Origin of the sequence: Variovorax sp. PBL-E5, assembly GCF_901827185.1 — a bacterium.
Taxonomy (GTDB): domain Bacteria; phylum Pseudomonadota; class Gammaproteobacteria; order Burkholderiales; family Burkholderiaceae_C; genus Variovorax.
In genome coordinates this window covers 4,830,001-4,886,078 of sequence record NZ_LR594671.1, presented here as the reverse complement: position 1 = coordinate 4,886,078, position 56,078 = coordinate 4,830,001, and the positions used below count along the sequence as shown (strand labels likewise).

Genomic DNA, 56,078 nt, shown 5'->3' with positions numbered 1-56,078 from the left:
CGCTTGAGCGCGGGATTCAGCTGGCTCTGCGCCTGCCGGATCGTGTTCAGCACGCCGGTCCGGTCGAGCTGGGTGGTCATTCTTCAGGACTCCTGTGGCGATGGAAGGAATTTTCCTCCATGGTACCCGGCTTGGCGATCGCTCTCTCGAAGAGACGCCTGCGCGGCGGCAGTGCATCGGGGTTTTCCCCTTGAGTGAAAACTATAGAAAGAAATTCCTTGCTTGAAAAGTTCGACGGTATTAAATTCCGCAACAACGAGACCGAGACATGAATTTCACTTCCGTCACCGCCGCAGAAAAGGACGTGCAGCCTTCGCCGCAGGGCGGCGCGCTGGCCGGCCGGGTGGCGGTCGTCACCGGCGGCTCGTCGGGCATCGGGCTCGCCATCGCGCGCCTGCTGTCGCGACAGGGCGCGCGCATCGCCGTCCTGGCGCGCGACGACGAGTTGCTCGCCCTGGCGCGCAGCCGCTCGGCGCAAGGCGCTCCGCGTCATCGCTGGCTGGTCGCCTCGGGCGATGTCGGTCGTGCGGCCGATGTCGAAGGCTTCATGGCCTCGGTCGAGCAGGATCTGGGCGACATCGACATCGTGGTGAGCAATGCCGGCTTCCATCACGCGGGCGCCATCGAAGATGTCTCGCACGAGGCCTGGCGCCGCGTCTTCGACACGCATGTCGGCGGTGCATTCCTGTTCAGCCGCGCCGCCTTCGCACACTGGAAGCGGCGCCGGCGCGGCGGCTGCCTGGTCTTCGTGGCCAGCAAGGCGGGCGTGGCCGCGAGCCCGGGCGTCGTCGCCTACGCATCGGCCAAGGCCGCGCAATTGCAGCTCGCGCGCTGCCTGGCGGAAGAGGGCGGCCCGCACGGCATCCGCGTCAACTGCGTGCTGCCGGACGGCGTGATTCGCGGCACCGGCATCTTCGACGATGCCCAGCGCGCCGCCAATGCGCGCCGGCACGGCGTGGCGCCGGACGCACTGGAGCACTACTACGCGCAACGCAATGCGCTCAAGACCTCGATCGGGCCCGAGGACGTGGCCCGCGCGGTGCTGTTCCTGTGCAGCGAGACGCACAGCGCCACCATCACCGGCGCCTCGCTCACCGTCGACGGCGGCCTCTGCGCTGCCTATGCGCGCTAGCGCAACGGGCGCATCGAAACGATTCCTTCACCCTGGAGACAAGACCATGACATCCGACCGCTTCATTCCCCGTCGCCGCGCCTTCGCCGCATCGATGCTCGGCGCCGGCGCCGCACTGATGGCCGGCGCTTCGCCCGCGCAGGCGCAGACGGCCGGCAAAGGCCGCACCTACTACTACGCGTCGCAACTGCTCGGCCATCCTTACCTGCTCGATTGCCACCTCGGCATGCGCTACGCGGCCAAGGCCTTCGGTGCCGACATCCGCACCGTCGGCCCGCAGGGCTGGGATCCGGTGGGCCATGCCTCGGCCGTCGAACAGGCCATCGCGAAGAAGCCCGCCGGCATCGTCACCAGCCTGTGGGAGCCGGGCGCGGTGCCCGCCATCAAGCGCGCGATGTCGCAGGGCATTCCGGTCATCGTGATCGAGGCCACGGTGCCCGACAACGGCGCGCTGAGCTTCATCGGCATGGACAACTACGCCTGCGGCGCCGACACGGCCAAGGCGCTGATCAAGTTCGCCGGCAAGAAGGGCAAGTACGTGGCCAGCGGCAACTGGGGCGCATCGAACACCGATGCCAAGGTCAAGGGACTCACCGACTACCTCAAGGCCAACAGCGAATGGGAACTGGTCGGCCGCGTCGACGACAAGGCCAGCACCGAAGCCGCGATCGCGTCCTCCAAGGCGATGTTCAACACCTACAAGGGCCTCAATGCCGTGGTCGGGCTCGATTCGAGTTCGGGCAGCGGCATCGCGCTGGCGGCCGAGGAGATGGACGTCGATCTCGGCAAGATCACGGTGGTCGTGCACGACCGCGAGTCGCCGGTGCTGGAGTACATCAAGAAGGGGCTCATCAAGGGTTCGGTCATCAACAAGACCGCGCTGCAATGCTTCGCCGCCGTGCAGATGCTGGAGTCGTACAACAGCCCCAACGGCCTGGCCGGCGTGCCGATCTCGGCCGACAACAAGGCCGCGGGTGTGGTGGCGGCGCCGCAGCAGGTGTTCATGGGCACGGAGCTGATCACGCGCGAGACCGTGGACCTGTTCAATCACCAGAAGATTCCGCAGTACCGCAGCTGAGCGAGCGCCGCCATGAACGACTGCAGTCTGAAGATCGCGAACGTCTCCAAGGCCTACGGGGCCGTGCGTGCCCTGCAGGACGTGTCGTTCAGCGTGCGCCGCGGCACCATCCACGCGGTGCTGGGCGAGAACGGCGCCGGCAAGAGCACGCTGATGAAGGTGATCAAGGGCGAGGTGGCGCCCGATCGCGGCAGCATCGAACTCGACGGCCAGGCCTACGCGCGCTACGAGCCCGCCTACACGCGCGGCCTCGGCGTGATCATGGTGCACCAGGAGCTGGCGGTGTTCGACAACCTCTCGGTGGCCGAGAACATCTTCCCCGACCTCGGCCGCTTCCGGCGCGGCGGCGCGATCGATGCCGGCCGGCTGCGCGCCGAAGCGCGGCGCGCGCTCGCGAGCTTCGACTTCGACCTGCATCCCGATACCTTGCTGTCGCAGCTGACGCTGGGCCAGAAGCAGCTCATCGAGATCCTGCGCGCGCTCAACCAGCCGCGCCGGCTGCTGATCCTCGACGAGCCCACCTCGGGCCTGTCGACCGCCGAGGCCGACCGGCTGATGCGCCTGCTGCGCAAGCTGGCCGACGGCGGCGAGACCATCCTCTTCATCAGCCACCGCATCCCCGAGATCCTGGGCGCCTGCGACGAGGTGAGCGTGCTGCGCGACGGCCGCTACATCGAGACCTTCGACTGCCGCCGTGCGACCGAGGCCGAGCTGGTCAACCGCATGGCGGGGCGCGAGCTGGCGCGGGACAGCGCGCTGCGCGCCGTCCGTCCGGCGGGCGGCGAGCCGCTGCTGCAAGCGAGCGGACTGCGCGTGCCCGGCCGCCTGGACGACCTGAGCCTGCGTCTTCACGCGGGCGAGGTGGTGGGCCTGTTCGGCCTCGAGGGCTCGGGCAGCAGTGAGGTCGCGCCCGCGCTCTTCGGACTGCATGTCGCGAAGGGCGAGGTGCAGGTCCGCGGGCAGCGCGTGCCGCATCTGCTGCCGCACGAACTGCGGCGTCGCGGGGTCGGCTTCGTCAACACCAACCGCAAGGAGGCCGGGCTCTTCATGCGCAGCAGCATCGCCGCCAACATCTCGTCGCCGGTGCTGGCGCGCTTCAGCGGTCCCGCCGGCTGGCTGCGCCGGCAGGAGGCGACGGCCTTCGCGCGCGACTACATGCAGCGCTTCTCGATCAAGGCCGCGAGCGCCGATGCGCCGCCGGCCGACCTGAGCGGCGGCAACCAGCAGAAGGTGATGCTGGCCGCCGCGCTGGCCGACGACCCGCAGGTCGTGCTGATCAACGAACCCACGCGCGGGGTCGATGTCGGCGCCAAGGCCGACATCCATCGCCATCTGCGCGGCCTGGCCGAGGCCGGCAAGAGCCTGCTGGTGATGTCCTCGGAGCTGCCCGAGCTGCTGTCGCTGTGCGACCGGATCCTGGTGATGCGCTCGCGCCGCATCGTCGGCGAATGCGGTCCCGGCGAGATGGACCCGGAAGCCATCATGACCCTGGCCGCCGGCCACGCGCCGGCATCGCCGGCCACCGGAGTACCCGCATGAAACAACTCGCCATCGATACGCTGCCGGCGCCCGCGCGGCGCCAGGCCTTCTCGCCCATCGACCGGCAGATCGTGCCGATCGCCCTCATGGTGGTGGCCGCGACCGTGCTGCTCGGGCTCGCGCATCCGCGCTTCCTGGAGATCGGCAACCTCTACGGGCTGCTGCTCGACCTGTCGCTGCAGATGCTCGCCATCAGCGGCTTCGTCTACGTGATGGCGACCGGCGAGATCGACCTGTCGGTGGGTGCCGTGTACGGATTCACCGGCGCGCTCGCGGGCTTCCTCATGCAGCAGATGGGCATGCCCTTTGCCGTCGCGGCCGCGCTGTCGCTCGGCTGCGCGTTGCTGTTCGGGTTGATCAACGGCTTGCTGACGGTGAAGCTGCGGCTGAACTCGCTGATGCTGACCATCGGCACCATGGTGCTGATCCGCGGGCTGAGCGGCGTGCTGAACACCGTGCTGGTGGGCCAGACCTTCTCGTCCGCGTTCCGCGCGCTGGCGCGGGCGCATGTGGGCGGCGTGCATGTCGTCGTCATCGTGGCGCTGGCGCTGCTGGTGGTCTTCACGGTGCTGGAGCGGCGCACCGCGATGTTCCGCCGCCTGTACCTGGCGGGCGAAAGCGCCGCGACCGCGCTGCTCTACGGCATCCGGGTCGATCGCATCAAGATCGCGGCCTTCGCCGGCAGCGCGCTGGCGGCCGGTGCGGCCGGGCTGGTCGCGGCCTCGCGCGTGACGCACGCCGATGCGCAGCTCGGCGACGGCCTCGAGTTCACGCTGGTCACCGCGGCCGTGCTCGGCGGCGCCAGCCTGTCCGGCGGCAAGGGCACGTTGGCCGGGTCCTTCCTCGGGCTCGCATTCCTGGCCGTGGTGGTCAACGGCATGGTGGCCTTCGATGTCGAGCCGGCGCTGCAGTCGCTGGTGGTCGGCGTGCTGCTGATCGTCGCGGTGACGCTGGACCGGCGTCTCGCGGCCCGCCGTCGCTGACGCCCAAGGAGAAGCGCTCATGGTCAATTTCATTCTTCGTTCGATCCGCATCCCCGCCGGCCTGGTCGCGCTCGCGATCGCGCTGCTGGCCATCGGCAGCGACAGCTTCGTCGACATCAACAACCTCGACTCGCTGCAGGCGACCGTCGGTCCGCTGCTGATCCTGGTCGCCGGCATGACGCTGCTCTTCGTCATCGGCAACTTCGACCTGTCGATCGGGGCGGTGATGGGGCTGGCCGGTATCGTTGCCGCGATCGGGATGCAGGCCGGGCTCGGCGTGGTCGTGTCCTGCCTGCTCGCGATGGCCTGCGGCGTCGGGGTGGGCGCGCTCAACGGCCTGCTCGTGGCGGTGCTGGGCATCAATCCGCTGATCGCGACGCTGGCGATGCTGGCCATCGTGCGCGGCCTCATCGAATGGCTGGTGCGCGGCCTGGGCGTCGCCGGCTTCACCTCGATGCCGGCCGATTTCGTCGCGCTCGGCAATGCCAAGCTGCTCGGGCTGTCTGCGGTGGTCTGGACCGGGCTGGGACTGATCGCGGCGGCCGACTGGGGCCTGAGCCGCTGGCCGCCGCTGCGCCAGCTCTATTTCATCGGCGGCAATCCCGCGTCGGCGCGGCTGCTCGGGCTGCCGGTGCGGCGTGCGACCTTCGCGGTCTTCGTGCTCACGGGCGCGCTGGCCGCATTGGCCGGCCTGATGGCGACCGCCCGCGTCGGCATGGCCAACCGCTACCTCGGCGTCGGCGCCGAGATGGAAGTGATCATCGCCTGCCTGATCGGCGGCGCGGTGCTGGCGGGCGGCCGGGGCTCGGTGCTGTGCGCGGCGCTGGGTGCATTTTTCATGGCGCTGTTGAAGAATGGCTTCAACCTCGTCGAGGTCGCGCCGCAGTGGCAGGGCGTGGCGCTGGGCGCCATCCTGGCGCTGGTGGTGGTGCTCGACGGGCTGAGCGCGCTGCGCCGGCGCAGGCAGGGCCTCGCGGCCTGAGACGACAAGACAACAGGACGGAGACGAAGACATGGCCTATCTGATCGGGGTCGACATCGGCACTATGGGCACCAAGACCGCGCTCTACGACGAGAGCGGCCGCCTGGTGGCCGATGCGTTCGAGGAATCGAAGCTGCTGTACCCGGCGCCCGGCGCCGTCGAGCAGCGGCCCGACGACATCTACGGCGCGGCCGTCAACACCATCAAGGCCTGCATCGCGAACTCGGGTGTGAACCCTGGCGACATCGCCGGCATCGCCTGCGACGGCCAGATGGCCGGCGTCGGCACGGTCGACGCCGAGGGCGGCGCGCCCACGGTGTACGACTCGTGGCTCGACACGCGCTGCGCGCCCTACATCGAGCAGCTCAAGCGCTGCCGCGGCGAGATCATCCGCTCGGCGGGCGGGCCGCCCTCGTTCTCGCATGGCGCCAAGATGTTGTACTGGAAGCACGAGCATCCCGACATCTACCGCCGCATCGCCAAGTTCGTCGTGCCCTCGGCCTACGTGGCCGGCCGCATGGCGGGGCTGCGCGGCGGCGATGCCTTCATCGATCGCACCTACCTGCCGTTCAGCAACTTCGCCGACACCGCGCGCAGCCGCTGGAACAAGGACCTGCTCGGTGAGTTCGGGCTGGACGACAGCAAGCTGCCGCGCATCGTCGATCCGACCGACATCGTCGGCCGCGTCGACAGCCGCGCGGCCGCGCTGACCGGCCTGCGCGAAGGCACGCCGATCGCCGCCGGCTGCGGCGACGCCACGGCCAACGTGCTGGGCGCCGGCATCGTGCAGCCCGGCATGGTGTTCGACGTCGCGGGCACGGCCGCCTGCCTGTCGATCGTGGTCGACCGCTATGTCGCGGACGAAGGCGACGGCATGCTGTTCTCGTGCCCGCACGTGATCCCGGGGCTTTACTTCGCGATGGCCTACGTCAACGGCGGCGGGCTCAACCTGCGCTGGTTCCGCGACGAGTTCTCGCAGCTCGAGAAGGCGATCTGCGAGCTGGACGAGGAAAGCGTCTACCAGCGCCTCGGCCGCATGGCCGAGAAGGCGCCGCCGGGCGCCGACCGCCTGCTGTTCTTGCCGCACCTGGGCGGGCGCGTGTGCCCCAACAACACGACCATGCGCGGCGCCTTCATCGGCCTGAACTGGGCCCACAAGCGCAAGCACCTCTACCGCGCCATCCTCGAAGGCATCGGCTACGAATACCGGGCCTACCTCAAGAGCGTCGAGGCGCTGGTGCCGGCCTTCCGTGCCAGCCATGTGATCGGCATCGGCGGCGGCGCGCGCAGCCAGGTGTTCAAGCAGGTGAAGGCCGACATCCTCGGCCTGCCCTACCGCACGCTGGACCGCGAGGAGTTCGGCACGCTGGGTGCTGCGCTGGTGGCCGGCAAGGCCGTCGGCCTCTACGGCGACCTGGCCACCGCGTCGCAGCAGATGAACCGCACCAAGGGCGACCCGATCGAGCCCAATGCCGCGCTGAAGCCGCTCTACGACGACATGGCCGAGGCCTACCTCGACATGCTCGCGAGCAACCAGGGCGTGTTCGACAAGCTGGCGCGCGCCGGCAGCGCGGCCCGCTGATTTTTCACCCCGCGACCGATCGATGCCCTTGCTCGCCTTGGTTATAGAAGTAAATTCCTTTTATAAAATTATTGACGGAAGAGAATTCCATGCATAAGATTCCCGCACCGATGAACGACGCAACAGGAGCCGCCCATGTCTGAGTCCAAGCTCGCCGGCCGCGTGGCCGTGGTCACCGGCGGCTCCTATGGCATCGGCCGCGCCACTGCGCTGCGGCTCGCGCAGGAAGGCGCCTCGGTCGCCATCCTGGCGCGCGGTGCGGAGCGCCTGGCCGACACCATCGCGCTGCTCGAACCCATCGGCGGCGCCGACCGCTGCCTGGCCGTGCAGGCCGACGTCAGCATTCCCGACAGCGTGGCCGCCGCCTTCGATCAGGTGCGCCAGCGCTTCGGCAGCTTCGACATCGTCGTCAGCAACGCCGGCTCGCACTTCGGCGCACCGATCGAGGACACCAGCGTCGAACAATGGCGCCTGATGCTCGAGACCCATGCGGGCGGTTCCTTCCTCGTCAGCCAGCAGGCCTTTCGCGAATGGAAGCGGCGCGGCCACGGCGGCCAGCTGGTCTTCGTGACCAGCAAGTCGGCCGTCGCCGCCACGCCCAAGGCCGCGGCCTACAGCGCGGCCAAGGCCGCGCAGCTGCACCTCGGCCGCTGCCTTGCGGAAGAGGGCGGCCCCTTCGGCATCCGCGTGAACATGGTGCTGCCCGACGGCGTGATCCGCGGCACCGGCATCTTCACGCCCGAGCAGCGCATCGTCGCCGCGCGCCGCCATGGCGTCGCGCCCGAGCAGCTCGAGGATTTCTACCGCCAGCGCAACGCGCTCAAGGTCAGCATCACGCCGGAAGAGGTCGCCAAGGCGGTGCTGTTCCTGTGCTGCGACGACAGCGCCGTGATCAACGGCGCCGCCCTCACGGTCGACGGCGGTGTGGCCGGCGGCTATCTGCGCTAGGACCCGCTACATGCTTTTCACACCCATCGAATTCCGCGACCTGCAGGCGCGCAACCGCCTGATGATGTCTGCGATGTGCCAGTACATCGCCGACGACGGCTTTGCGAACGACTGGCACCCGACCCACTATGCGAGCCGCGCGGTCGGCCAGGCCGGCTTCATCTCGCTGGAGATGACCGCGGTGCATCCGCTCGGCCGCATCACGCCCGGCTGCCTGGGCATCTGGAAGGACGAGCACGTGCCCGGCTTGCGCGGCATCGCCCGCGCCTGCCAGCAGCACGGCGCCAAGGTCGGCGTGCAGCTCGGCCACGCGGGCCGCAAGGGCGAGTTCTTCGACCAGGGGCTGGTGGGTCCGTCGCCCATCGCCTTTGCCGACAAGTGGCCCGCGCCGCGCGAACTGACCCATGCGGAAGTCGGCGGCCTCGTCGACAGCTACGCCCAGGCGGCCCGGCGCGCGAACGAAGCCGGCTTCGACTACATCGAGCTGCATGCGGCGCACGGCTACCTGATCAACCAGTTCACATCGCCGCTCGCCAACCAGCGCGACGATGGCTACGGCAGCGACCGCCTGCGCTTCCTGCGCGAGGTGCTGCAGACGCTGCGCGAAGTCTGGCCGCGCCACAAGCCGATCTTCATGAAGATCTCGACCATCGAGCGTGACGAAGGCGGTGCGCAGCAGGCCGAGGTGGTGGCGCGCGTGGCCGGCCTGCGCGAATACGTCGACCTCGTCATCGCCAGCTCGGGCGCGATGGCGCCGACCAGCGGCATCCGCTTCGATGCCTTCCCCGGCTACCAGGTGCCGTTCGCCGAAGCGATCCGGCGCGAGGCCGGCGTGCCGAGCGCCGCGGTCGGCATGCTGGACCATCCGCTGCTCGCCGAGGAAGTGCTGAAGAACGGCCGCGCCGATGTCGTCGCCGTCGGCCGCCAATTCCTGCGCGATCCCTACTACCCGCTGCATGCGGCACGCGTGCTGGGCGTCGAGATCGCCTGGCCCAAGCCCTACGAGAAGGCCTGCAAGGACTGGAAATACCTGGTCTGAGCGCGTGCCTCGTCCCCTCACTTTCTTGAACACACCTTAGGAGAAAAACCATGGCCCATTGCGGAGACATGCTGACGGAAATGTTGATCGAGTACGGCGTCGAAGTGGTCTTCGGCATGCCCGGCGGCCAGACCTCGGGCCTCTACGAAGGCATCGCGCAGCGCCAGGACCGCATCAAGCACGTGCTGGTGCGCGACGAGCGCAACGGCGTCTATGCGGCCGACGCCTATGCGCGCCTGACCGGCAAGCCCGGCGTGTGCGACGTGACGGTCGGCCCCGGCGCCACCAAGCTGACCGACGGCCTGGTCGAGGCGCTGAACGCGTCGATCCCGCTGATAGCGATCGTCGGCGAGCTGCCGCGCGACTGGCTGCCGCTGAAGGCCAAGGGCGTGGCCTCGCAGGGCTTCGACCAGCTGAGCTTCTTGAAGTCGATCACCAAGGAAACCTTCATGGTGCCGACGGCGAGCTCGTTCCAGGAAATCATCCGTACCGCATTCCGCGTCGCGACCTCGCCGCGGCCGGGCCCGGTGGCCATCATCGTGCCGCACGACGTGATGGATGCCGAATGGGATCCGGCCACCGCGCCCGCGGCCGCCGACGACCGCTACGTGCGCGCCCCGGCGCACCGCGCGCGTGCCCTGAAGCAGCACCTGGCCGATGCCGCGGCGCTGATCGCCAAGGCGCGCCGGCCGCTGATCGTCGCCGGTGGTGGCGTGCACATGTCGGGCGCCTACGCGCAGTTGCAGACGCTGGCCGACCGCAGCGCGGCCTACGTCGCGACCTCGCTGTCGGGCAAGGGCGTGATCTCCGAAGTGTCGGAGCGCTCGGTCGGCGTGCTGAACCCGATGGGATCGAAGGCCGCGCTGGCGCTGGCGCCCGAGGCCGACCTGATCATCTGGTGCGGCTGCAAGGCGAGCCAGAACACCGCCAGCAACTGGACGCTGCCGACACCGCAGCAGGCCACCATCACCATCGACGACGACCCGCAGGAACACGGCCGCACCTTCCGTCCCACGGTGGCGCTGTTCGGCGACATCCGCGAAGTGCTCGACGAGCTGAATCCGCTCTTGAAGGCGAACCGCGTCGACGCCTGGGACAGCCGCGTCGGCGAAGTCAAGGCCGAGCAGGCGGCCGTCATCGCGGGCGACCATGCGTCCGAGGCCGTACCCATCCATCCGGGCCGCGTGCTCAAGTCGCTGGCCGCGCGGCTCGATGCCGACGACGTCGTGATCAGCGATGCCAGCTTCGCCTCGGGCTGGATCGGCCAGTACCTGCCGGCGCGCAAGGCCGCGCGCCGCTTCCTGTATGCACGCGGGCAGGGCAGCCTCGGCTACGCGGTGCCGGCCTCGCTCGGCGCGAGCATGGTCAAGCCCGGCCAGCGCGTGATCACCGTGGCCGGCGACGGCGGCTTCTCGTTCTCCATCGGCGAGCTGGCCACGCAGGCCTGCTACGACATGCCGGTGATCAACATCGTGTTCAACAACGGCGAGCTCGGCTGGCTGCGGATGTGGGAACAGATCTTCTACAACAACACGCGGCTGTCGGTCGACCTGCAGTCGGAGCATGCCAAGCCCAACTACGCAGCCGCCGCCGCGGGCCTCGGGCTCAAGGGCATCGTGGTCGATCGCCCGGACCAGATCGAGGCCGCGCTCGACGAGGCCTTCAACCACCCCGGCCCGTCGGTGATCGAGGTGCGCACCGATGCCAAGGCGACGCCGATCCACAGCCTACGCCGCCGCATCGAGAACCCCAATCCCGAGCAGAAGCGTCCGGGCACGGTCTACGCGCTGCGCGACTGGAAGCGCTCGCCCAACCTGGGCTGAGCCCGGCGCCCATCCACACCAGGAGACAACCAGATGGATCTGCAAATCGAGGGCCAACGCGCCCTGGTCACGGCGTCCAGCGGCGGCATCGGGCGCGAGATCGCCCGCGTGCTGGCCCGTGAGGGCGCGCAGGTGATCGTCAACGGCCGCACCAAAGCCGCGGTGCAGGCAGCGATGGACGACATCGCCGCCAAGGTGCCCGGCGCCAGGCTCGAAGCGCTGGTGGCCGACAACGGCACGGCCGAAGGGTGCGAACGCACGATCGCCCAGGTGGCTTCCGTCGACATCCTCGTCAACAACCTCGGCATCTACGAAGCCATGTCCTTCTGCGACGTGACGGACGATCAATGGCTGCGCCTGTTCGAGATCAACATCATGAGCGGCGTGCGCCTCTCGCGCCACTACATCCGCGCGATGCTGGAGCGCAGGAAGGGCCGCATCGTCTTCATCTCCAGCGAATCCGGCGTGTCGCCGGCGCCGGAGCTGCCGCACTACAGCGCGACCAAGACGATGGAGCTGGCCATCTCGCGCACGCTGGCGGAACTGACCAAGGGCACCGGCGTCACCGTCAACGCGGTGCTGCCGGGCTCGACCCGTACCGAGGGCGTGCGCGCCTTCGTGCAGGACCTGTATCCCGCGCTGCCCTATGAAGAGGCCGAGGCCCGCTTCATGCGCGAGAACCGATCGACCTCGCTGATCGCGCGGCTGATCGACCCAGCGGAGATCGCCGACGCGGTGGCCTTCGTCTGCAGTGCGCGCGCAAGCGCCATCAACGGTTCGGCGATGCGCGTGGACGGCGGCATCGTGCGGACGGTTTTCTAGCCGGTCCTTTTCTTCCTCGCCCGCTGTTGCTGCAGTGCCTTGCGCACGCAGTCGCGTCGCGGCGTTCCCGATCACAACCCGATGGAGACACGCATGAACCTGCAAACAACCGGCCGCAAGGCCCTCATGGCACTGGGCGCTGCATTGCTGATGGCGCACGCCACGGCCCAGGCGCCGAGCTATCCGGCCCCCAAGCCGCTCGGCGCCGGCGCCCAGGCCACGCTCGACAAGCTGAGCTACAAGGGCGGCACGCCGACCATCGCCTACCTGCCGATGGGCACCGAGTACAACTACCACGTGGCCTTGTACGAGGGCATCAAGTCGGTGCCGGGCATCAAGTCCTTCATGCTCTCGCCGTACTCGGGCTCCGACCAGGCCGGGCAGATGGGGATGCTGCAGGACGTGACCTCGCGCAAGGATGTCGATGCGATCCTGATCATCAGCTTCGACGAGCACTCGCTCGCGCCGCTGATCAAGAAGGCGGTCGACGCGGGCAAGGTGGTGGTGATCGTCAACTCCGACATCCCGAACTTCCCGACGCCGGTGCACGGCGTGGTCGGCGTCAACCAGCGCATCGCCAACAAGGCACTCGCCGAGTGGGCGCGCGCGCAGGCCAAGGACGCGCCGAAGTCGGTCGGCGTGCTCGACGGCGAGCCGAGCTACATCGCCACCGAGCGCGCCGGCGGCTTCCTCGACGGCCTGAAGGACAGCAACTGGAAGCTCGCCACGCGCATCAACGGCGGCTGGAGCGTCGAGAAGGGCAACACCGCGGCCATGGACATGCTGCAGGCCAACCCGGGCATCAATGCGATCTACGCGTCCAGCGACTACATGGCGCTCGGCGCCGCGCTGGCCGCCAAGAGCCTCGGGCGGACCAACATCTCGATCTACGGCTACGACGGCGACACGGGCGCGCTGGAGGACATCGCCAACGGCGGCGGCGTCACGGCCACGACCAACACCTCGCCGGTCAAGATGGGCCGCATGGCCGCGCTGTTCGCAGTCGACCTGCTCAACAGGAAGTCGAGCGGTGGCTATGTCAACGTGCCGACGGAGATCGTCTACAAGGGCAACGTGCAGGCGGTGCTCAAGCAGCCGGCCGACCTGTATCCGAAGCCTTCCAAGGCCTACTGAGCGCGCGCGGTCATGGCGACCCGATCCGAACCGCTGTGGGCGTTGCAGGGCCTCTGCAAATCCTTTCCCGGCGTCAAGGCGAACGACCAGATCTCGCTCGAGCTGCACGCGGGCGAGATCCACGGGTTGCTGGGCGAGAACGGCTGCGGCAAGTCGACGCTGATCAAGCTGCTGTCGGGCGTGATCCAGCCCGACGAAGGCGCGATCCTGTACCGCGGAAGCCCGGTGCGCCTGAGCGACCCGACGCAGGCCCGCGCGCACGGCGTGGCTACCGTGTTCCAGGAGTTCTCGCTGGTGCCGCAGCTCAGCGTGGCCGAGAACATCGTGCTCGGGCGCCATCCGTCCAAATGGGGGGGGCTGCGCGTCGACTGGCCGGCGATCGCGAAAGGCGCGCGCGAGATCCTCGCGCAGCTCGACATCCCGATCGACCCGGCGGCGCGCGTCGCCGATCTCTCGGTCGCCGAGCAGCAGCTGGTCGAGATCGCCAAGGCCCTGTCGCAGGAGGCCGAACTGTTGATCCTCGACGAGCCGACGACCGCGCTCGGCCAGGACGAGATCGCGGTGCTGCACCGGCTGCTGCGCCGCATGAAGACGCGCGGCGTGGCGATCCTCTACATCTCGCACCGGCTCGACGAGGTCTGTGAGCTGGTCGATGCGGTGACGATCCTGAAGGACGGCCGCATCGTCAGCCGCTCGGGCGAGACGCGGCTCGACGTGCACGAGATCGTGGCGCGCATGATGGGCACCGAGGTCGGCGAGCACTATCCGAAGGAGCGTCATGCGACGCGTGATGTCGTGCTGCAGGTCGAAGGCCTGCGCACGGCCAACCGCGTGCACGACGTGAGCTTCGACCTGCACCGCGGCGAAGTGCTCGGGCTCGGCGGCGTCATCGGCGCCGGCCGCACCGAGATCGCGCGTGCGCTGTTCGGCGTCGACCGGTTGGAAGCCGGCGAGGTCCTGCTCGATGGCCGCCCGCTGCGCTTGCGCGGCCCGGCCGACGCGATCCGCGCCGGCCTGGCGCTGGTGCCCGAGAACCGCAAGTTCGACGGCCTGTTCTTCAATTTCTTCGCCGGCCCGAACATCACCACCGCGAACCTCGGCGGTGTGATGCGCGGACTGCGCCTCGACCATGCCGAGGAAGGCCGCGTCACGGCGGACTACATCCGCGAGCTCGAGATCACGCCGCTGGCGCGGCACAAGCCGGTCGGCCAGATCTCGGGCGGCAACCAGCAGAAGGTGCTGATCGCGCGCTGGCTGTTCGCCCAGGCACGCATCCTGATCCTCGACGAGCCGACACAAGGCATCGATGTCGGCGCCAAGCTCGCGGTGTACCGGCTCATCAACCGGCTCACGGCGGCCGGCAAGTCGATCGTGCTGATCAGCTCCGACCACAACGAACTGATCGCGATGAGCGACCGCATCGCGATCGTTCAGCACGGCCGCGTGACCGCGCTGCGCGATGCGGCCGAAGTCCGGCACGCGGACCTGGTCAGCGCATCGCAAACGCAGCACGCGGCCGAAGCCGAATCTCCCATCCTTGAAGGAGTGATGACATGAAACGTTCCGTCCTCGGCCAGTTCGCGGGCCCGATGGCCGCGCTGCTGCTGATCATGGGCGTGGTCGCCGCGACCACGCCGAGCTTCCTGGCGGCGGAGAACTTCCGCAACATCGCGCTGCAGGTGGCGGTGCTGTCGATCGTCGCGATCGGCGCCACCGTGGTCATCCTCACGGGCGGCATCGACCTGAGCCCGGGCTCGATGATCGCCTACCTCACGATGGTGCTGGCCGTGATGGTCAAGTTCGAAGGCGCCAGCCTGTGGCTGGCCATTCCGGCGGGCATCGCGCTCGGCGGCGTGTTGGGGCTGGTCAACGGCGTGCTGGTCGCCTATGTGCGCATTCCGGCCTTCATCGTCACGCTGGCCGGCCTGAGCGCCTTCAAGGGCATCGCGCTCACGGTCGGCGGCGGCTCGCCCGTGTTCTCGCTGTCGCCCGATCTGGGGCAGGTGTTCTACGGCGAGCTGCTCGGCGTGCCGCTGCCGTTCTACTACATGGTCGGCCTCTACCTGCTGGCGACGCTGGTGCTGAACCACTCGCGCTTCGGCCGTGAGATCTACGCGGTGGGTGGCAACGAGTCGGCGGCGCGGCTGTCGGGCATCGAGGTGCCGCGCGTGCGCATGCTGGCCTTCGTCATTGCCGGGGCCTGCGCCGGCATCGGCGCGGTGCTGCTGGCAGCGCGGCTCAATTCGGGCTCGCCCAACTATGGCTCGTCGATCGAGCTGCAGGCCATCGCGGCCGCGGTGGTCGGCGGCGCCAGCCTGGCGGGCGGGCGCGGCCACGTGCTGAACACGCTGATCGGCGTGCTGATCATCGTCGTGGTGCAGAACGGCCTCAACCTCAACGCCGTCTCGACCTCGCTGCAGAGCATCACCATCGGCGGAATCATCCTGCTGGCCGTGGGCGTGGACATCTGGCGCGGGCGCATCAGCGCGGTGGTGGCCGGCCGCTTCGTCAAGGCGCCGGTCGTCGCCCTGCAGGGGAGCGCGCGATGAACCCGCTCGGCATCCACATGTTCGTCTACACGCCGCAGTGGGACGAGGCCAGCGCGCGCCGCGTGTTCGAACGCGCCGCCGACATCGGCTACGACTTCGTCGAAGTGCTGATCTTCGACCCCGACACCGTCGACACCCGCATGACCGCGCGGCTGGCCGAGCAGCACGGCCTCGGCGTGATGGCCACGATGTGCGGCAAGCTCAGCGCCGATCTCTCGAATCCGGATCCGGTGATCGCCCGCCGCGGTGAAGCGCTGGTGGCCAAGGCGATCGCGGTGGCGCGCGACATGGGTTCGCCGCTGCTGGGCGGTCCGTCGTTCTCGGCGGTGCACCGCTATGCCGTGCAGCCGTCGGAGATGGCGCGCGAGCGCGCGGTCGATGCCTACCGGCGGCTGGCGCGGCAGGCCGCGGACGCGGGCATTCGCCTCGGGCTGGAGGCACTCAACCGCTACGAGAGCAATTTCATCAACACGGTCGGGCAGGCCGCGGACCTGATCCGCAAGGTCGGCTCCGACGCGATGTTCGTGCATGCGGATTTGTTCCACATGTGCATCGAGGAAGAGCGCCTGGCGCAGGCAGTGGTCGACGTGAGGGATCTGCTCGGCTACGTGCACGTCGCGGACAGCCATCGCGGCCGGCTGGGTGAAGGCAACCTCGACTTCGCGGCCTTCTTCGGTGCGCTCGCGCGCATCGGCTACGACGGGCCGATCCTGTTCGAGTCCTTCTCGCCCTCGGTGCTCGGCCCCGACCTCGCGGGCCTGATCGCGCTGTGGCGCGACCCGTGGACCGATTCGGACGACACCGCCCGCAAGGCGCTCGCCTTCATGCGCGCACAGATCGCCGCTGCGCACGCGGCCCTGAACTGACCCGAGGACACACCGACCATGCTTGCACTGAAAGACCCGGCCCTGCTTCGCGACCGCGCACTGATCGGCGGCGCCTGGGAGGCGGCCGATTCCGGCACGACGCTCGCCGTGCGCAACCCCGCGACCGGCGATGAGGTCGGCCGGGTGCCGCGCATGGGCGCGGCTGAGACCGCGCGCGCGGTGCAGGCGGCCTCGCGCGCCTTTCCGGCGTGGGCTGCGCTGTCGGTCAAGCGCCGCGCCGACCTGCTGCGCCGCTGGTACGAGCTGATGATGGCCGCGCAGGACGATCTCGCGCTGATCATGACGACCGAGCAGGGCAAGCCGCTGGCCGAGGCACGCGGCGAGATCGCCTATGGCGCGAGCTTCATCGAATGGTTCGCCGAGGAAGCGCGGCGCAGCTATGGCGACATCATCCCGGCCACCCAGCCCGGCCATCGCATCGTGGTGCTGCGGCAGCCGGTGGGGGTGTGCGCCGCCATCACGCCGTGGAACTTTCCGAACGCGATGCTGGCGCGCAAGCTCGGGCCGGCGCTGGCGGCCGGCTGCACGATGGTGGTCAAGCCCGCATCGCAGACGCCGTTCTCGGCACTGGCGATGGCCGTGCTGGCCGAACGCGCGGGCATTCCGCCGGGCGTGATCAACGTGCTGACCGGCAATGCGGCGCAGATCGCCGGCGCGCTGTGCGCCAACCCGACGGTGCGCAAGATCAGCTTCACCGGATCGACCGAGATCGGCCGCGAGCTGATGCGCGCCTCGGCGGACACGATCAAGAAGCTGTCGCTGGAACTTGGCGGCAACGCGCCCTTCATCGTGTTCGACGACGCCGACATCGACGCGGCCGTCGACGGCGCGATGATCGCCAAGTTCCGCAACAACGGCCAGACCTGCGTCTGCGCCAACCGCATCTTCGTGCAGCGCGGCGTGTACGACGCGTTCGCCGACAAGCTGTCGCGCCGCGTGGCCGCGCTGCGCGTGGGCAACGGGCTCGAAGCCGGCGTGCAGGTCGGGCCGCTGATCGACGAGCGCGCGCTGGCCAAGGTCGAGCAGCACATCGCCGATGCGACCGGCAAGGGCGCGACCTTGCGCGTCGGCGGCGAGCGCCTGGGCGGCAACTTCCTTTCGCCGGCCGTGCTGACGGGCGTGACGCGCGCCATGCGCGTGAGCGAGGAAGAGACCTTCGGCCCGGTGGCGCCGCTGATTCGCTTCGACACCGAAGACGAGGTCGTCGCACTGGCCAACGACACCGAGTTCGGACTGGCCTCCTATTTCTACACCGCGGACCTGAAGCGCTCGTGGCGCGTGGCCGAGCGGCTGGAGGCCGGCATGGTCGGCATCAACACCGGCCTGATCTCGACCGCCGAAGCGCCCTTCGGCGGCGTCAAGCAATCGGGCACCGGCCGCGAAGGTTCGAAGTACGGCATGGACGACTACATGGAACGCAAGTACGTCTGCGTCGGCGTGGCCTGAGGCCACCGGTCCCTACCCATTCAGTTCAACCCAAGGAGATCCCGATGAACGCAATCACCAACCCCTGGAACCTGCTGCGCGAGGACGTGCGCAGCTTCGTGGCCCGTCCGAAGAAGCTCTTCATCGGCGGCAAGTGGCGCGACCCGGTCGAGGGCAAGACGCTCGACGTGTTCGACCCGGCGCTCGGCACGCTGATCTGCACGGTGCCCGCCGGTGACGCGAAGGACGTCGACCTGGCCGTCGCCGCGGCGCGCGAGGCCTTCGACAACGGCCCGTGGTCGAAGCTCAATCCGTCGGAGCGCGGCAAGCTGGTGTGGCGTCTCGCCGACCTGATGGAAGCGCATGCCGACGAACTCGCGCAGCTGGAGGCGCTGGACAACGGCAAGCCGGTGACGGACGCACGCGTGGTGGACGTGGCGTTCTCCATCGAGCTGCTGCGCTACATGGCCGGCTGGTCGAACAAGATCCTCGGCGCGACCATCCCGCTGTCGAATCCGGCCGAGTTCCATGCCTACACGCTGCGCGAGGCCGTGGGCGTGGTCGGCCAGATCGTGCCCTGGAACTTCCCGCTGATGATGGCGGTGTGGAAGGTGGCGCCGGCGCTGGCGGCCGGCTGCACGGTCATCCTCAAGCCCGCGGAGCAGACGCCGCTGTCGGCGCTGCGCCTGGCCGAACTGGTCGAAGAGGTGGGCTTTCCGCCGGGCGTGTTCAACGTCATCACCGGCTTCGGCGAAAGCGCCGGCGCCGCGATCGCCGCGCATCCCGACATCGACAAGGTCGCCTTCACCGGGTCGACCGAGGTGGGGCGCCTGATCCTGCGCGCGGCCACCGGCAACCTGAAGAAGGTGTCGCTGGAGCTGGGCGGCAAGTCGCCGGTGATCGTGTTCGGCGACGCCGACATCGGGCGGGCCGTGGCCGGCGCCTCGAGCGCGATCTTCTACAACAACGGCCAGACCTGCACCGCGGGTTCCCGTCTCTACGTGCATCGCAAGGTCTACGACCAGGTGATGGAAGGGATCGTGCGCGAGGCCTCGGCCCTGACCATCGGCCATGGGCTCGATCCGGCCACGCGCATCGGGCCGCTGATCTCGGCCGAGCAGCGCGACCGCGTCGCGGGCTACATCGCGCAGGGGCGCAAGGCCGGCGCGCAGCTGCTGACGGGCGGCGGCACGGTGGGCGATGCGGGCTTCTTCATGCAGCCAACCATCCTGGCCAACACGCATGCGGGCATGAGCGTGGTGCGCGAAGAGATCTTCGGGCCGGTGCTGTGTGCGATGGCCTTCGACGACGACGACATCGACAGCGTCGTGCGCCAGGCCAACGACTCGGTCTACGGCCTCGCGGCCAGCCTCTACACGCGCGACGTCAGCGTGGCGCACCGCGTTGCCAGGCGGCTGAAGGCCGGTACCATCGGCATCAACACGCACCATGTGGTCGACGTCGCGCTGCCGTTCGGCGGATTCAAGCAATCCGGCTGGGGGCGCGAGATGGGGTACGAGGCGATCGCGCAGTACACCGAGCTCAAGTCGATCGGCATCGCGTTGTGATCGTCCCTCGCAAAGGAAGACAGGCATGAAGATCCAAGCCGCCGTTCTCGACAAGATGGGCGTGGCCGCGCCCTACGCGCAGAGCCGTCCGCTCGCCATCCGCACCGTGGAGCTCGACCCACCGGGCCCGGACGAGGTGCTGATCAAGATCGCGGCCGCGGGCCTGTGCCATTCGGATCTGTCGGTCATCAACGGCGACCGGCCGCGGCCGATGCCGATGGCGCTCGGCCACGAGGCCGCGGGCGTGGTCGAGGAGGTCGGGCCCGGCGTGCGCGACCTGCAGCGCGGCGACCATGTCGTCGTCGTCTTCGTGCCGAGCTGCGGCCATTGCGCGCCCTGCGCCGAAGGTCGACCCGCGCTGTGCGAGCCGGGCGCCGCCGCCAATGGCGCCGGCACGCTGCTGTCGGGCGAGCGGCGCTTGAGCCACGACGGCGTGCCGCTGAATCACCATCTCGGATGTTCGGTCTTCGCCGAGTACGCCACGGTGTCGCGACGCTCCGTGGTCAAGATCGATCCGACGGTGCCGCTGGACGAGGCGGCGCTCTTCGGTTGCGCGGTGCTGACCGGTGTCGGCGCGGTGGTCAACACGGCGCGGGTGCGCGTCGGCGCATCGGTTGCGGTCATCGGGCTCGGTGGCGTAGGCCTGGCCGCGCTGATCGGCGCGCAGGCCGCGGGTGCGCGCCACATCATCGCGGTCGACCTGTCCGACGCCAAGCTCGAGCAGGCCCGCGCGCTGGGTGCGACGCACACCGTCAATGCCGGCGATCCGGCAGCGAAAGAGCAGATCCGCGAAATCAGCGCCGGCGGCGTGGAGTACGCGTTCGAGTTCGCGGGCTCGATCCGCGCGCTCGACCTGGCCTATGCGGTCACGCGCCGCGGCGGGACCACGGTGACGGCCGGGCTGCCGCCCGCGGGTGCCAGCTTCGGTCTGCCCGCGGTCAGCCTGGTGGCGGAAGAGCGCACGCTCAAGGGCAGCTACATCGGCACCTGCGTGCCCTCGCGCGACATCCCGCGCTACATCGCGTTGTACCAGCAGGGCCGGTTGCCGGTCGACAAGCTGCTGACCGGGCGCCTGCGGCTGGACGAAATCAACCACGGCTTCGACCTGTTGCACGAGGGCAAGGCCATCCGCCAGGTCGTGATCTTCTCCTAGCGGCAGCGTTGGCCGGGCACGCGGGCGGCCCGCCTAGAAATCGACCAGGCTCAGCCCGATGCTGAGCACGGTGCGCTTGCGGTTGTAGTCGACCAGCGTGTCGCCGTAGCCGTAGAACAGCTGCGTATGGAAGCGCAGATTGCTCTTCACCGGGTCGCCGATGGCCTTGAGCCATTCGAGCCGGATCGAACCGCGCCCGCTGTCGCGCAGGTTGTTGCGCACGGTGACGCCGAGGGTGTTGTCCTTGTTGAAGTTCCAGCGGCCGGTGAGTTCGGCGCGGCCGATGTAGTCGGCGATGTCGGGGTTGTCGTCGTTCGCGGGATTTTCGTGGATGCGCTGCCAGATGCGGCCGGTGAGGGTGAAGCTGTCGCCCAGCTCCGCGCCGCCCATCAGGTAGACGCGGTTCCAGCTGCGCGAGTAAGGGAGGCTCTGGCCGTTCGATTGATGCACCAGGCCGAGTCCGCTATAGCGCCAGCGCCAGCCGCCCCAGAGCGCGACGTCGGTGGGATAGACATACATCAGCTCGGGCTCGTGATCGGTGGTGCGGAACGGCCGCGAGATCGCGCCGTTGAATATCTGCCAGGTGGACTGCTGGGTGTAGGCGAACCAGAGCGAGTCCTTCTTGGTCGGATCGTTCGAGGTCAACAGCCCTTGCGCGAGCTTGGTGCGCATCGACAGTCCGATGCGCATCTCGTCGGCCTGGTAGGCGATGGGCGTGCCGGTATGGTCCGGGGACGGCGAGGTCGGAACCTGCGGCCGGCCGTTCGCTGCGGAGAACGAGACGTTGAGCGGCCGGTAGCCGCGGAAGGTGAAGGTGCCGCAGTCGCTGCCGTTCTCGAGCTCCCAGAAGCGCGAGAGCGCGGAGTACTGGCGATCGCGGCAGCCATCCTCGGTCGCCACGGCCACCACGCGCGTCGCCGGCACGGACGCATCGACCGGCGGCGCGGGCTGGGTGCTGGCGAGCACGGGCGGCGCCGCAGGCACCGCTGCCGACGGCAGCGTCTGCTGCTGGGCCCAGCGGTCGAAGCAGGCCAGGCGCGCGTCCTTGTTGTCGGCCAGCCGCTGGCATTGCTGCCAGGTCAGCTGGGCCTCGGCGAGGGGGCTCGGCGGCTTGTCCACGGGCTGCGCCTGTGCACTCGCGATGCCGCCCAGGCAGGCGGCGAGCGCCATGGTGGTGAGAAATGATGATTTCATTGCCAGCTGCCAGTCTTGTTCAACACGAAGGAACGCGTGCTGTCGTCGGCGGCGTTGCGCCAGGTTCCCCGGAATTCCCTGCCGCAGGAGCCGGCCTGCAGTTCGCCCGACCATGTGCCGCTGATCGTGCGGCCGTCCTGCGATTCGTCGATGGCAAGCACGCCGTCGTCGTCGATGTCGCCCGCGAGTTCTGCCGTCGAGCGCGGCGTGTCGCCGCCGCGCGTGATGGTGCCTTTCACGCCGGCATAGTCGGGATGCTTTGCGAGCTGCACCATCGCGACGCCGGGCACGCCATCGAAGCGCGCCTCCCAGGTGCCGTAGAGCGCGTCGACGGGCAGGTCCTGCGCGTTCGACGGGCAAGCGAGCGGGGCTGCCGGTCGCGGCGCATCCTGCGCGAATGCGCCGAGGGAGATCGCGCATGCGGCGATCAGCAGGACCGAGGGCAGGCTTCCTTGCCTCATGGCGCTGCGGCCGCGGCCGCAGCGGCGCTTGCATTGTCCTGAACCTTGCGCGCGAATTCCGCGCGCAGCGCCTTGAGCTTCTCGCGCGGATCCTCCTTCGCGGTGCTCTTGTCGAGGGCCATCTCGGCGATGAAGCGGCTGGGCTGCGCGGCCACCATCTCGCGGCCTTTCTTGCGCCGCTTGGTCCAGCTCACGGCCAGGCTGCGCTGCGCGCGCGTGATGCCGACGTACATCAGGCGGCGCTCTTCCTGCAGCCGCTCGAGCGTGCTGTCGCTGATCTTCTCCTGCCGGCCGCCGTCGTCGTCGAGCTTGAAGGGCAGGAGGCCCTCGGTCACGCCGACCAGCATCACGTGCGGCCATTCGAGGCCCTTGGCTGCGTGCAGCGTGGAGAGCGTGACGACGTTCTGGTCCTGCTCGCGTTCGCTGATGGTGGAGAGCAGCGAGATGGTCTGCGCCACTTCGAGCAGGCTCTTGCGCTCGCTCGCCACGCTCGCGCCGGAGGCATCGTCGATCTGGCCGCCGCAGCGCTGCGACATCCAGTCGCAGAAGTCCATCACGTTGGTCCAGCGGCTCGCGGCGACCTGCTCGCTGTCCTCGCCGTCGTAGAGATGCTTCTCGTAGTCGATCTCCTTGAGCCACTCGGCCAGGAAGGCGCGCGCATCCTCTGCGCCCATGGTGCGGCGCGCGCGGTATTCGAGGTCGTTGATGTAGCGGCCGAATTCGTGCAGGCCTTCCTGTGCGCGCTTGGGCATCACGCTCGGCAGCGAAGGGCTGAACAGCGCCTCGAAGAGACTCAGCTTGTACTGGCTGGCGAAGGTGCCGAGGCTGGCCAGCGTGGTGTGGCCGATGCCGCGCTTGGGCGTGGTCACGGCGCGCAGGAAGGCCGGGTCGTCGTCGTTGTTGACCCACAGGCGGAACCAGCCGCACAGGTCCTTGATCTCGGCGCGATCGAAGAAGCTCTGGCCACCGGAAACCTTGTAGGGGATCTGCGCCTTGCGCAGCGCCTGCTCGAAGACGCGCGCCTGATGGTTGGCGCGGTAGAGCACCGCGAAGTCGCGGAACTCCTTGTGCTGTTCGCCCTGCGTCGTGGCATCGCCGGCGCGCAGGCTCTGGATGCGCGCGACCGTGCGCTCGGCCTCGTGCGCCTCGTTGTCGGCATCGACGATGCGCACCGGTTCGCCTTCGCCGAGTTCGCTGAAGAGCGTCTTCGGAAAGAGCTTCGGGTTGGGTCCGATCACGTTGTTGGCCGCACGCAGGATCGCGCTGGTGCTGCGGTAGTTCTGCTCGAGCTTGATGACCTTGAGTTGCGGGTAGTCGATCGGCAGCCGCTTCAGGTTGTCCAGCGTGGCGCCGCGCCAGCCGTAGATCGACTGGTCGTCGTCGCCGACGGCGGTGAAGCGCCCGCGCTCGCCGACCAGCGACTTCAGAACCTCGTACTGCGTGGCGTTGGTGTCCTGGTATTCGTCGACCAGCACGTGGCCGAGCGCGGCTTGCCACTTGGCACGCACCTCGTCGTGCTGCTGCAGCAGCTTGAGCGGCATGCCGATCAGGTCGTCGAAGTCCACGCTCTGGTAGGCGGCGAGCCGTTCTTCGTAGCGCGCCATGATGCGTGCCGTGATGCGCTCGTTGTCGTCGGCTGCCTGCGCTTCGGCCTGGGCGGCGTTCAGGCCCATGTTCTTCCATTTGCTGATGGTCCATTGCCAGATGCGCGCGGTGGCCGCGTCGGTGGTGCCGCCGGCGTCCTTCAGGATCTTGGTCACGTCGTCGCTGTCGAGGATGCTGAAGGCCGGCTTCAGGCCGAGCACGGCGCCGTCCTCGCGCATCATGCGTACGCCGAGCGCGTGGAAGGTGCAGACCACCACCTTCTTCGCGTCGCGTCCGATCAACCCCTTGGCGCGCTCGCGCATTTCGGCCGCGGCCTTGTTGGTGAAGGTGATGGCGGCGATGCGTTGGGGCTCGAGGCCGGCCTGGATCAGGCGCGCGATCTTGTGCGTGATGACGCGCGTCTTGCCCGAGCCCGCGCCTGCGAGCACGAGGCAGGGGCCATGGAGATAGTTGACGGCTTCTTGCTGCGCGAGATTGAGACCGGAGGACATGAAGGAAGCGGGCGAGCGGAACGCGAGCGCAAAGCGGTCAATGATACGGGGCGGCGCCTCGGCCGCCGACAATCGCCGCGTGCTGCAGATCTTCCTCGTCACCCTGCCTTTCTTCGCGCTCATCGCGGCGGGCTATGCCGCAGCCCGCGGCGGTGTGCTGCCGCCGGCGGCGATCCCGGGCCTCAATACCTTCGTTCTGTATTTCGCGTTGCCTTGCATGCTGTTTCGCTTCGGTGCCGGTTCGCCGATCGGCCAGTTGCTCGATGGCGGCGTGGCGCTGGTATGGGGCGTGTGTGCGTTGGCGCTGGTCGGGGCGACGGTCGCGTTCGGCCGCAACGAGCGCATCGGATGGAACGACGCGTCCTTCGGCGCGCTGGTGGCGGCGTTTCCGAACACGGGCTTCATGGGCGTGCCCTTGCTGATCGCGATCCTGGGCTCGCAGGCGGCGTCGCCGCTCATCATCACGATCGCCTTCGACATGATCGTCACCTCGTCGCTGTGCATCGCGCTGTCGCGCCTGGACAGCGCGGACGGGCATGGCGCTTCCAGGGCGATCCGGCAGGCGCTGCGCGGCATGCTGCAGAACCCGATGCCTTGGGCCATCGTGCTCGGCGGGCTGGTGTCGGCATCGCGGCTTGCGCTGCCGGGGCCGCTGGACCGCACGATCGCCATGCTGGCCGATGCGGCATCGCCGGTCGCGCTCTTCACCATCGGTGCGGTGCTGGCGCGCTCGGCGTTGCTGGCGCGCGAGCATCGCGCCAGCGGAGTCGTCGCCAGCGCGATGGGAAACGGCGCGGAAGCTGCACGCGAAGCGCCGTTGCGCGACGTGCTGCCGGTGGTTGCGGTCAAGCTGGTCGTGCACCCGCTGCTGGTCTATGGCGGCGCGCGCTGCGCGATCGCGCTCGGCGTGAATCTGGGCGCTTCGGCACTGGCAGCGATCGTGCTCGTCGCCGCACTGCCGAGCGCCAGCAACGTCTCGATGCTGGCCGAGCGTTTCGGCGCCGACAACGGACGCATCGCCCGCATCATCCTCTGGACCACCGTCGCGGCCTTTTTCAGCTTTCCCCTGGCCGTGAAGCTGTTCAGGGGCTGAGCACGCCGAGCTTGTAGGGATCGGCGTCGGACAGCACTTCGCAGCGGGACATGTCGCGGCCCTGCGTGCCGTCGCAATAGAAACTGTTGTAGACGCGGCCGAAGAGCGTGGGCGTGGAGGTGAAGAGCACGCCATGGTCCGGTTGCCAGCGCTCCTTCGGCGCGCTGGCCGGGACGGCGGCGACGGCGGCGACCGCGGCGGCGGTGGGTTGAGGGCCGTCCGCCGATGCCGGCGCGGTGATGAATTCGGCCAGTGTCTTCTGTGCACCGTCGCCGCGCCAGCGATTGGTCAATTCGCCGGGCTGAGGCCTTGTACCGATCGGAATCAGCAGGCCGTTGATCTGGAATCCACGCCCGAAGCGATGCTCCTTGCCCGCCAGGAACGCATAGGCGCAGGCGGCGTAACACTGGCCCCGGGCTTCGGTATTGACGCCCGTGGCCTGGATCGCGCGCGCATAGTCGCCGGCGACCTCGGCCGTGCCGCCCAGGGAATTCTCGAAGACGACGGTGCGTACCTTTCCGCTGGCCAGATGTTCCGTGAAGGCCTTCATGGCGCTTCCGTCGAGCATGCCGGTGACCACCAGGTGGTTGCCCTCCAGCGTGACTTCGGCCGCCGACGCGGCCGCGCCGGCACCCGCAAGCAAAAGACCCAACAGAACCACGAACGGCGTCTTCACGGCATTTCCTTTTTGCTCGAACTCGGAGCGAATGTTGCTGCCTGGTAGCTGTGCCAGCGTATCAGCCCATCATCAACCCTGGTTTCAGAATATTTCCTACGCCGTCGCCGAACATCAGGACATAGTATTAAGTATTGCCTTTGGCTAATGCTTCTGTTTTCAGTGGCACTGGTAAAGTTGGCCAAGGTGGTTCTTCGATCGGGAGACTGGCATGACAACTTGGATGCGCGGGGTGCTGTTGGTGATCTGGCTCGCCGGCGTCAGCTGGCTCTGGCATGCGGGCGTGCTGGGAAGCGCAGCGACGCTCGCGGCGTTCGCCCTGGGCTTCGCGGCGCTGGCCTGGACCTCGACGTGGAGCCGGCGCCGACGTTCGGCCCTTCGCTACATCGAAATGGGCAAGCAGCCGGTCAGCCTGCTCTGAGTCGCACGGCCGGCTCGCGGCTCAGATCATGTGCGGATCCACATCGATCAGCCAGCGGATCACGCCCTTGCCCTCGGGCCCGCGGCGCAATTCGTGCAGCATGGGTTGCCACGCCGCCAGGAATCTTTGCAGGGCCGCACGCGAGCGGCTTTCGACGAGCATCTGTGCACGCTCGACATTGGCCACGCGCTGGATGGAGAGCGGCACGGCGGGGTAGCGCGTCACCTGCTGCGCATCACCCAGGCTTGCCGCTGCCGCGCTGGCGGCATTCAGGTAAGCCTGCGCCGTCTCCTGCGTTCGCGCGTCGGCTCGCAGCAGGGCCTGAAAGGCGAACGGCGGCATGCCCGCGGCGGCGCGCTCTGCAAGTTCATCGCGTGCGAATGCAGGGTAGTCGTGGCGTCGCAGCGCCGCAAAGAGCGGATGCTGCGGATGCTGGGTCTGGATCCACATTTCCGCGGTCGCGCCTTGCGCTGCAAGGTAAGCGGCATCGCGGCCCGATCGCCCCGCCGACTGCATCAACAGACCGAACAGGCGCTCCGGCGCGCGGAAGTCGCTGGAGAACAAGGCGCCATCGGGATTGACCGCAGCCACCAGCGTGATGCGGCGAAAGTCATGGCCCTTGGCGATCATCTGGGTGCCCACCAGCACGTCGACTTCGCCGCCGTGCACCGCGGCGAGCTGCGATTCGAGCGCGCCTTGCCTGCGGGTGCTGTCGGCATCGATGCGCGCGATGCGCACGGCGTTGCCGTCGGGCCGTTTGACATCCGCGAAGAGGGCGCCCAGATGCTCTTCGAGTTGCTCGGTCCCGCGGCCCACGGGCGCGATGTCGGGGTTGCCGCACGAAGGGCAGGCGCGCGGCACGCGTTCGGTGTAGCCGCAGTGGTGGCAGCGCAGCGTACGGTCGATCTTGTGGAACACGCGATACGCGCTGCAATGCGGGCATTCGCTTTTCCAGCCGCAGTCGCCGCAGGCCAGGACCGGCGCGTAGCCGCGCCGATTGAGGAACACCATGCTCTGTTCGCCGCGCGCGATGCGCTGCGAGATCGCCTCCAGCAGCGCACCCGACAGGACCGTCCTGGGAGGCTGGAGCGTCATGTCGACCAGCCGCACGGCCGGCAGCGCCGCCTCGCCGATGCGCGAGGGCATCGCGAGGCGCAGATAGCGGCCGCCGGGGTCCGGGCCAGCGGGCGGTCTGCTCTGGTGCCAGCTCTCGAGCGACGGCGTCGCCGAGCCGAGCATGACCTTGGCACCTTCGCGCTGGCCGCGCCATACGGCGAGATCGCGTGCCGAATAGCGCGCGCCTTCCTGCTGCTTGTAGCTCGGGTCATGCTCCTCGTCGACCACGATCAGCCGCAGTGCCGGCATCGATGCGAAGACCGCCATGCGCGTGCCGAGCATGATGCGGGCGCCGCCGCTGTGCGCGGCCAGCCAGCTCGCGAGCCTCTGGGGGTTCGTCATGCCGCTGTGCAGCGACACCACGGCGCCAGCGCCGAAGCGCTCGCCGAATCGGGCTTCGAGCTGGGGTGTGAGGTTGATTTCGGGCACCATCACGAGCGCCTGAGCACCGGGATCGCGCTGCAGCAGCGCCGCCACGCAGCGCAGGTAGACCTCGGTCTTTCCGCTGCCGGTGCTGCCGAAGAGCAGGAAGGGGCCCCGCTCGGCTTCGAAGCTGGCGAGGGCCGCAGTTTGCTCGGCGCTCGGCGCAGGCAGATCCCTGGCGCTGCCGGCGACGGACTCGCCCCGCACGCTCTGCCGCTTGAGTCGTCGCGCAAGCTGCACTGCCGTCAGGTCGCGCAGCGCAGGTGGCAGGGCGGCGAGCGCGATTTCGCCGAGCGAGCGCTGGTAATAGCGGGCCGCGAAAGTCACCAGATCACGCCATCCTTCGCTCAGCGCGGGCAGGGCGTCGAGCACGGCGCCCAGGGCCTTGAGCGGCATCGCAGGCGCAGCGTCATTGCCGGCTTCCTGCTGCGGATGCACCGCCCAGACCACCCCGAGAACCTCGCGGGAGCCGAGCGGCACGCGGACCAGCGAGCCCGGATCGGGTGCCAGGGTGCTCGTGTAGCTGAGCAGATCGCCCATCGCGCTGTGCGCCGGGGCTTGGACTGCGACGTCAACCCGCCAGTTCAAGACAAATTCACGCTTTGAGCGTTCGTTAAAGCAATTTTGAACAAAGTGACTTAAGTCGTTGATTTGTTTGCGCTTTGCAAACGATCCAGAGTTTGTGTGGATAACTTTGTTGATATCCGGCCCCGACTCGTCGCCAGCCCTTGAAAATCAAGGCTCCGGCTGGAATGCACGGAAAAAAAGCAAAGTTCAAATCCCATATGAATCAACAACTTAGCGTCGCTATCGCTTTAGGAGCAGGCGGCGAGGCGGCTCGGATGTTTTTGCGCACCGCAACACGGGTTTTGTGCATAAGTCAGTCGGTCCTCACCGTTTCGTCCTTGACAAACGCGCGCGACTCGATCTCAGGTGCTTACATCGCATAACAATCACCTCAGGCGCGCATGGCACGCGACTGCGCGTGCACGGCATGGACCAGCGCCGCGACATGGTCGGGTGGCGTGAACTGGCTGATGCCATGGCCCAGATTGAAGATGTGAGTGGGCCCCGTCGCGCTGCCGTCGACATGCGGTCTTCCGAAACTCTGCAGCACTTTCGTGACCTCGGCCTCGATGACCGATGGCGGCGCGAACAGCACGTTGGGGTCGATATTGCCCTGCAGCGCCTTGCCGTTCGGGCCTTCACCCATGAGCGCTCTCGCGCGACCCAGGTTGACGGTCCAATCCAGACCCAGGACTTCGCAATCGAGCGCCTGCATGGCCTCGAGCCAGAGTCCGCCGCCCTTGGTGAACACGATGCGCGGCACCGGCTGGCCGTCGGCGCCATCGCGCTGGAGCTTCGACAGCACACGCTTCGTGTAGGCGAGGCTGAAGGCCTGGAAGGCGCCGTCCGCCAGCACACCGCCCCAGCTGTCGAACAGCATCACGGCCTGCGCACCGGCGTCGATCTGCGCGTTGAGGTACGCGGCGACGGCATCGGCATTCACGGCGAGCAGGCGATGCATCAGGTCGGGGCGGCTGTAGAGCAGCGTCTTGACTTGCCGGTAGTCGCTCGACCCTGCGCCTTCGACCATGTAGCAGGCGAGCGTCCAGGGGCTGCCCGAGAAGCCGATCAACGGCACCCGGCCGTCGAGTGCACGGCGGATCGAGGCGACGGCGTCGAACACGTAGCGCAGCTTGCCCATGTCGGGCACTTCGAGTGCGGTGATCGCCGCTTCGTCGCGTACCGGCCGGGCGAAGCGCGGCCCCTCGCCGGCCTCGAACGACAGGCCCAGGCCCATGGCGTCGGGCACGGTCAGGATGTCGGAGAACAGGATGGCCGCGTCCAGCGGATAGCGCTCGAGCGGCTGCAGCGTGACTTCGGTGGCGAAGTCGACGTTGGTTGCCAGCCCCATGAAGCTGCCGGCCCGGGCGCGTGTCGCCACGTACTCGGGCAGGTAGCGTCCGGCCTGGCGCATCAGCCAGACCGGCGTGTGCGGGGTCGCTTGGCGCCAGCAGGCGCGTAGGAAAGTATCGTTTTGCAGAGGCGCGAAGGGCATCCCGCGATTGTCGCAGGCAGCCCGGTCGGCTTCAGCTCTTGTATTTGATCGAGCAGCCGTAGGGTCTGCTGGCCGTCACCGAGATCGCTTTGCCGCCGAAGGCTTCGCCCAGTGCCTGGCTCACGTAGTTGGTGGCGGTCTTGATGTCGTCGACGCGCGTCGAAGGCATGCTGTCGATGCCGCCGGCATACACCAGCACGCCTTTCGGGTCGATGATGAAGAGATGCGGCGTGGTGCGTGCGCCGTAGGCCTGGCCGATCACGCCGTCCTCGTCCATCAGGACGGCGGTGGGCGATGCCGCGTGCTCCTTCATCCAGGCCTCGAGCGCCGGCGCCTGGAGGTAGTCGCTCGCCGCGCGTTCGGTCGAGTTGATCGCGAGCCAGACCACGCCCTTGTCGGTCGCGGCCTTCTGCGTGGCGGGCATGTTCCCGCTGCCGTAGTGCTTGCGCACGAAGGGGCAGCCGGGGTTGGTCCATTCGAGCACCACGAACCTGCCCGCGAAGTCGGACAGCCGATGCTGCTTGCCGCTGGTGTCGACGGCGACGAAATCGGGCGCCTGCTGGCCGACGGCCGGGGCGGCGATGGCGTTCGTCCCCATCAGGAAGGTGGCACCGAGCGCCACGGCCGCAGCCATCACGGCGCGGCGCGAGGCGCGGCTCAGCGCTGCACGCGCGTTGCGTGCGGCACGGTAGGAGCGCGAGTTGGAGGATGACGGCGAGGTCATGATCAGCGTGAACTCCGGTCAGAAAAATTCAACAACCGCGACAGCTTAGAGCGGTTTCCTCATCTGCTTGTGACAACCCGTTGCGGCGCAGGGTCAAAGTGCCGCGAGCGCTGCGCGGACCTCGTCCTTGCTCAGAATTTCCGTCAGCACGACGGGCGGCTTGCCCGGCGCCTGGAGCACGTAGACCGGCACACCGCTGCGGCCCAGCGCCGTCAGCGCCTCGGTGATGGCCGGATCGCGGCGCGTCCAGTCGGCGCGCAGCATGGCCACCTTCCTGGCGTCGAAATCGGCCAGCAGCGCGGCATCCGACAGCGTGCTGCGCTTGTTGTACTGACAGGTCACGCACCAGGCCGCCGTGAAGTCGACGAACACCGGCCTTCCCGACGCCGCGAGCTCGGTGGCGCGTGCGGCCGACCAGGTTTGCCAACGCCCGCCCTCGGAGGCCGCGACGGCCGGCGCGGCGTTTCGAAGCACGTTGCCGCCGATGGCGGCGCCCAGCAGCGCGGTGACGACGATCAACAGGCTGGCCACCACCATGCGCGTGCGGCCACGCAGCGTCAGCGCCCAGACGATGGCCGCCAGGCACACCAGCAGGCCGAGCAATGCGCCAGCGCCGTCGATGCCGCTCTGCTGGCCGAGCACCCAGACCAGCCAGGCCACCGTGGCGAAGATCGGGAATGCGAGCAACCTGCGCACGGTTTCCATCCACGCGCCGGGCCTGGGCAGCAGGTGGGCCACCGCAGGCACGAAGCCGGCGACCAGGTACGGCAGCGCCAGGCCGAAACCAAGCACCGCGAACATCAACAAGGCCTGCGCGGCCGGCAGACTGATCGCGAAACCGAGCGACGCGCCCATGAACGGCGCGGTGCAGGGCGAGGCGATCACCACGGCCAGCACGCCCGACAGAAAATCGTCGACGACCGGATGCCGGGCCTGCGCCGAGCAGAGCGAGACCGGCGCCAGGGTGCGGAACTCGAACACGCCGACGAGGTTGAGCCCGATCAGCGTGAACAGCGCCGCGAGCGCCGCGACCACCGCCGGCGACTGCAGTTGGAAGCCCCAGCCGAGCTGTGCGCCGGCAGCGCGCAGCGCCAGCATCGCCCCGCCCAGCGCCAGGAACGAGAGCACCACGCCGGCCGCGTAGGCCAGCGCAGCCCGCCGATGGCCGTGGCCGTCATCCGCGCGGCGGGTGAAGCCCAGCACCTTGATCGCCAGCACGGGAAACACGCAGGGCATCAGGTTCAGCAGCAGGCCGCCGAGCAGCGCACCCAGCAGCGCCGTTGCAAAACTGCCGGAAGGTCGCAACGGCGCTGCCGCGGCGGCGGCGTTGGCTGCGAGTGCCGCCGTCAGCGCCGGCGGTACCTCCGTCTTCGCCGCAGCGGCGGGTGGCCAGTCGCCGCTCACCGGCGCTTCGGTGCGCCAGGCGACCGGCTGGCCCGCTTGCCGATCACTTTCCGCGAGCGCCACCACGATCGGCATCACGGCCGGGCTTGCGCTGCGCTGGTCGTCCAGCGGCACGTCAGCCGTCCAGCTGTCCCCTTGCCAGGCCTGCGTCCAGTCCTTGCCCTGGACCGCCGCCGTGTGGATCACATCGCCTGTCTCGGGAAAGAATTCCAGCGTCTTGCCACGCACGAACGCCGGCAGGTCGTCGAGCCGCACCTGCAGCCGCTTGCCGACCACGGCGACTTCGCCGGGTTTCGTCAGCGCCGCAGGCTGCGCGGCCAGCGCGGCATCGAAGTCGCTCTTGTGCAGCGCGGTCGAACTCTGGAGCGGCAGCTTGAGCAGGAACTCGCCTTCCTCGGGCACGCACTCCTGCCGGCAAACCAGCCAGGAGGCCTTGAGTCGGACATCGAGTTCGCCGCCGCCCGTGAGCGCCAACGGTGGCTTGAAGTCCGGCGCCACGGTCAGCGGCACCGGCAGCAGCACGGTGTCTTCGTAGCCGTAGTTGGCCAGGTTGCCGATCGGGATCTTCTTCGGCACCGGCCAGACGATCTCGCCGGCGGAAACGCCGGCCGGCAGCGACCAGGCGAGTTCGGTCGGCAATCCGGAATCGCCGGGGTTCTTCCAGTAGGTGTGCCACTGCGGCTGGTGCGTGATCTGCAGCCCGACCCAGATCGGCGCACCCGGAGCGACGCCATCCGGCGCATCGGCAATGAGCTCGGCCCGCACGTGCGGCGTCGTGACGACGGATCCGACGCGGGAGGACAGTTGCGCGGCCGCCGGCATGCAAGTGGCGAGCGCGGCGAGCAGGATGCCCGCGAAACGAAGAGGAAGCGAAAAGGCCATGCAGCTCAATCGGAGCGGCCGTGGTGGGCGAAGTTCCGCCCGAAACTCATGACGCCCATCCGAGCATCACCCGGCGGCTGTTGGCGCTCTTCTTTTCGATCTTGGTCACGACCACGGCGCCGATCTCCTCGGTGTTCGCCACATGGGTTCCGCCGCAGGGCTGGAAGTCGATCTGCTCGGCATCGCCGATGCGGACCGTGCGGACCGTGCCGGTGCCGCGCGGCGGCTGCACGCTCATGCTCTTGACGAGCGCCGGGTTGGCGTCGAGTTCGTCGTCGGTGATCGCGCCCACCGTGAGCGGATGGGCCGCCGCGACCAGCCGGGCGAGGCCGGCCGTGAGCAGTTCCTTGTCGAGCGGATCCGTCATGTGGAAATCGAGCCGTGCGTACTCGGGCGTGATCGAGCAGCCGTTGACCGGCTGCGGAACCAGATGGCACAGCAGATGCGTCGCGGTGTGGAAGCGCATCAGCTTGTGGCGGCGTTCCCAGTCGAGCCGGACCGTCACCGCATCGCCCGGCTTCAGGCCGGCGAGCAGATCGGCCTGTTCGGGTGCGGGCACGTGAAGGATCTCGGCCGTCGGGCGGCCCTCGGCGTCCTTGGCCTTGCGCGTATCGGCGATCGCAAGTTCGCGGCCATCAGGCAGAAGCAGCCGGCCGCTGTCGCCGGCCTGGCCGCCGCCCTGTGGATAGAACACGGTGCGGTCGAGCACGATGCCGGCCTCGTCGACGCGCAGGATGCGCGCCTCGCAGTCGCGCAGGTAGGCGTCGGAGCGGAACAGGTCGTCGGTCATCGCCCGATGGTAGCGGCGCTGCCGCACCAGGGTGCGCTCACGCCGGAAAGCGCCCACAGCGGGCAGCCGTTTGGCCGTCCGCCGCGCCTGGCCCGCTCAGCCGCCCGTGCTTTTGCGCGCGGACGATTCGCGTGCCACGAGGTCGGCGGCCGGCCCGGCCACCGCTCGGCGGCTCAGGTCGCCTCGCAGGTGGTCGAACAGCAGATCGATGGCTTCGTGGGCGACCTGCTCCAGGTGCAGATCCACGGCCGTGAGCGGCGGATTGCAGGTGCGCGCGCGAACACCGTCGTAGCGCGTCGCGACCATCACGTCCTGTGGAATGCGTCGGCCCGATTCGGCGATCGCCTTCACCGCGCCGGCCGCGAAGGCGTCGACCGGCACGCACAAGGCGTCGATGTCGGGATGCGCCGCCAGCAGCGCACGCGCCGCTTCGCGGCCACCGTCCTCGCCGCGGACTTCGTCGGCCAGCGACAGCAGGAACGGCTGCCTTCGCGCGGTGACGACCTCCCGGTAGGCCGCCTGCGCCTCCAGATAGGAATTGCGCTGCGCGGAGCCCAGGATCATCGCGACCTTGCGGGCCCCCTGCGCGTAGAGATGATCGAGCAGCAGCCGCGTGGTCTGCGCGGAATGGATGTCGACGTAGGGCACCGCGCTGCGGGCGCCGCCGGGCTTTCCGATCGCCACCACCGGCAAGCCCCGGCGCTTGAGGTACTCCATGTTGGGATCGCCGGCCGAGGGCTCGATGACCAGCGCGCCGTCCACGTCCAGAAGTTCCAGCGGAACCTGTCCGCTTTCCATCGGCGGTGCCAGCACCAGGGCCAGACTGCGATCGAGCGCCGCGCTGGCCGCGACCGCCGCGATCTCCATCAGGAAGCCCAGGCGCGACGGGCCGCCGGCCACCGCGAAAGGCATCGACGACAGCAGAACGATCATGTGCGCTTCGCCGGTGCGCAGCCGCTGGGCATGGCGGTTCGGCCGGTAGCCCAGCTTGAGCGCTGCCTTCTCGACCCGCGCCCGGGTGCGCGCATCGACCTGGCCGCGCGCGTTCAGTGCGTGCGACACCGTGGTCGGCGACACCCCCGCTTCCCGGGCGACGTCCTTGATGGTCACCCGCCGCGTCGTATCGGGATTCATGCTGTTGACTTTTTCCAAAGCGGTGATTCAATCCCCAAATCGTTTTGGGAAATGCCCTGAAATGTACTCCACCCGCCTTCCGGCGGTTTTTTTGCCAACCTGCCCAAATCGATTTGGGTGCCAGTCCGATCAAAGGAATCGATCATGTCCCGTGTATCCGATACGCCTGCCGTCGACGCCGTGCTGCCCCTGGGGCAATTGCTCGTGTTCGGCTTGCAGCATGTGCTGGTGATGGCGGCCGTGCCCATCACCTCCGTCTTCCTGGTGGCCAAGGCACTGGGCCTGTCGCAGGCGCTGACGGTGAACCTGATCAGCGCGACCTTTCTGCTGTGCGGCGTGGGCACGCTGCTGCAGTCCTTCGGTCCCTGGAAGTTCGGTGCCCGGCTGCCCTTCGTGATGGTGCCGGGCGGCGCGCCGATCGTGATGTTTTTGACCATCGCGCAGCAGCGGGATCTGCAGACTGCCTCGGGCGCGGTCATCCTCACGGCCTTGTTCTACTTCGTGGTACTGCCGGTGTTCTCGCGCTGCCTGAAGTACTTTCCGAAGATCGTCATCGGCACGCTGCTGCTGCTGGTCTCGATCAACCTGGTGAAGGTGTACGGCGGCATCATCGCGGGCCGGGCCGGGACGCCCGGCTTCGCGGACCCGGCGAACATCGGGCTCGCGCTCGCGACCATCGGTTTCACGGTGGTGTTCGCGCGCCTCTTCAAGGGCATGCTGGGCCAGCTTGCCGTGCTGCTGGGCCTGCTCGCGGGCTCGATCGTCGCCGCGCTGTTCGGCATGATGGACTTCAGCGGCGTCGCAGCCGGACCGGTCTGGAGCGCGCCAACGCTGCTGCCCTTCGGCATGCCGCATTTCGACGTGGTCGCGGCCGTGCCGCTCCTGATCTTCAGCGTCATCTCGATGGTCGAGGCCACCGGCCAGACCGTGGCCGTGGCCGAAGTCGTGGGCCGGCCGATCGACCCGCGCGACGTGGTGCCGCGCACCATCCGCGGCGATGCGCTGATGTCGCTCATCGGTGGCTTCTTCGGCACCTCGATGATCATCACCAGCGGCGAGAACATCGGCATCGTGCGGGCCACCAACGTGCGCTCGCGCTATGTGACGGCGACGGCCGGAGCGATCCTCATCCTGGTCGCACTGTCGGCACCGCTCGGGCGGCTGTTCAACGCCATTCCGTCGGCGGTGGTCGGTGGCACGGCGATGGTGGTCTTCGCGATCATCGGCACCATGGGCATCGACATGCTGCGCAAGGTCGACCTGCACGAGCGCGGCAACATGTTCGTGCTCGCGGGGGCCTTGACGATGGGTCTGCTGCCGATCCTGGTGCCGGGGCTGTACAGCAAGTTCCCGGATACGCTGCAGCTGGTGCTCGGCAACGGCCTCGCGATGGGCTCGCTCACGGCCATCGTGCTGAACATCGTCTTTCATCATTTCTCCGCTGCGCGCACCGAGGCGGCCGTGAACGAGACGGCGCCTGCTTCGCAATGACCACCCTTCCGAACGCCATGTTCCCTGAACTCGATGTCGCGCAACTCGCGGCCGACGAGCTGCTGCTCGTCCCTGACCACCTGATGCTGCGCGACGGTCCGGTGACCGACCATGCCGTGCTGGTCTCGGGCCACAAGTTCCGCGACCTCGGGCCTGCCGAGGTGCTCGCAGCGCGCTATCCGCGGCTCGTGCCCGTGCGCCTGCCCGGCAAGCTGCTGATGCCGGGGATGATCGATGCGCACCACCATCTCACGCAGTCCTTCGGCAAGTCGCTGGCCTATGGCGAGCCGTCCGAGATCTTCCGCCGCGTCTGGGTTCCGCTCGAGTCGAGCCTGGATGACGAGTTCGTCTTTCTGGTTTCCAAGCTTGCGGCGCTGGAGTCGCTGCGCGGCGGCTTCACCACCGTCTGCGATGCGGGCACGCGCGCCAAGGGCGACATCGGCGCCGTCGCCGCCGCCACGCGCGAGGCCGGACTGCGCTGCGTGCTGGGCCTGATCTGCAACGACGGCGGCAACGACAGCAGCGCCGCCGAGCGCGCGGCGCTGAAGGCGCAGGCGGAGCGCTTCCTGCAGCAATGGTCGGACGATCCGCTGGTACACCCCTCGCTTGCGATCTCGGTGCCCGAGGCGGCCTCGGACGAGATGCTGGTCGCCGTGTCGAAGCTCTGCGCCGACGCGCGCACGATCTTCCAGACCCACGTCAACGAGCACCTGGCCTCGGTCGAGCGCTCGGTCGTGCAGCGCGGCATGCGGCCGCTCGAACTGCTGGCGCATCTGGGCGCGCTCGGCCCGCAGGTGCTGATCGCGCACGGCACCCTGGTCACGCCGCCGGAACTGAACCTGCTGCGGCAGACCGACACCGCCGTGAGCTACAACCCGGTGGCCAGCCAGTGGAAGGGCAATGCGGTGGCACCGGCGCAGATGATGGCCGCGCTCGGCATCCGATTCGGGCTGGGCACCGATGCGACCCGCAGCGACGGCTTCCGTCTGATGGATGCGGCCGAGGCAGCGCAGAAGCTTGCCTTCGGCCTCGGCATCGGCGACGCCTCCTGCGGCGGCGGCTGGACGTGGTTCGACCATGCGACCCACGCGGGCGCGAAAGCCATCGGCCTCGGCCACCGGATCGGCGAGATCGCGGTCGGCAAGGAGGCCGACTTCCTGATCGTCGACATCGACACGCCCGAGATGTGCACCTCGGTCGATCTGACCTGGGACCTGGTGCGCCTGGGCAACCGGGACCAGATCACCGCCGTCTTCGTCGCCGGGCGCCTGCGCCTGTGGCAGGGATGGCCGCCGGATTGGGACGCCCGGACCCTTCAGCGGCAGGTATCGCGGATCGCGCACGAGGCGATCGCCCGCGCGCCCATCCAGCGCCTGCATCCGCCCGCGGCCGAACACCGCCTTCTTTCCGCCGCCAACAGCCGGACGCCACAGTGAGCCTCGATCATCTTCTCCTCATCTCCCTCGTCGTTTTCTTCGCGGCCTTCGTCCAGGGCTCGACCGGCGTCGGCTTCGCGCTGATCGCCGCGCCGGTGGTCGGCATCCTGCAGCCGGCCTTGCTGCCGGTCTGCGTGCTGGTGCTGATGCTGCCGCTCAATCTGTACGTGGTGTGGCGCGAGCGCACGGCGGTCGACCGCGTCGGCGCGGGCTGGATCACGGGCGGGCGCATCCTGGGCACCGCGGGCGGCCTCTGGGTGCTGGCGGCGCTGAGTGCCAGCCACCTGTCGCTGTTCGTCGGCGCCTCGACGATCGCCGCCGCGCTCGTCACGCTGGTGATGCCGGCCTTCTCGCCGGGCCGGCCGGCCTTCATCGCGGCCGGGCTGGTCACCGGCGTCACCGAGACGGCGACCGGCATCGGCGGTCCGCCGCTGGCGCTGGTGTATCAGCATCAGGCCGCGCCCACCATGCGCTCGACCGTCGCGCTGTGCTTTCTCGTGGGCGAGCTGGTGTCGCTGGTCACGCTGATGGTGGCGGGGCGCATCAGCGCGTCGCAGCTTTCCGCCGCGACGAGCCTGCTGCCGGCGCTGGTGGTGGGCGCCGTGCTCAGCCGCATGGTCCATCGCCGCGTCAACGGGGGATTTCTGCGGGTCTTCGTCCAGGTCTTCGCGATCGTGTCGGGCCTCGTGTTGCTGGTGCGCGCTTTCTGAGAAGATCGCTGGATGTCCGCACCTGCCAGCCGTTTCTGGTCTCGCCTCACGACGCGCGATTTTGGCGCGCTCGATCCGGCCACGACCGTGGCGGTGCTGCCGCTGGGTGCGACCGAGCAGCACGGGCCGCATCTGCCGCTCGGCGTGGATTCGACGCTGGTGGACGGCATCGTCGCGGCCGCGTTGCCGCTGCTGCCCGCCGATGTGCCGGTGCTCTTCCTGCCGACCCAGCAGATCGGCCTCAGCCCCGAACACGCGAGTTTCCCGGGCACCCTGACGCTGTCGGCCGAAACGCTGATCCGGCTCTGGCGCGAGATCGGCGCCGGCGTGGCGCGCACCGGCGTGCGCAAGCTGGTGTTCTTCAATGCGCATGGCGGTCACGTCGGTGCCATGGACATCGTCGCGCGCGAGCTGCGCGCGGCGCACGGGCTCATCGTCTACAGCGTCAGTTGGTTCAACCTGCCCCTGGGCGACGCCGGCGCGCAGTTCAGCGCCGACGAGCATCGCTTCGGCGTCCATGCGGGCGAGATCGAGACCTCGATGATGCTGGCGCTGGCGCCCGAGCAAGTGGTCATGGGCGAGGCGCGCGATTTCGGTTCGACCTCGCGTCAGCGCGCGGCCGACTACGCGATCCTCGGCAATGGCAGGAGCGCGAAGCTCGGCTGGGCCATGGAGGACTACAACATCGAAGGCGCTGCGGGCAACGCTGCCGCGGCGACGCCCGAAAAAGGCCGCGCAGTGGTCGATGCCGCTGGCCGCCAGCTCGCAGCGTTGCTCCGGGAAGTGTCGCAGCTGCCGCTCGCCACCGCGAACAACGCAAGGCAAGACTGAGCAACCGGCACCGCGAGCTGTCCGTGCTCAGCCGGCAATCACCGGGCCGACGGGTGCCGCTTCGTCGATCTTGATCGAGCCATCGGGCCGCTCGCAGGTGCCGATCAGCAAGCCGCTCGCAAGCGCGTGCGCGCGCAGGGCATCGAACACCTCGTCGCGGCCCGGCGCCTGCGAGAACGTCGGTGCCGCGTCGAGCGCGAAGAGCTGGAAGGCGTAGCGATGCACGCCATGTCCCGGCGGCGGATCGGGCGGCAGCCACGCAGCCTGGAGGTACGAATTGCGTCCGGTGTGAACGCCCGTGCCCGGCGTATCGGTGCTGGCAAGCGCCGCCTCGGCCAAGGCGCCGTCGCCGGCCGGCAAGTCCACCGCGATCGCGTGCACCAGCGGATGCGGCGTCGGCGAGTCGGCATCTTCGACCACCAGCACCAGCGAGGCCGCATTCGAGGGCACGCCGGTCCATTGCACCGGCGGCGACAGGCCTTCGCCATCGGCGGTGTAGCGTGGCGGCAGGGGCGCATGGTCGGCAAAGGCCAGGCTGGTCACGGAGATCGAGCCCATGCCCTGGCGCAGACCGAGAGTGTTGAAGACGATCGCGTCGAGCCCGGCACGCACGTCGTGCAGTGCGTGACCGATCGCGCCGGGCAGTTTTTCGAGCATGGTCCCTGTATAGCGCGTGCGGGATGGATGCCATGTAGGACGTGATTGGACAGGCATCGCGCGAATGCCCGGTCCCCGCAGGGCCGCTCGCCGATGCGCCCGTCAGTGCGTCGGACGGCAGTGGCTCCGCTATCATGAAAACGGCGAGTCCCCTGCGGCGCGTCTTCGATTCAATCCCTCAAGGAACCGTATGAGCATCATTTGGACCATCCTGATCGGCTTCGTGGCGGGCCTGGTGGCTCGCGCGATCAAACCCGGCGACGATTCGGCCGGCTTCATCATGACCACGCTGATCGGCATCGCCGGTTCGCTCATCGCCACCTATGTGGGGCAGGCGATGGGCTGGTACATGGCGGGGCAGGGCGCCGGTTTCATCGCTTCGGTGGTCGGTGCGATCGTGCTGCTCTTCATCTACGGCATGATCAAGCGCCGCTGACCACGCGCGGGCACGACCGCGCTGCCCATGACGCTGCTGCACCGATGGCCCGAAAGCCCAAGGCACATCACCACGTGTATGTGGTCGAACTCGACGACCAGGTCTGGAACAACGCCCGCTTCCGGCGCGCCAATCCCGATTGGCGGCTCGGCAAGCCCTTCGTGTACGTCGGCATGACCGGGCTGGACCCCGACCTGCGCTTCGACAAGCACAAGGCCGGCATCCAGGCCAACAGCTTCGTTCGCGACCACGGATTGCGCCTGCTGCCGGCGCTGTACGCGGTCTACAACCCGATGCCCTACGAAGTGGCCCGCGAGATGGAAGTCGAGCTCGGCATCGCGCTGCGCGAAGCCGGCTACGGGGTCTGGCAGGCCTAGGCTCGCCGCTGGAACGGAGACGACCCATGGAAACGCAGGCCTGCATCGTGATGACCACTACCGGCACCGAGGACGAGGCCGAGGCACTGGCCGCGGCCATCGTCGAGGCGCAGCTCGCGGCCTGCGTCCAGGTGCAGCGGGTTCGCAGCTTCTACCGCTGGCAAGGCGTTCTGCACCGCGAGCCCGAGTGGCTGCTCTCGATCAAAACCATCGGGGAGCGCTATGCCGCGCTCGAAGCCTTCATCCGCGAGCGCCACAGCTATCAGACACCGGAGATCGTGCAGGTGCCTATCGCCTGCGGCTCGGCCGACTACCTGCATTGGCTCGACGCGGGCAGCCGCCCGGCGCCGCCTCCTCAAGCGTAGGTGATCCAGTCCTCGTAGGCCGGCCCGTCGAGGTGCGGCAGCGTGTTGTAGGTCACCAGCATGTGGCGCTTGGGCGTGAATGCGAATTCGGTGATGGCGGTGTTGCGGATGCGCAGGTTGAGTTCGATCGTGGTTTCGGGGCTGGTGCCGAGCACATGGCCGACCGCGGTGCTGATCGGACCGCCGCTCGAGACCACGAGCACCCGGGCGCCATGGTGCTTGCCGCGCACGTGATCCAGCGCGGTCGTCACGCCGGCCAGGAAGTCGAGGTAGCTCGGCATGCCGGCCGGCGCGGTCTTCCCGCGCATCCATGCGCCCAGGCCTTCGCGCAGCAGGCGGAAGTGATGGCGGTACTTCTCCGGTGAGTCGGGCTTTGGCAGCTGCTCCGGATGAATGGTCGCGATGACCGCCTCGGCGTCGTATTCGTTCAGGCCCGGCCAGCCCAATACCTCGCGATCTGCCAGGCCCAGCCCTTCGGCGATCCCTTCCCAGGTTTGCCGATGGCGCTTCAGGGTGCCGGTGATGACGGCATCGAAAGTCATGCCGCGCTCTCGCCAGTATTCGCCCAGCCGGCGGGACTGGCGATGGCCGAGCTCGCTCAGGTTGTCGTAATCACTGGCGCCGAAGCTGGCCTGCCCATGCCGCACGAGGTAGAGGATTCCCATGCGCAGGATTCTGCCCAGCATCGTCCGTGAACTCGGTCACGGTCGTGACCTTGCATTGACGCAACGGAAGTGTAAACAATTGAGTCATAAAGTTCTCAATATGTAAGAATAGGTACTTTCGTAGTCGTTCGAATGCAACACATTCGCAACGAGGCAAATTCCACCAAGAGGACGCAGGAGCAATGAACAAGGCATATCGCAGCGTATGGAACCACGCGTTGAACGCATGGGTCGCGGTTTCGGAGATCACAGTAGCGCGTGGCAAGCGTTCCGGTATGGCCACCTTGCTGGTGGGCGCCGGCCTGAGCGCACTGGCGGCGGCCAGTGCGGCGCAGGTCTTCAACTATGACGATCCTCCTGCCCCTCCAGGCCAGGGGACCAGCCCGATCACCGTCACCGCGCCCGTGGATGCTGAATTGCACAGTACCGGCACCGGCACGGCGACCCAGACCGGCGACATCAACGGAACGGGCGCAGTCCTCAAGACCGGCGCCGGCACCATCATCCTGAGCGGCAACAACGGCTACCAAGGGGGCACCACGATCAGCGCAGGCGCGCTCGGCGCCTCGTCCTCCGCCAATCTCGGCACCGGCGGCCTGAATTTCCTGAACAACGCCAGGCTGATCACGCAGGCGGACAACGCCAGCTTCACGCAAGGGATCAATCTGGGCGCCGGCGGCGGCACGCTCGATGCCGGCGACCACGTCAACAACACCTTCAGCGGCCAGATCACCGGCTCCATCGGGGACGCGCTGTCGCTGACCAACTCAGGCACGAACAACGCCCTGACCGCGCGCTTCATCCTCGACAACGCGACCAACAGCTACAGCGGCGGCACCCTGATCGGCGGCGGGACCGGCCGTACCACGGTGCAGACACCGACCACCGGTTCTCTCGGCACGGGCGCGGTCACGTTGCTCGGCAATGCAGAGCTGGACATGGTCGGCGGCAGCCTCGGCGCTCTTGCCGTCACGGTCCAGACGAGCAGCAACGTACTGGGCACCAACAGCGGTGTCCAGTTCTCGAACGCCGCCAGTGCCGGGAGCGCGACGGTGCAGATCAACGGCACCGGATCCTTCGTGGGCTTCGCCAACACCAGCACGGTCGGGTCGGCGCAGATCACGAGCAACGGCGGCCGGCTGATGTTCAACGACTCCGCCAGCGGCGGCTCATCGACCATCCACAACAACAACGGCGTCGTCTACCTCTCGGACACCAGCGACACCAGCGGCACCACGATCGACAACGCCGCAGGGCGTGTCTACATCAACAACATCGTGTCCAACGCATCGATCGGCTCGCTGTCCGGCGCGGGCGATGTCGTGCTGGGCTCCAAGATTCTGACGGTCGGCGGCCTCGGCAACACCGACACGATCAGCGGCGTGATCTCGGACACCGGGGTGGCGACCCTCGATTCGCTGGGCGGGTTCTACAACACCGCGGTGACCGATGTCGGCGGCTCACTGGTGAAGGTCGGTACCGGCACGCTCACTTTGACCGGAACCAACACCTACACCGGCGGCACCACCATCAGCGCCGGCACCCTGCAACTGGGCGACGGCCACAGTTCGGGAAGCGTCCTGGGCCCCATCGTCGACAACGCCGCACTGGCCATCGATCGCTCGGACACCTTCACGCTCGCCAACCAGATCACCGGCACCGGCACGCTGGCGCAGAACGGCACCGGCACCACCGTGCTCACCGCCGCCAACGCGTACCAGGGCGCCACCTTCGTGAATGCCGGCACGCTGCGCGCGGGCGCGGCCGGCACCTTCAGCGCCGCCTCGGCACACACGGTGGCCACCGGTGCCACGCTCGACCTGGCCGGCTTCAACCAGACGGTGGCGTCGCTGTCCAATGCCGGCACCGTTTCTCTGGTGGGCTCCGTGCCTGGCACGACGCTGACGGTGAACGGCAACTACGTGGGCAACAACGGCACGCTGGTGCTCGGCGCGACGCTCGATGCAATCGGCACGTCCGACCGCCTGGTGATCAACGGCGGTTCGGCAACCGGCCACACGACGCTGCAGGTGACCCAGCTCGGCGGCCTCGGCGGCCTGACCACCGGCAACGGCATCGAGGTGATCACGGCGCAGGGCGGCGCCACCACCACCGCACAGACGACCAAGGATGCCTTTGCGCTGGGCGGGACGGGCCACGTGGATGCGGGCGCCTTCGAGTACCGCCTGTACGCGGCCGACGCCGGTGGCGCCGGGGAGAACTGGTATCTGCGCTCGAGTGTGACGCCGCCGCCTCCACCGCCTCCACCGCCTCCTCCACCGCCGGCCCCTCCGGCACCGCCCGCGCCTCCCGCGCCGCCGGCGCCCCCGGCGCCACCCGCACCGCCGGCACCCGCACCTGCCCCGACGCCAGCACCGGCGCCCGCGCAGGTCACCGCGTACCGCGCCGAAGTCGCGATGCTGTCCGCCTTGCCGGCGCAAATGCGCCAGGCCGATCTGGCGATGATCGGCAACATGCATCGCCGCCTGGGCGATGACGATGCCAGCGCCCAGGCCGTCGCCAGCCTCACCCCCGCCGCAGGGACGCTCACAACCGAGCGCCGTGCCTGGGCACGGGCCGTCTACACCGACATCGACATTCGCCAGGGCGGCACGGTGAGCCCGTCCACCCAGGGCAACGTCGCGGGTGTCCAGGCGGGCACCGATCTCTATGTGTCCGCACTCGGGGACTGGCGTGCCGGCCTCTACGTGGGCAGCCTCGACGGCAACGTCGATGTCAGCGGTTCGGCCAGCGGCCTGTGGCGCGCCGTCGGCAACACCGACCTGCGCGCACGCTACGTCGGTGCTTATGCCACCTACGCCAACGCAACCGGCTTTTATGTCGACAGCGTGCTGCAATACGGCTCGCAGCGCTACACCATCCGGCCACTCGGCAGTTTCGCTGCCTCGGGCAAGGGCAACAGCCTGATTGCCTCGGTCGAAGTCGGACAGTCCTTCGCGCTCAGCAGCCACTGGAGCGTGGAGCCCGAAGCGCAATTGAGCTATCGCCGGGCCCGCCTCGACGATCTCTCGATTTCGGGCGCCCTGGTGCGGCAGGATCATGCGGGCGACTGGACGGCCGGCATCGGCGTGCGCGTGAAGGGCGATTTCGCCACTTCCGCCGGACGTCTCCAGCCCTATGGCCGCATCGGCCTCGTGCACGGCACGGGCGGTGGCGATCCGACGCAGTTCAGCAACGGCGGCTTCGTCACGGCGATCGCGAACACGGGCAGCTACACCTCGACCGAACTCGCGGCCGGCGCCACCCTGTCACTGACGAAGGTGGTGAGCATCTACGGCGAAATCGGCAAGGCCTTCAGTGCCGGCGGCGACACCAAGGTGAGGTCCTCGGTGCAGGGCGCGATCGGCCTGCGCGTGCGCTGGTAGCAGGAACGCTGAAGGCGCCGCGCGGCGCGGCGCCTTCAGCGTTCAGCCAGCACGCCGGCGAACATCGAGGCGTCGACGTTGCCACCCGACAGCGCGACGCCGACCGCTCTGCCGTGCCAGCGCGTCTGCTGCTGCATCGCGGCGGCCAGCGCGGCGGCGCCTGCACCTTCGGCCACGTTGTGGGTGTCCATGAAGAGCGCGCGCATCGCCAGCGCGACCTCGTCGTCGGTCACGGCGACCACGTCATCGGCTTCGCGAAGGATCACCTCGAGTGCCTCGGGCACGGGCGTCCGGCAGGCCATGCCGTCGGCCAGCCGCGTGCCGACCGGTGCATCCACCGGTTGGCGCGCGCGGAACGAATCGCGGTAGGCGGTCGCATGGGCCGAGACCACACCGACCAGCCGCGTCGACACGCCGCAATGCGCGCGTGCGGCCGCGGCACCGGCGAAGCCGGAGCCCAGCCCGATCGGCACGAACAGCACCTCGGGCGGCGTGCTGGCCAAGGCCTCGAAGAACTCCACATACGCCGTCGCGACGCCGCGCACCAGCTCTCGATGAAAGGACGGCACGCGATGCAGGCCGTCGCGTTCGGCCAGCAGCGCCGCATGCTCGCTCGCAGTCTGGAATTCGTCGCCATGCTCGACCAGCGTCACGCCGAGCGCGCGCATCGCCGCGTTCTTCTCGACCGAATTGCCATGCGGCACCACGATGGTCGCGGCGATGCCATGGCGCCGCGCGGCGAAGCCGACCGACTGGCCGTGGTTGCCGCGCGTGGCGCTGATCACGTGGCGCACTTCGGGATGCTCCCGCGCCAGGGTTTCGAAATAGGTCAGCCCGCCGCGCAGCTTGAAGGCGCCGGCCGGCGTGTGGTTCTCGTGCTTGACCCATACCGTGCAGCCGAGGCGCTCCGCCAGCAGCGGCCACGCGTACTGCGGCGTCGGCGGCATCGTGGCATGGATGGTGCGGCGCGCCGCCTCGATCTCTTCGCGGGTGAATCTCATTTGCTACTTCCGATCCGTGACGGCGATCCGCACCGCGAGCGCGGCCAGCACGCTGCCCATCAGGTAGCGTTGCGCGCGCAACCAGCCCTGGCTCTTCGAGAGAAAGCGCGTCAGCCCCGCGGCGCCGAGCACCAGCAGCGCGTTGATGCCGCCGCTCACGCCGATCTGCACCGCGCCCAGCGCCAGGCTTTGCAGCAGCACCGAGCCGCGATCGGGATGCAGGAACTGCGGAAAGAAGGAGAGATAGAACATCGCGACCTTCGGATTCAGCAGGTTGGTGAGAAAGCCCATGCTGAACAGCCTGGCGGGCCGGTCGTGCGGCAGCAGGCGGGCCTCGAAGGGCGCGGTGCCGCCGGGCTTCACGGCCTGCCACGCGAGCCACAGCAGGTAGGCCGCGCCCGCCAGCCGGATGGTGTCGAACGCGAGCGGCACGGCCAGCAGCAGCGCGGTCAGCCCCAGCGCCGCGGCCATCAGATGGACCAGGAAACCCAGCACCACGCCGGCCAGCGAGATCAGTCCCGCACTGCGGCCCTGGCACAGCGTGCGCGAGACGCAATAGATCATGTTCGGGCCCGGCGTGAGCACCAGCACGAGTGCGGCGAGCGCGAACCACGCGAGTTCGTTGGCGGTCAGCATGTTCAGGATCCTTGCGAGTCGAGGGTGACGATGCCGCGCGGCGTGTCGAACGCCGCGCGCAGGTTGGGTGGACCGGCCGTCAGGGGAATGCCGGCCAGGCCGATGGCACGCATCGCGACATGCAGGTCGTCCGCGCGCGGATGGGCCAGGGTCAGCGAACGCAAGCTCACGCCCGAGTCCGCCATGCTGTCGGTCGGGTGCACCGAACCCCACTGGATCAAGGTCGGCAGCGCGCCGTAGAAGAGCCGCTGTCCGTCGTCGCGCACGGTGATCTGCCACGACAGCCGGCCGGCCGGCGTGTCGCGCGAAGCTTCCAGCAGACGGCCGCGATCGATGCGTTCATGGGCCAGTGCATGCACCGCGGCCGCGGCGTTGGACACGGACACGACGAAATGCACCAGACGCGGTCCGCCGCGGGCCAGCCTGGCCTGCAGCGCCGCATCGTCGAGATCGAACCAGCGATGCGTGCCCGCAGCCCGTTGGCGCGCGGCCTTGGGATCGATCGCGATGATCTCGAGATAGGCGCCCGGAAACTGCGCCGTCGCGATCTTCGCCAGCCGGTTGTGCGTGCCCATCAGCGGATGCGCGCCGCCCGGCCCCGGCGCGATGCCGAAGGTGGCTTCGAACCAGCGCGCACCCTCTTCGAGTTCGCGGGCGGCGATCACGAGGTGGTCGATGCGCGCGGTCATTGCGCCACCCTCTAAAGCGTCACGCTGCCATCGATGCAGGTGACCGAATCGCCGCCGACCCAGACCTGGCCGTCGGCGTCGCGCATCACGTGCACGCGGCCTGCACGGCCCAGGCTCTGGCCTTGTGCCGCGATATAGCATTCCGGCAGCTGGCCCTCGGCGATCAGCCATTGCGCGAGGCTGGCGTTGAAGCTGCCCGTCACAGGGTCTTCCTCGATGCCGATCGGCGCCGCGAAGGCGCGCACTTCGAGGCCGGCCGGCGTTTCGTTCGTCCGGGCGAAGGCGCGCGCCTCGCGGTTCGAGCGCGCGATCAGCGGCTGCGCGTCCTCCACCGCGGGGATGCCGGCCACGCCCACTTTCTGGCCCAGCTCACGCAGCGTGCGATGGTCGGGCTTGAGAGCGAGCACCGTGTCCGCGTCGCTCAGCAGCAGGCCCAGCCACACCGGTCCGTTGTCGAGCATCTGTGCCGCGATGATCTGCTGCGCCTTCAGGCCGAGCGCGGCGGCCACCTTGGCCAGCATCGCCGGGCTCGGCGCGCTGCGGCGCATCGGCGGCGCGGCGAAGGTCAGCCGTTCGCCTTCGCGCCGGATCGCCACCAGGCCCGCCGCGCATTGCTGGACGATGCGCTCGGCGACCCTGGGCTTGCCGCCGGCCTGCAGCCAGGCATGGCAAGTGCCGAGCGTCGGATGGCCGGCGAAGGGCAGCTCGCCGCCTGGCGTGAAGATGCGCACGCGGTAGTCGGCTTCGGCATGGGTGGGTGGCAGCAGGAAGGTGGTTTCGGACAGATGCGTCCACTCGGCGAAGCGCTGCATCGCGGCGTCGTCGAGGCCGCTGCCGTCGAGCACCACCGCGAGCGGGTTGCCGAAATAGGGCGACGATGTAAATACGTCGACCTGCTTGAAGGGACGGGTCGTCATGGCTTTCATTCCAGGATGAGGTCGAGCACGCCGCGTGCGCCGGCGCGGCTGCGCAGGTCGGCGAACCAGCGTTCGACGTGCGGCCACGAGGGCCGCGTGTATTCGGTGGCCGGCAGCCCGAACCAGCGATGGGCCTCGCAGCCGAGCGGGATGTCGGCCATCGTGAAGTCGTCGCCGAGCATGAAGGCGCGTGTGGCCAGGTGCGCGTCGAGCAGCGCGAACAAGGGCTCGGTGGCGTTCACGGACTGCGCGATCGCTTCGGCGTCGCGCTGCGCCGGCGGCGTGCGCACCCATTGCCGGAACGCGGTGCCGCTGGCCCGGTTCAGCGTGGTCTGCTGCCAGTCCATCCATCGCTCGGCATCGAAGCGCGTCGCGAGCGGCTCCGGATAGAGCCGGCCGGCCGCATATTTCGCGCAGAGGTAGCGCACGATCACGTTCGATTCCCAGAGGGTGACGCGGCCCTCGCCTTCGCCGTCGTCGATGGCGGGCACCAGCGCGTTCGGATTGAGGCGCTGGTATTCGGGCGTCTGCACCACGCCGAACCGGCCGCCGGCCTCCGTGCGCTGGAAGTCGAGTCCGAGTTCCTGCGCGCACCACACCACCTTGCGCACGTTGATGGAGCTGATGCGCCCCCAGATGTTGAGCATGGTCAGATTCCTTTGGCGGATGGTTCGAGACGCAAGGCGAGCGGGAAGAGCGACAGCGTACCGCCGTCGATTACGGCGATGTGCATCGCGGTGCCCGGGCCGGCGCGCCTCAAGTCGGACTGGCCGCGAGCTGGCGATGTACCTCGGCGGCCGCGTTGTGCGCCAACTGTTCGCGCACGGCCTCGGCCAGCGCCGCGATCGCAGTGTCGATCTCGCCGACGCTCGCCGTCACGAAGGACAGGCGCAGCGTGCGCGGATCGCCCGTTCCCGCATAGAAGGGCGCGCCCGGCACGAAGGCGACGCCGCGTTCCACCGCCTTGGGCAGCAGCGCGACCGCGTCCATGCCTTCGGGCAACCGCACCCACAGGAACATGCCGCCGGCCGGCTTGTTGAACGCGACGTCGAGTCCCTTCATCTCGCGCGTGAGCGCGGCCAGCATCGCGTCGCGCTGCCCTTTGTAGAGCGCGCGGATGGTGGGCACGTGGCGATCCAGAAAGCCGTCCTTCATGACCTCCGACACCATGCGCTGGTTGAAGATCGGGCTGTGCAGATCGGCCGCCTGCTTGGCCTGCAGCAGCTTGGGGAAGATGGCCTTGGGCGCGACCATGAAGCCGAGCCGCAGCCCCGGTGCGAGCACCTTCGAGAACGAGCCGAGATAGATGCAGCCCTCGGGATTGCGCGCGGTGAGCGGCAGCGGCGGCGCTTCGTCGAACCAGAGGTCGCCGTAGGGGTTGTCCTCCACGATCGGCAAGCCGGCCTTGGCGGCCGCAGCCGACACCGCCGCGCGGCGTGCCTCGCTCATCGTGCGGCCGGTCGGATTCTGGAAATTGGGCAACAGGTAGACGAAGCGCGCAGCGTCGCTCGAGGTGCCGCGCGCCTTGGCCACCAGGTCGTCGACGACCACACCCTCGTCGTCGCTGGCGACGCTCACAGGCTCGGGTTCCATCGGCGCGAAGGCCTGCAGCGCGCCGAGGTAGGTCGGCGTCTCGACCAGCACGCGGCTGCCCGGGTCGAGCAGCACCTTGGCGATCAGGTCCAGGCCCTGCTGCGAGCCGGTGGTGATCAGCACCTGGGCCGGATCCACCGGCCACGGCAGCATCTCGGCCACCGCTTCGCGCAGCGGGCCATAGCCTTCGCTGGCGGCGTATTGCAGCGCGGCCTCGCCGTTGTGGCGCAGCACTTCGGCACAGGCCTCGGCGAAGGCGCTGATCGGGAAGGTCTTGGGCGAGGGCAGGCCGCCGGCGAGGCTGATGATGCCGGGCCGCTCGGTGACCTTGAGGATTTCCCGGATCACCGAGGGGTTCATCTTGTCGGCGCGGGCGGCGAGTTTCCACTGCATGTCTGTTCCTTGGTTGCGCGAGTCGTTGTCTGAATGAATGTCCGTCAGGACGCGCCGGCGAGGCGGGCCGGTGCGCGGGGCTGCGAGAGTTTCTTGCCGGCGATCACCGTGGCCACCACGGCACCGGCGAAGCCCAGTGTCACGATGTCGAGCTGCTCGCCCAGCAACGGTACCGCAGCGAGGATGGTCAGGAAGGGCTGCAGCAGCTGGGTCTGGCTCACGCGCAGCGCGCCGCCCATCGCGAGGCCGCGAAACCAGGCGAAGAAGGCGATCCACATCGAGAACACGCCGACGTAGACGAGCCCGATCCAGGCGGATGGGGCCACCGGCTGCGTCGGCCACAGCAGCAGCGCGCCCGGCAGGGTGACGGGCAGCGCCATCACGCAGATCCAGCAGATCACGCGCTCGGCGCCCAGCGCCGGCGTGATCTGCGCACCGTAGATGTAGCCGAGCGATGCCGCGAACACCGCGGCCACCAGCAGCGCGTCGGCCCAGGCGAAGCCGAAGCCGCCGCCGTGGCTGTTGGCGCGCAGCAGCGAGAACGCGATCACGAGCACGCTGCCCGCCATGGCACAGAGCCAGAAGCCCAGCCGCGCGCGCTGGTGCAGCACCCAGGCCGCGCAGGCCGCGGTGACCAGCGGCAGCAGCGCGGTGATCACCGCCGCATGGCTGGCATTGACCATGCGCAGCGCATAGCCGATCAGCAGCGGATAGCCGATCGCGTTGCCGAGCACCGCCATGCCGAGGGGCTTCCATTGGTGGCGCTTGGGCATCGGCGCACGCGTCGCGAGGAGGAAGATCATCGACAGCACGCCCGCCAGCGCCGCTCGCCCGAGGGTGACGAACCACGGCGACAGCTGCGGCGCGGCCTGCGTACCGGTGGCCAGGCGCGTCATCGGCAGGGTGACCGCGAAGAAGGCCACGCCGAGCACGCCGAGCCACATGCCCAGGGTTTCATCCTTGAGCTTCATGCGCTGGCCATCCACCAGGCCGTCGGGGCCAGCAGCGCAGTGAATTGTTGCCAGTTCATGGGACACACTTTAAACTGAGGACCATTACAGTACCAATACAGATTGACGGACAAGCTCTATGCCTGTAGCGGTCCGATCATCGACACAGCTCTCGAGACGCACATGCTGACACGGACTTCGACACAGTCGCTGACGGCCCAATTGGCGGACCGCTTCGCGGAGCGCATCCGCACCCGCCTCATGGCACCCGGCACGCGGCTTCCCTCGGTGCGCGAATGTGCCCGGCAGCAGGGCGTGAGCCCGCACACCGTGGTCGCGGCCTACGACCAGTTGCTGGCGCAGGGGCTGGTCGAAGCCCGCCGGCAACGTGGCTTCTTCGTGCGCGATTCGGTCGCCGTGCCGCCGGGGACGATTCAACCGGCGGCGAATGCTTCGGCGCAGCCGCAAGCGACGCCGCTCGTCGCCGCCGATGCGAGCACGCTGATCCGCGGCATGTTCCATCGCCCGAGCGACAAGCCGCAGCCGGGCATGGGCGTATTCCCACCCGATTGGCTCGAATCGACCTTCATGCCCGCCGCCGTGCGCCGCGTCACCGGCACCAAGGCGCTGCAGGAGTTCTCGCTGCAGTACGGCGAGCCGAGCGGTGACGGCAGCCTGCGGCGCAGCCTGTCCGCCAAGCTCGCGAGCATCAGCCTGCCGGTGGGGCCGGAGCAGATCGTGACCACCATCGGCGCGACGCATGCGCTCGATATCGTGAGCCGCAGTCTGCTGCGCGCCGGCGACGCGGTGATGGTCGAGGAGCCGGGCTGGGCGCTGGAGTTCGCGCGGCTCGAAGCGCTGGGCATGCGCATCCTGCCCGTGCCGCGCCGCGCCGACGGCCCCGACCTGGAGGTGATGGAGCGCTACTGCAATGCGGGCGAAGGCCACCGGCCCAAGCTCTTCGTGAGCGTGAGCGTGCTGCACAACCCGACCGGCTACAGCCTCACGCCCGGCAGCGCGCACCGCGTGCTGCAGTTGGCGAACAAGCATGACTTCCATATCGTCGAGGACGACACCTACAGCCATCTCGCACCGGAGTACGCGACCCGGCTCTGCGTGCTCGACGGGCTGCAGCGCACGATCTACGTCAGCGGCTTCGCGAAGATCCTCGCGCCCAACTGGCGCATCGGCTTTCTCGCGGCTTCACCGGCATTGATCGGCCGCATGCTCGAGACCAAGCTGCTCGCGACCCTGACCACGCCCGCGCTGTTCGAGCGTGCGCTGGCGTGGTGTATCGACCAGGGGCAGCTGCGCCGGCATGCCGAGCGCGTGCGCCTGCGGCTCGACGGTGCGCGCGGCCGCACCGTCAAGCTGGCGCTGGCGGCCGGCTGCACGCTGGCTTCCGAGCCGGCCGGCCTGTTCGGTTGGGTCGACACCGGCGTCGACACCGACGCGCTGACGCAGCGCATGCTCGACGAGGGCTACCTGCTCGCGCCAGGTTCCCTGTTCCACGCACGGCGACCACCGAGCACGCTGATGCGGATCAATTTCGCTACGGCACAGGACGCGACGTTCTGGAAAGTGTTCGCGCGGATCAGGGCGCAGGTCTGAGCGACGCTAGAGCATCGAGTCCGGCGCCAGCGGTCCGAACAGTTTCAGCAGCAGGCGCAGGCCGGCGCTGGCGTCGGGTTCGGTGGTCGCGTCCTGAACGCCGCTGTGTTGCGGCGCACGCCAGATCAGCCGGCCGTCGACGCGCTCGACGTGCCACGCGCCTTCTCGCAGCACGTTCTCGATCTGATGGGATGCCATCCCGGAGAGCTGGTTGCTGCGAATCAGCAGCGCGACCTCGGTGTTCTGGAGTTGCGATCGCAGATCGAGGTTCATCGAGCCCACCACCAGCAGCCGGCCGTCCATCACCAGCGCCTTGGAGTGCAGCATCGCGCGCGACTTGCCGCTGAAGTCCGAGCCCGAAGAGCCGAAGGCGCTGCGCAGGCCGGTCTGCTCGCTGCGCAATTCGTACAGGTCCACGCCGGCCGCCAGCAGCGCTTCGCGATGGCGCGCATAGCCGACATGCGCGACAGGCGCGTCGTTGGAGGCCAGCGAATTCGTCAGCACGCGGATGCGCACGCCGCGTTCGTGAGCCGCCGTGAAGGCCTGCATGATTTCCGGCCCGGGAACGAAGTAGGGCGAGATGATCAGCAGATCCTGGCGCGCCTGGCCGATCAGTTGCAGCAGGCCGTCGACCACGGTTTCGCCGTCGGCAGCCGTATCGGCCGCGGCTTCGAGCGAATGGCTGGTTCGCGCGCCGGCCTGCTTGTCGACCTGCTGGCTCACCGTCAGGCCGGGCGCCTTGCCATCGCCGGCATCGGCGCTCGCCGGGTCCGGCGGGATCTTGGCCGGCTTGTCTGCCATCACGACGGCGGGCGCCCAGACGAAGTCCGCGGTGTTCAGGTCCATCGGCTTCTCATCCCAGGCATGGGCGCGCTGTTCGGGTGTGGGGCCGGCACCGCCTGCGTCTGGTGGCTGTGCCGTCGTGGCGCTCGGATCCTGACGGGTGGCGCCGTCGGCCGCCTTCGTGCTGTCCCGGATCTTGTCGAGCTCCTCGCGCGTGACGAGCGATTGAACCGGGTAGGCACGCTCGTTGTTCCAGTAGGCGTCGAAGCTGCGCGAAAGATCCTGCACGATCGGGCCGGCCGACAGCACATCGAGATCGACGAAGTTGCCCGAGTCGGCATTGCCGAAATAGGCGTCGCCGAGATTGCGCCCGCCGGTCACGCCCATCACGTTGTCGGCAAGAAAGAGCTTGTTGTGCATGCGCTGCTGGATGCGCGATGCGTCGTCCAGCGAATTGAAGAGGCGGCCGAGCGTCGAGGAGCGGGCGCCGGCGAGCGGGTTGAACATCCGCATCTCGATGTTGGGCACGAAGGCCAGGCGCATCACCGAGGCGTCGCGGCCGGTGCTGTGGAAATCATCGAGCAGGATCCGCACACGCACGCCGCGCGCGGCTGCATCGCGCACCGCGGCCAGAAGCCGCCCGGTGCTGGCATCTGCATGGATCGAGTAGTACTGGAGGTCGAGCGTTTTTCGGGCGCCTTCCACCAGCGCGAGCCGGCTGCCATAGGCGGCTTGCGGACCAGCCAGCAGAACGAAGCCCGAATCGAAATGCGCCGCCGCGGCATCGTGGCGCTGCTGCACCAGCAGGGCGAGCGGCGTGCCGGCCGGTGCGGCGAGTGCATGGGACACTGGCCGTTCGACGTTCTTGGGCAGCTCCGCGCACGCAGGCGTGAGAAGAGCGATGGACAGCGCGAGGCACCAGCGGCGCAGCGCGGCAGTGGACGACCCAAGAGCGGGAAAGAAGGGCATGCGGTGGTCGGTGAGCGTGGACAGCCGCGTGTATAGCGCACCGGACGCGCACGGTGCGTCGGACAAGAGCGCCGTTAACCCTGGCGCGCCGAGCCGAGTTCTTCCCAGCGTTCGAGCGCGGCGAGCAGCTCGTCGTCGATCCGCGCATGGCGTTCGCCGAGCTCGGCCGCGCGCGATGCGTCGTTGGCGTAGATTGCGCCGCCGTCGAGTTCGAGGATCTCCGCGATGCGTTTCTGCTCTTCTTCCAGCGCGGCGATGCGTGGCGGCAAGGTTTCGAGTTCGCGCTGTTCCTTGTAGCTGAGCTTCTTGCGCGGCGCGGCGCGCTGGGGCGTTTCGGCCGCGGGTGGCTGTGCCACCGGTGCGGGCGCCGCCGCGGCTGCGCGCTGTGCGACGACCTCGCGCGTGCGCTTCGACTGGAGCAACCAGTCCTGCACGCCACCTTCGTATTCGCGCCAATGGCCGTCACCTTCGAAGGCGATCGTGCTCGTCACTACGTTGTCGAGGAAGGTGCGGTCGTGGCTCACCAGGAACACCGTGCCGTCATAGTTCTGCAGCAGGTCTTCGAGCAATTCCAGTGTGTCGATGTCGAGGTCGTTGGTCGGTTCGTCGAGCACCAGCACGTTGGCGGGGCGAGCGAAGAGACGTGCAAGCAGCAGGCGATTGCGCTCGCCGCCGCTGAGCGAGCGCACCGGCGAGTTGGCGCGCGCCGGCGAGAACAGGAAATCCGCGAGGTAGCTCTTGACGTGCTTGCGCTGGCTGCCGATCTCGATCCACTCGCTGCCGGGGCTGATGAAATCCTCCAGCGTGGCATCGAGATCGAGTGCGTTGCGCATCTGGTCGAAGTAGGCGACCTGCAGGTTGGCGCCGCGGCGGATCTTGCCGCTGCCGGGCTCGAGTTCGCCGAGGATCAGCTTCAGCAGCGTGGTCTTGCCCGCGCCGTTGGGGCCGATCAGGCCGACCTTGTCGCCGCGCAGGATCGTGCCGGTGAAGCGCCGGATGACGGCTTTCTCACCGAAGGACTTGGAGGCATCCGTGAGCTCGGCGACAATCTTTCCGCTGGAT

The 56,078-nt window shown here is 68.6% G+C and carries 51 protein-coding genes (2 of these 51 only partly in view); 28 read left to right on the top strand and 23 right to left on the bottom strand.

Features of this window, described 5'->3' with window-relative positions; translation table 11 throughout:
- Positions 1-80: the 5' portion of a MurR/RpiR family transcriptional regulator gene (locus tag WDLP6_RS23850; protein WP_162594344.1), read on the bottom strand. It extends 820 nt beyond the left edge of the window; 80 of the gene's 900 nt are visible here — the first part of the coding sequence; it begins with the start codon at positions 78-80; the stop codon falls past the left edge of the window.
- A gap of 188 nt (positions 81-268) precedes the next feature.
- Between WDLP6_RS23850 and WDLP6_RS23845 the strand changes: the two genes are divergently transcribed.
- The 17 genes from WDLP6_RS23845 to WDLP6_RS23765 all read left to right on the top strand — a co-directional run bounded on the left by WDLP6_RS23845 (position 269) and on the right by WDLP6_RS23765 (position 20,644).
- Positions 269-1,132 carry an SDR family oxidoreductase gene (locus tag WDLP6_RS23845; RefSeq protein ID WP_162594343.1) on the top strand — a complete coding sequence of 288 codons (864 nt, stop codon included), beginning with the start codon at positions 269-271 and terminating at the stop codon, positions 1,130-1,132.
- 46 nt (positions 1,133-1,178) lie between these two features.
- Positions 1,179-2,210 carry a substrate-binding domain-containing protein gene (locus tag WDLP6_RS23840; RefSeq protein WP_162594342.1) on the top strand — a complete coding sequence of 344 codons (1,032 nt, stop codon included), beginning with the start codon at positions 1,179-1,181 and terminating at the stop codon, positions 2,208-2,210.
- 12 nt (positions 2,211-2,222) lie between these two features.
- Positions 2,223-3,749 carry a sugar ABC transporter ATP-binding protein gene (locus tag WDLP6_RS23835; RefSeq protein ID WP_162594341.1) on the top strand — a complete coding sequence of 509 codons (1,527 nt, stop codon included), beginning with the start codon at positions 2,223-2,225 and terminating at the stop codon, positions 3,747-3,749.
- Positions 3,746-4,732 (top strand): ABC transporter permease, encoded by a 987-nt coding sequence (locus WDLP6_RS23830; protein ID WP_162594340.1) that lies wholly within the window; start codon positions 3,746-3,748, stop codon positions 4,730-4,732. Before WDLP6_RS23835 ends, WDLP6_RS23830 begins: the two co-directional genes overlap by 4 nt.
- Positions 4,733-4,751: 19 nt before the next feature.
- Positions 4,752-5,714, top strand: a complete 963-nt coding sequence (locus tag WDLP6_RS23825) for an ABC transporter permease (protein WP_162594339.1) — start codon at positions 4,752-4,754, stop codon at positions 5,712-5,714.
- A 31-nt stretch (positions 5,715-5,745) separates the two neighbouring features.
- The gene (locus WDLP6_RS23820) at positions 5,746-7,296 is read left to right on the top strand and encodes an FGGY-family carbohydrate kinase (protein WP_162594338.1); all 1,551 of its coding nucleotides are present in this window, start codon (positions 5,746-5,748) and stop codon (positions 7,294-7,296) included.
- Positions 7,297-7,431: 135 nt separating this feature from the next.
- The gene (locus WDLP6_RS23815) at positions 7,432-8,244 is read left to right on the top strand and encodes an SDR family oxidoreductase (protein WP_162594337.1); all 813 of its coding nucleotides are present in this window, start codon (positions 7,432-7,434) and stop codon (positions 8,242-8,244) included.
- Positions 8,245-8,254: 10 nt separating this feature from the next.
- The gene (locus tag WDLP6_RS23810) at positions 8,255-9,283 is read left to right on the top strand and encodes an oxidoreductase (protein WP_162594336.1); all 1,029 of its coding nucleotides are present in this window, start codon (positions 8,255-8,257) and stop codon (positions 9,281-9,283) included.
- 50 nt (positions 9,284-9,333) lie between these two features.
- Positions 9,334-11,106 (top strand): thiamine pyrophosphate-binding protein, encoded by a 1,773-nt coding sequence (locus WDLP6_RS23805; protein WP_162594335.1) that lies wholly within the window; start codon positions 9,334-9,336, stop codon positions 11,104-11,106.
- A gap of 33 nt (positions 11,107-11,139) precedes the next feature.
- On the top strand, positions 11,140-11,928 hold the full coding sequence (locus WDLP6_RS23800; RefSeq protein ID WP_162594334.1) for an SDR family NAD(P)-dependent oxidoreductase: 789 nt from the start codon (positions 11,140-11,142) through the stop codon (positions 11,926-11,928).
- A gap of 93 nt (positions 11,929-12,021) precedes the next feature.
- On the top strand, positions 12,022-13,062 hold the full coding sequence (locus WDLP6_RS23795) for a sugar ABC transporter substrate-binding protein (RefSeq protein WP_162594333.1): 1,041 nt from the start codon (positions 12,022-12,024) through the stop codon (positions 13,060-13,062).
- Between the two features lie 12 nt (positions 13,063-13,074).
- On the top strand, positions 13,075-14,619 hold the full coding sequence (locus WDLP6_RS23790; RefSeq protein WP_162594332.1) for a sugar ABC transporter ATP-binding protein: 1,545 nt from the start codon (positions 13,075-13,077) through the stop codon (positions 14,617-14,619).
- Positions 14,616-15,611 (top strand): ABC transporter permease, encoded by a 996-nt coding sequence (locus WDLP6_RS23785; RefSeq protein WP_162594331.1) that lies wholly within the window; start codon positions 14,616-14,618, stop codon positions 15,609-15,611. Before WDLP6_RS23790 ends, WDLP6_RS23785 begins: the two co-directional genes overlap by 4 nt.
- Positions 15,608-16,477, top strand: a complete 870-nt coding sequence (locus WDLP6_RS23780) for a sugar phosphate isomerase/epimerase family protein (protein ID WP_162594330.1) — start codon at positions 15,608-15,610, stop codon at positions 16,475-16,477. Before WDLP6_RS23785 ends, WDLP6_RS23780 begins: the two co-directional genes overlap by 4 nt.
- An 18-nt stretch (positions 16,478-16,495) precedes the next feature.
- Complete coding sequence (locus WDLP6_RS23775) at positions 16,496-17,944, top strand: NAD-dependent succinate-semialdehyde dehydrogenase (protein ID WP_162594329.1); 1,449 nt, start codon at positions 16,496-16,498, stop codon at positions 17,942-17,944.
- Positions 17,945-17,988: 44 nt separating this feature from the next.
- Positions 17,989-19,491 (top strand): aldehyde dehydrogenase family protein, encoded by a 1,503-nt coding sequence (locus WDLP6_RS23770; protein WP_162594328.1) that lies wholly within the window; start codon positions 17,989-17,991, stop codon positions 19,489-19,491.
- A 25-nt stretch (positions 19,492-19,516) separates the two neighbouring features.
- Positions 19,517-20,644, top strand: coding sequence for a zinc-dependent alcohol dehydrogenase family protein (locus tag WDLP6_RS23765; protein WP_162594327.1), 1,128 nt, complete (start codon positions 19,517-19,519; stop codon positions 20,642-20,644).
- 33 nt (positions 20,645-20,677) lie between these two features.
- On the opposite strand, the gene WDLP6_RS23760 is transcribed toward WDLP6_RS23765, so the two are convergent.
- From WDLP6_RS23760 to WDLP6_RS23750, 3 genes are read right to left on the bottom strand one after another with little or no spacing between them, the layout of a single operon-like run.
- Complete coding sequence (locus WDLP6_RS23760) at positions 20,678-21,838, bottom strand: phospholipase A (RefSeq protein ID WP_162594326.1); 1,161 nt, start codon at positions 21,836-21,838, stop codon at positions 20,678-20,680.
- Positions 21,835-22,299 carry a hypothetical protein gene (locus WDLP6_RS23755; RefSeq protein ID WP_232077262.1) on the bottom strand — a complete coding sequence of 155 codons (465 nt, stop codon included), beginning with the start codon at positions 22,297-22,299 and terminating at the stop codon, positions 21,835-21,837. The genes WDLP6_RS23760 and WDLP6_RS23755 overlap by 4 nt, the downstream gene beginning before the upstream one ends.
- Positions 22,296-24,395, bottom strand: coding sequence for an ATP-dependent helicase (locus tag WDLP6_RS23750; RefSeq protein WP_162594325.1), 2,100 nt, complete (start codon positions 24,393-24,395; stop codon positions 22,296-22,298). Before WDLP6_RS23750 ends, WDLP6_RS23755 begins: the two co-directional genes overlap by 4 nt.
- 79 nt (positions 24,396-24,474) lie before the next feature.
- Here WDLP6_RS23750 and WDLP6_RS23745 point away from each other — a divergent pair, with 79 nt between their 5' ends.
- Positions 24,475-25,488, top strand: a complete 1,014-nt coding sequence (locus WDLP6_RS23745; protein WP_162594324.1) for an AEC family transporter — start codon at positions 24,475-24,477, stop codon at positions 25,486-25,488.
- Here WDLP6_RS23745 and WDLP6_RS23740 read toward each other — a convergent pair.
- Complete coding sequence (locus WDLP6_RS23740; RefSeq protein ID WP_232077261.1) at positions 25,478-26,164, bottom strand: hypothetical protein; 687 nt, start codon at positions 26,162-26,164, stop codon at positions 25,478-25,480. The two genes, WDLP6_RS23745 and WDLP6_RS23740, sit on opposite strands and share 11 nt — an antisense overlap.
- Before the next feature lie 211 nt (positions 26,165-26,375).
- Between WDLP6_RS23740 and WDLP6_RS23735 the strand changes: the two genes are divergently transcribed.
- The gene (locus tag WDLP6_RS23735; RefSeq protein ID WP_162569548.1) at positions 26,376-26,585 is read left to right on the top strand and encodes a hypothetical protein; all 210 of its coding nucleotides are present in this window, start codon (positions 26,376-26,378) and stop codon (positions 26,583-26,585) included.
- Positions 26,586-26,606: 21 nt separating this feature from the next.
- On the opposite strand, the gene priA is transcribed toward WDLP6_RS23735, so the two are convergent.
- The 7 genes from priA to WDLP6_RS23700 all read right to left on the bottom strand — a co-directional run bounded on the left by priA (position 26,607) and on the right by WDLP6_RS23700 (position 35,266).
- Positions 26,607-28,712 carry a replication restart helicase PriA gene (gene priA / locus WDLP6_RS23730; RefSeq protein ID WP_162594323.1) on the bottom strand — a complete coding sequence of 702 codons (2,106 nt, stop codon included), beginning with the start codon at positions 28,710-28,712 and terminating at the stop codon, positions 26,607-26,609.
- Between the two features lie 370 nt (positions 28,713-29,082).
- Entirely contained in the window at positions 29,083-30,186 is a 1,104-nt protein-coding gene (gene hemE, locus WDLP6_RS23725) for a uroporphyrinogen decarboxylase (RefSeq protein ID WP_162594322.1), read from the bottom strand.
- Positions 30,187-30,217: 31 nt separating this feature from the next.
- On the bottom strand, positions 30,218-30,910 hold the full coding sequence (locus WDLP6_RS23720; RefSeq protein ID WP_162594321.1) for a thioredoxin family protein: 693 nt from the start codon (positions 30,908-30,910) through the stop codon (positions 30,218-30,220).
- A gap of 93 nt (positions 30,911-31,003) precedes the next feature.
- Entirely contained in the window at positions 31,004-33,196 is a 2,193-nt protein-coding gene (locus tag WDLP6_RS23715; protein ID WP_443083427.1) for a protein-disulfide reductase DsbD family protein, read from the bottom strand.
- Between the two features lie 46 nt (positions 33,197-33,242).
- The gene (locus WDLP6_RS23710) at positions 33,243-33,986 is read right to left on the bottom strand and encodes an alanyl-tRNA editing protein (protein WP_162594320.1); all 744 of its coding nucleotides are present in this window, start codon (positions 33,984-33,986) and stop codon (positions 33,243-33,245) included.
- Between the two features lie 96 nt (positions 33,987-34,082).
- Positions 34,083-35,120 (bottom strand): LacI family DNA-binding transcriptional regulator, encoded by a 1,038-nt coding sequence (locus tag WDLP6_RS23705; RefSeq protein ID WP_162594319.1) that lies wholly within the window; start codon positions 35,118-35,120, stop codon positions 34,083-34,085.
- On the bottom strand, positions 35,117-35,266 hold the full coding sequence (locus WDLP6_RS23700) for a hypothetical protein (RefSeq protein WP_162594318.1): 150 nt from the start codon (positions 35,264-35,266) through the stop codon (positions 35,117-35,119). The genes WDLP6_RS23705 and WDLP6_RS23700 overlap by 4 nt, the downstream gene beginning before the upstream one ends.
- Here WDLP6_RS23700 and WDLP6_RS23695 point away from each other — a divergent pair.
- The 4 genes from WDLP6_RS23695 to WDLP6_RS23680 are packed head-to-tail and all read left to right on the top strand — an operon-like array spanning position 35,265 to position 39,588.
- Positions 35,265-36,611 carry a uracil-xanthine permease family protein gene (locus WDLP6_RS23695; RefSeq protein WP_162594317.1) on the top strand — a complete coding sequence of 449 codons (1,347 nt, stop codon included), beginning with the start codon at positions 35,265-35,267 and terminating at the stop codon, positions 36,609-36,611. The genes WDLP6_RS23700 and WDLP6_RS23695 overlap by 2 nt on opposite strands.
- Positions 36,608-38,047: an amidohydrolase family protein gene (locus WDLP6_RS23690; protein ID WP_197910195.1), complete on the top strand. Its 1,440-nt coding sequence runs from the start codon at positions 36,608-36,610 to the stop codon at positions 38,045-38,047. The genes WDLP6_RS23695 and WDLP6_RS23690 overlap by 4 nt, the downstream gene beginning before the upstream one ends.
- Positions 38,044-38,757, top strand: a complete 714-nt coding sequence (locus tag WDLP6_RS23685) for a sulfite exporter TauE/SafE family protein (RefSeq protein ID WP_162569540.1) — start codon at positions 38,044-38,046, stop codon at positions 38,755-38,757. The genes WDLP6_RS23690 and WDLP6_RS23685 overlap by 4 nt, the downstream gene beginning before the upstream one ends.
- Before the next feature lie 12 nt (positions 38,758-38,769).
- Positions 38,770-39,588, top strand: coding sequence for a creatininase family protein (locus WDLP6_RS23680; RefSeq protein WP_162594316.1), 819 nt, complete (start codon positions 38,770-38,772; stop codon positions 39,586-39,588).
- A gap of 27 nt (positions 39,589-39,615) precedes the next feature.
- Here WDLP6_RS23680 and WDLP6_RS23675 read toward each other — a convergent pair whose 3' ends face one another.
- Entirely contained in the window at positions 39,616-40,245 is a 630-nt protein-coding gene (locus tag WDLP6_RS23675; RefSeq protein WP_162594315.1) for a YbhB/YbcL family Raf kinase inhibitor-like protein, read from the bottom strand.
- 190 nt (positions 40,246-40,435) lie between these two features.
- Here WDLP6_RS23675 and WDLP6_RS23670 point away from each other — a divergent pair, with 190 nt between their 5' ends.
- From WDLP6_RS23670 to cutA, 3 genes are read left to right on the top strand one after another with little or no spacing between them, the layout of a single operon-like run.
- Positions 40,436-40,681 (top strand): GlsB/YeaQ/YmgE family stress response membrane protein, encoded by a 246-nt coding sequence (locus WDLP6_RS23670; RefSeq protein ID WP_162569537.1) that lies wholly within the window; start codon positions 40,436-40,438, stop codon positions 40,679-40,681.
- A gap of 44 nt (positions 40,682-40,725) precedes the next feature.
- The gene (locus WDLP6_RS23665) at positions 40,726-41,058 is read left to right on the top strand and encodes a hypothetical protein (protein WP_162569536.1); all 333 of its coding nucleotides are present in this window, start codon (positions 40,726-40,728) and stop codon (positions 41,056-41,058) included.
- Positions 41,059-41,084: 26 nt separating this feature from the next.
- Entirely contained in the window at positions 41,085-41,423 is a 339-nt protein-coding gene (gene cutA / locus WDLP6_RS23660) for a divalent-cation tolerance protein CutA (RefSeq protein ID WP_162594314.1), read from the top strand.
- On the opposite strand, the gene WDLP6_RS23655 is transcribed toward cutA, so the two are convergent.
- A complete protein-coding gene (locus WDLP6_RS23655; protein ID WP_162595228.1) occupies positions 41,414-42,088 on the bottom strand; it encodes a histidine phosphatase family protein in 675 nt (224 codons plus the stop codon). The two genes, cutA and WDLP6_RS23655, sit on opposite strands and share 10 nt — an antisense overlap.
- Before the next feature lie 182 nt (positions 42,089-42,270).
- Between WDLP6_RS23655 and WDLP6_RS23650 the strand changes: the two genes are divergently transcribed.
- Positions 42,271-45,474, top strand: coding sequence for an autotransporter outer membrane beta-barrel domain-containing protein (locus WDLP6_RS23650; protein WP_162594313.1), 3,204 nt, complete (start codon positions 42,271-42,273; stop codon positions 45,472-45,474).
- 35 nt (positions 45,475-45,509) lie between these two features.
- On the opposite strand, the gene WDLP6_RS23645 is transcribed toward WDLP6_RS23650, so the two are convergent.
- The 7 genes from WDLP6_RS23645 to WDLP6_RS23615 all read right to left on the bottom strand — a co-directional run bounded on the left by WDLP6_RS23645 (position 45,510) and on the right by WDLP6_RS23615 (position 51,674).
- Positions 45,510-46,475, bottom strand: a complete 966-nt coding sequence (locus tag WDLP6_RS23645) for a threonine dehydratase (RefSeq protein ID WP_162594312.1) — start codon at positions 46,473-46,475, stop codon at positions 45,510-45,512.
- 3 nt (positions 46,476-46,478) lie between these two features.
- Positions 46,479-47,111 (bottom strand): LysE family translocator, encoded by a 633-nt coding sequence (locus tag WDLP6_RS23640; protein WP_162594311.1) that lies wholly within the window; start codon positions 47,109-47,111, stop codon positions 46,479-46,481.
- Between the two features lie 2 nt (positions 47,112-47,113).
- Positions 47,114-47,800 carry a VOC family protein gene (locus WDLP6_RS23635; protein WP_162594310.1) on the bottom strand — a complete coding sequence of 229 codons (687 nt, stop codon included), beginning with the start codon at positions 47,798-47,800 and terminating at the stop codon, positions 47,114-47,116.
- Between the two features lie 11 nt (positions 47,801-47,811).
- Positions 47,812-48,717: a PhzF family phenazine biosynthesis protein gene (locus WDLP6_RS23630; protein WP_174259895.1), complete on the bottom strand. Its 906-nt coding sequence runs from the start codon at positions 48,715-48,717 to the stop codon at positions 47,812-47,814.
- A gap of 5 nt (positions 48,718-48,722) precedes the next feature.
- The gene (locus WDLP6_RS23625) at positions 48,723-49,364 is read right to left on the bottom strand and encodes a glutathione S-transferase (protein WP_162594308.1); all 642 of its coding nucleotides are present in this window, start codon (positions 49,362-49,364) and stop codon (positions 48,723-48,725) included.
- Between the two features lie 109 nt (positions 49,365-49,473).
- The gene (locus tag WDLP6_RS23620; RefSeq protein ID WP_162594307.1) at positions 49,474-50,703 is read right to left on the bottom strand and encodes an aminotransferase-like domain-containing protein; all 1,230 of its coding nucleotides are present in this window, start codon (positions 50,701-50,703) and stop codon (positions 49,474-49,476) included.
- 44 nt (positions 50,704-50,747) lie between these two features.
- Positions 50,748-51,674: a DMT family transporter gene (locus WDLP6_RS23615; protein WP_162594306.1), complete on the bottom strand. Its 927-nt coding sequence runs from the start codon at positions 51,672-51,674 to the stop codon at positions 50,748-50,750.
- Between the two features lie 162 nt (positions 51,675-51,836).
- On the opposite strand from WDLP6_RS23615, the gene WDLP6_RS23610 reads away from it, so the two are divergent.
- The gene (locus WDLP6_RS23610; RefSeq protein ID WP_162594305.1) at positions 51,837-53,264 is read left to right on the top strand and encodes an aminotransferase-like domain-containing protein; all 1,428 of its coding nucleotides are present in this window, start codon (positions 51,837-51,839) and stop codon (positions 53,262-53,264) included.
- 6 nt (positions 53,265-53,270) lie between these two features.
- Here the strand turns inward: WDLP6_RS23610 and WDLP6_RS23605 are convergent, their stop codons facing one another.
- Together WDLP6_RS23605 and WDLP6_RS23600 are read right to left on the bottom strand one after the other, a co-directional pair.
- The gene (locus WDLP6_RS23605; RefSeq protein ID WP_162594304.1) at positions 53,271-55,016 is read right to left on the bottom strand and encodes a phospholipase D family protein; all 1,746 of its coding nucleotides are present in this window, start codon (positions 55,014-55,016) and stop codon (positions 53,271-53,273) included.
- Positions 55,017-55,090: 74 nt separating this feature from the next.
- On the bottom strand, positions 55,091-56,078 hold the 3' portion of the coding sequence (locus WDLP6_RS23600) for an ATP-binding cassette domain-containing protein (RefSeq protein ID WP_162594303.1). 908 nt of this gene lie beyond the right edge of the window; 988 of the gene's 1,896 nt are visible here — the last part of the coding sequence; the start codon falls outside the window, past its right edge — the gene reads right to left on this strand; its stop codon occupies positions 55,091-55,093.

Bases quoted from the DNA above. Each gene is read 5' to 3' on its own strand.
- WDLP6_RS23845 (WP_162594343.1), top strand. From the start codon at position 269: ATGAATTTCACTTCCGTCACCGCCGCAGAAAAGGACGTGCAGCCTTCG.
- WDLP6_RS23840 (WP_162594342.1), top strand. From the start codon at position 1,179: ATGACATCCGACCGCTTCATTCCCCGTCGCCGCGCCTTCGCCGCATCG.
- WDLP6_RS23835 (WP_162594341.1), top strand. From the start codon at position 2,223: ATGAACGACTGCAGTCTGAAGATCGCGAACGTCTCCAAGGCCTACGGG.
- WDLP6_RS23830 (WP_162594340.1), top strand. From the start codon at position 3,746: ATGAAACAACTCGCCATCGATACGCTGCCGGCGCCCGCGCGGCGCCAG.
- WDLP6_RS23825 (WP_162594339.1), top strand. From the start codon at position 4,752: ATGGTCAATTTCATTCTTCGTTCGATCCGCATCCCCGCCGGCCTGGTC.
- WDLP6_RS23820 (WP_162594338.1), top strand. From the start codon at position 5,746: ATGGCCTATCTGATCGGGGTCGACATCGGCACTATGGGCACCAAGACC.
- WDLP6_RS23815 (WP_162594337.1), top strand. From the start codon at position 7,432: ATGTCTGAGTCCAAGCTCGCCGGCCGCGTGGCCGTGGTCACCGGCGGC.
- WDLP6_RS23810 (WP_162594336.1), top strand. From the start codon at position 8,255: ATGCTTTTCACACCCATCGAATTCCGCGACCTGCAGGCGCGCAACCGC.
- WDLP6_RS23805 (WP_162594335.1), top strand. From the start codon at position 9,334: ATGGCCCATTGCGGAGACATGCTGACGGAAATGTTGATCGAGTACGGC.
- WDLP6_RS23800 (WP_162594334.1), top strand. From the start codon at position 11,140: ATGGATCTGCAAATCGAGGGCCAACGCGCCCTGGTCACGGCGTCCAGC.
- WDLP6_RS23795 (WP_162594333.1), top strand. From the start codon at position 12,022: ATGAACCTGCAAACAACCGGCCGCAAGGCCCTCATGGCACTGGGCGCT.
- WDLP6_RS23790 (WP_162594332.1), top strand. From the start codon at position 13,075: ATGGCGACCCGATCCGAACCGCTGTGGGCGTTGCAGGGCCTCTGCAAA.
- WDLP6_RS23785 (WP_162594331.1), top strand. From the start codon at position 14,616: ATGAAACGTTCCGTCCTCGGCCAGTTCGCGGGCCCGATGGCCGCGCTG.
- WDLP6_RS23780 (WP_162594330.1), top strand. From the start codon at position 15,608: ATGAACCCGCTCGGCATCCACATGTTCGTCTACACGCCGCAGTGGGAC.
- WDLP6_RS23775 (WP_162594329.1), top strand. From the start codon at position 16,496: ATGCTTGCACTGAAAGACCCGGCCCTGCTTCGCGACCGCGCACTGATC.
- WDLP6_RS23770 (WP_162594328.1), top strand. From the start codon at position 17,989: ATGAACGCAATCACCAACCCCTGGAACCTGCTGCGCGAGGACGTGCGC.
- WDLP6_RS23765 (WP_162594327.1), top strand. From the start codon at position 19,517: ATGAAGATCCAAGCCGCCGTTCTCGACAAGATGGGCGTGGCCGCGCCC.
- WDLP6_RS23760 (WP_162594326.1), bottom strand. From the start codon at position 21,838: ATGAAATCATCATTTCTCACCACCATGGCGCTCGCCGCCTGCCTGGGC.
- WDLP6_RS23755 (WP_232077262.1), bottom strand. From the start codon at position 22,299: ATGAGGCAAGGAAGCCTGCCCTCGGTCCTGCTGATCGCCGCATGCGCG.
- WDLP6_RS23750 (WP_162594325.1), bottom strand. From the start codon at position 24,395: ATGTCCTCCGGTCTCAATCTCGCGCAGCAAGAAGCCGTCAACTATCTC.
- WDLP6_RS23735 (WP_162569548.1), top strand. From the start codon at position 26,376: ATGACAACTTGGATGCGCGGGGTGCTGTTGGTGATCTGGCTCGCCGGC.
- hemE (WP_162594322.1), bottom strand. From the start codon at position 30,186: ATGCCCTTCGCGCCTCTGCAAAACGATACTTTCCTACGCGCCTGCTGG.
- WDLP6_RS23720 (WP_162594321.1), bottom strand. From the start codon at position 30,910: ATGACCTCGCCGTCATCCTCCAACTCGCGCTCCTACCGTGCCGCACGC.
- WDLP6_RS23715 (WP_443083427.1), bottom strand. From the start codon at position 33,196: ATGGCCTTTTCGCTTCCTCTTCGTTTCGCGGGCATCCTGCTCGCCGCG.
- WDLP6_RS23710 (WP_162594320.1), bottom strand. From the start codon at position 33,986: ATGACCGACGACCTGTTCCGCTCCGACGCCTACCTGCGCGACTGCGAG.
- WDLP6_RS23705 (WP_162594319.1), bottom strand. From the start codon at position 35,120: ATGAATCCCGATACGACGCGGCGGGTGACCATCAAGGACGTCGCCCGG.
- WDLP6_RS23695 (WP_162594317.1), top strand. From the start codon at position 35,265: ATGTCCCGTGTATCCGATACGCCTGCCGTCGACGCCGTGCTGCCCCTG.
- WDLP6_RS23700 (WP_162594318.1), bottom strand. From the start codon at position 35,266: ATGATCGATTCCTTTGATCGGACTGGCACCCAAATCGATTTGGGCAGG.
- WDLP6_RS23690 (WP_197910195.1), top strand. From the start codon at position 36,608: ATGACCACCCTTCCGAACGCCATGTTCCCTGAACTCGATGTCGCGCAA.
- WDLP6_RS23680 (WP_162594316.1), top strand. From the start codon at position 38,770: ATGTCCGCACCTGCCAGCCGTTTCTGGTCTCGCCTCACGACGCGCGAT.
- WDLP6_RS23675 (WP_162594315.1), bottom strand. From the start codon at position 40,245: ATGCTCGAAAAACTGCCCGGCGCGATCGGTCACGCACTGCACGACGTG.
- WDLP6_RS23670 (WP_162569537.1), top strand. From the start codon at position 40,436: ATGAGCATCATTTGGACCATCCTGATCGGCTTCGTGGCGGGCCTGGTG.
- WDLP6_RS23665 (WP_162569536.1), top strand. From the start codon at position 40,726: ATGGCCCGAAAGCCCAAGGCACATCACCACGTGTATGTGGTCGAACTC.
- cutA (WP_162594314.1), top strand. From the start codon at position 41,085: ATGGAAACGCAGGCCTGCATCGTGATGACCACTACCGGCACCGAGGAC.
- WDLP6_RS23655 (WP_162595228.1), bottom strand. From the start codon at position 42,088: ATGGGAATCCTCTACCTCGTGCGGCATGGGCAGGCCAGCTTCGGCGCC.
- WDLP6_RS23650 (WP_162594313.1), top strand. From the start codon at position 42,271: ATGAACAAGGCATATCGCAGCGTATGGAACCACGCGTTGAACGCATGG.
- WDLP6_RS23645 (WP_162594312.1), bottom strand. From the start codon at position 46,475: ATGAGATTCACCCGCGAAGAGATCGAGGCGGCGCGCCGCACCATCCAT.
- WDLP6_RS23640 (WP_162594311.1), bottom strand. From the start codon at position 47,111: ATGCTGACCGCCAACGAACTCGCGTGGTTCGCGCTCGCCGCACTCGTG.
- WDLP6_RS23635 (WP_162594310.1), bottom strand. From the start codon at position 47,800: ATGACCGCGCGCATCGACCACCTCGTGATCGCCGCCCGCGAACTCGAA.
- WDLP6_RS23630 (WP_174259895.1), bottom strand. From the start codon at position 48,717: ATGACGACCCGTCCCTTCAAGCAGGTCGACGTATTTACATCGTCGCCC.
- WDLP6_RS23625 (WP_162594308.1), bottom strand. From the start codon at position 49,364: ATGCTCAACATCTGGGGGCGCATCAGCTCCATCAACGTGCGCAAGGTG.
- WDLP6_RS23620 (WP_162594307.1), bottom strand. From the start codon at position 50,703: ATGCAGTGGAAACTCGCCGCCCGCGCCGACAAGATGAACCCCTCGGTG.
- WDLP6_RS23615 (WP_162594306.1), bottom strand. From the start codon at position 51,674: ATGAAGCTCAAGGATGAAACCCTGGGCATGTGGCTCGGCGTGCTCGGC.
- WDLP6_RS23610 (WP_162594305.1), top strand. From the start codon at position 51,837: ATGCTGACACGGACTTCGACACAGTCGCTGACGGCCCAATTGGCGGAC.
- WDLP6_RS23605 (WP_162594304.1), bottom strand. From the start codon at position 55,016: ATGCCCTTCTTTCCCGCTCTTGGGTCGTCCACTGCCGCGCTGCGCCGC.